Origin of the sequence: Pseudomonas sp., from assembly GCF_050739775.1 — a bacterium.
GTDB lineage: Bacteria > Pseudomonadota > Gammaproteobacteria > Pseudomonadales > Pseudomonadaceae > Aquipseudomonas.
This window is the reverse complement of the sequence record NZ_JBOICA010000011.1, coordinates 59,207-114,971: the sequence shown is the minus strand read 5'-3', so window position 1 is coordinate 114,971 and position 55,765 is coordinate 59,207. Positions and strand designations below refer to the sequence as shown.

General features: G+C 59.6%; 45 protein-coding genes and 5 pseudogenes (1 of these 50 only partly in view). 22 read left to right on the top strand and 28 right to left on the bottom strand.

Features of this window, described 5'->3' with window-relative positions; genetic code table 11:
• Positions 1–408: 408 nt before the first annotated feature.
• From ACRESH_RS08310 to ACRESH_RS08295, 4 genes and pseudogenes are all read right to left on the bottom strand, one after another.
• A complete protein-coding gene (locus tag ACRESH_RS08310) occupies positions 409–651 on the bottom strand; it encodes a hypothetical protein (protein ID WP_431741530.1) in 243 nt (80 codons plus the stop codon).
• Positions 652–737: 86 nt separating this feature from the next.
• Positions 738–1,682: a universal stress protein gene (locus ACRESH_RS08305; protein WP_431741529.1), complete on the bottom strand. Its 945-nt coding sequence runs from the start codon at positions 1,680–1,682 to the stop codon at positions 738–740.
• A 607-nt stretch (positions 1,683–2,289) separates the two neighbouring features.
• Positions 2,290–2,574: pseudogene (locus tag ACRESH_RS08300) on the bottom strand (integrase core domain-containing protein); the annotation flags it as partial.
• A 312-nt stretch (positions 2,575–2,886) separates the two neighbouring features.
• The gene (locus ACRESH_RS08295) at positions 2,887–4,278 is read right to left on the bottom strand and encodes a hypothetical protein (protein ID WP_431741528.1); all 1,392 of its coding nucleotides are present in this window, start codon (positions 4,276–4,278) and stop codon (positions 2,887–2,889) included.
• 346 nt (positions 4,279–4,624) lie between these two features.
• Between ACRESH_RS08295 and ACRESH_RS08290 the strand changes: the two genes are divergently transcribed.
• Positions 4,625–6,250, top strand: coding sequence for a methyl-accepting chemotaxis protein (locus ACRESH_RS08290; protein ID WP_431741534.1), 1,626 nt, complete (start codon positions 4,625–4,627; stop codon positions 6,248–6,250).
• Between the two features lie 139 nt (positions 6,251–6,389).
• Positions 6,390–6,818 (top strand): TOBE domain-containing protein, encoded by a 429-nt coding sequence (locus ACRESH_RS08285; protein ID WP_431741527.1) that lies wholly within the window; start codon positions 6,390–6,392, stop codon positions 6,816–6,818.
• Between the two features lie 141 nt (positions 6,819–6,959).
• On the opposite strand, the gene ACRESH_RS08280 is transcribed toward ACRESH_RS08285, so the two are convergent.
• A complete protein-coding gene (locus tag ACRESH_RS08280) occupies positions 6,960–7,478 on the bottom strand; it encodes a DUF3016 domain-containing protein (RefSeq protein WP_431741526.1) in 519 nt (172 codons plus the stop codon).
• 77 nt (positions 7,479–7,555) lie between these two features.
• Here ACRESH_RS08280 and ACRESH_RS08275 point away from each other — a divergent pair, with 77 nt between their 5' ends.
• Positions 7,556–8,251 carry a metallophosphoesterase gene (locus tag ACRESH_RS08275; RefSeq protein WP_431741525.1) on the top strand — a complete coding sequence of 232 codons (696 nt, stop codon included), beginning with the start codon at positions 7,556–7,558 and terminating at the stop codon, positions 8,249–8,251.
• Here ACRESH_RS08275 and ACRESH_RS08270 read toward each other — a convergent pair.
• Together ACRESH_RS08270 and ACRESH_RS08265 are read right to left on the bottom strand one after the other, a co-directional pair.
• The gene (locus tag ACRESH_RS08270; RefSeq protein WP_431741524.1) at positions 8,229–8,852 is read right to left on the bottom strand and encodes a LysE family translocator; all 624 of its coding nucleotides are present in this window, start codon (positions 8,850–8,852) and stop codon (positions 8,229–8,231) included. The two genes, ACRESH_RS08275 and ACRESH_RS08270, sit on opposite strands and share 23 nt — an antisense overlap.
• 81 nt (positions 8,853–8,933) lie before the next feature.
• The gene (locus ACRESH_RS08265; protein WP_431741533.1) at positions 8,934–9,752 is read right to left on the bottom strand and encodes an AraC family transcriptional regulator; all 819 of its coding nucleotides are present in this window, start codon (positions 9,750–9,752) and stop codon (positions 8,934–8,936) included.
• A gap of 210 nt (positions 9,753–9,962) precedes the next feature.
• On the opposite strand from ACRESH_RS08265, the gene ACRESH_RS08260 reads away from it, so the two are divergent.
• Together ACRESH_RS08260 and ACRESH_RS08255 are read left to right on the top strand one after the other, a co-directional pair.
• Positions 9,963–10,589, top strand: coding sequence for a LysE family translocator (locus ACRESH_RS08260; protein WP_431741523.1), 627 nt, complete (start codon positions 9,963–9,965; stop codon positions 10,587–10,589).
• A gap of 117 nt (positions 10,590–10,706) precedes the next feature.
• Positions 10,707–10,967 (top strand): DUF1652 domain-containing protein, encoded by a 261-nt coding sequence (locus tag ACRESH_RS08255; protein ID WP_431741522.1) that lies wholly within the window; start codon positions 10,707–10,709, stop codon positions 10,965–10,967.
• Here ACRESH_RS08255 and ACRESH_RS08250 read toward each other — a convergent pair.
• The 10 genes from ACRESH_RS08250 to ACRESH_RS08205 form a co-directional block, all read right to left on the bottom strand.
• Positions 10,964–11,239 carry a peptidylprolyl isomerase gene (locus tag ACRESH_RS08250; protein ID WP_431741521.1) on the bottom strand — a complete coding sequence of 92 codons (276 nt, stop codon included), beginning with the start codon at positions 11,237–11,239 and terminating at the stop codon, positions 10,964–10,966. The two genes, ACRESH_RS08255 and ACRESH_RS08250, sit on opposite strands and share 4 nt — an antisense overlap.
• A gap of 35 nt (positions 11,240–11,274) precedes the next feature.
• A complete protein-coding gene (locus tag ACRESH_RS08245) occupies positions 11,275–13,236 on the bottom strand; it encodes an acetoacetate--CoA ligase (RefSeq protein ID WP_431741520.1) in 1,962 nt (653 codons plus the stop codon).
• A 26-nt stretch (positions 13,237–13,262) separates the two neighbouring features.
• Positions 13,263–13,742 carry a serine protease inhibitor ecotin gene (gene eco, locus ACRESH_RS08240; RefSeq protein ID WP_431741519.1) on the bottom strand — a complete coding sequence of 160 codons (480 nt, stop codon included), beginning with the start codon at positions 13,740–13,742 and terminating at the stop codon, positions 13,263–13,265.
• A gap of 55 nt (positions 13,743–13,797) precedes the next feature.
• On the bottom strand, positions 13,798–14,568 hold the full coding sequence (hbdH, locus tag ACRESH_RS08235) for a 3-hydroxybutyrate dehydrogenase (protein WP_431741518.1): 771 nt from the start codon (positions 14,566–14,568) through the stop codon (positions 13,798–13,800).
• 10 nt (positions 14,569–14,578) lie between these two features.
• Positions 14,579–15,970: a GntP family permease gene (locus ACRESH_RS08230; RefSeq protein WP_431741517.1), complete on the bottom strand. Its 1,392-nt coding sequence runs from the start codon at positions 15,968–15,970 to the stop codon at positions 14,579–14,581.
• A gap of 233 nt (positions 15,971–16,203) precedes the next feature.
• A complete protein-coding gene (locus ACRESH_RS08225) occupies positions 16,204–17,595 on the bottom strand; it encodes a sigma-54 interaction domain-containing protein (RefSeq protein ID WP_431741516.1) in 1,392 nt (463 codons plus the stop codon).
• Between the two features lie 30 nt (positions 17,596–17,625).
• Positions 17,626–18,642 carry an ABC transporter permease gene (locus tag ACRESH_RS08220; protein WP_431741515.1) on the bottom strand — a complete coding sequence of 339 codons (1,017 nt, stop codon included), beginning with the start codon at positions 18,640–18,642 and terminating at the stop codon, positions 17,626–17,628.
• Complete coding sequence (locus ACRESH_RS08215; RefSeq protein WP_431741514.1) at positions 18,642–19,700, bottom strand: microcin C ABC transporter permease YejB; 1,059 nt, start codon at positions 19,698–19,700, stop codon at positions 18,642–18,644. The genes ACRESH_RS08220 and ACRESH_RS08215 overlap by 1 nt, the downstream gene beginning before the upstream one ends.
• On the bottom strand, positions 19,697–21,496 hold the full coding sequence (locus ACRESH_RS08210) for an extracellular solute-binding protein (protein ID WP_431741532.1): 1,800 nt from the start codon (positions 21,494–21,496) through the stop codon (positions 19,697–19,699). Before ACRESH_RS08210 ends, ACRESH_RS08215 begins: the two co-directional genes overlap by 4 nt.
• 121 nt (positions 21,497–21,617) lie before the next feature.
• Positions 21,618–21,899 (bottom strand): peptidylprolyl isomerase, encoded by a 282-nt coding sequence (locus ACRESH_RS08205; RefSeq protein WP_431741513.1) that lies wholly within the window; start codon positions 21,897–21,899, stop codon positions 21,618–21,620.
• Between the two features lie 215 nt (positions 21,900–22,114).
• Here ACRESH_RS08205 and ACRESH_RS08200 point away from each other — a divergent pair, with 215 nt between their 5' ends.
• The 5 genes from ACRESH_RS08200 to ACRESH_RS08180 all read left to right on the top strand — a co-directional run bounded on the left by ACRESH_RS08200 (position 22,115) and on the right by ACRESH_RS08180 (position 33,047).
• Positions 22,115–26,293: an RCC1 domain-containing protein gene (locus ACRESH_RS08200; protein WP_431741512.1), complete on the top strand. Its 4,179-nt coding sequence runs from the start codon at positions 22,115–22,117 to the stop codon at positions 26,291–26,293.
• A gap of 69 nt (positions 26,294–26,362) precedes the next feature.
• Positions 26,363–27,295: an Ig-like domain-containing protein gene (locus ACRESH_RS08195; protein WP_431741511.1), complete on the top strand. Its 933-nt coding sequence runs from the start codon at positions 26,363–26,365 to the stop codon at positions 27,293–27,295.
• A gap of 53 nt (positions 27,296–27,348) precedes the next feature.
• Complete coding sequence (locus ACRESH_RS08190; RefSeq protein ID WP_431741510.1) at positions 27,349–28,695, top strand: hypothetical protein; 1,347 nt, start codon at positions 27,349–27,351, stop codon at positions 28,693–28,695.
• Between the two features lie 107 nt (positions 28,696–28,802).
• Positions 28,803–30,194 carry a hypothetical protein gene (locus ACRESH_RS08185; protein WP_431741509.1) on the top strand — a complete coding sequence of 464 codons (1,392 nt, stop codon included), beginning with the start codon at positions 28,803–28,805 and terminating at the stop codon, positions 30,192–30,194.
• A gap of 48 nt (positions 30,195–30,242) precedes the next feature.
• On the top strand, positions 30,243–33,047 hold the full coding sequence (locus ACRESH_RS08180; protein ID WP_431741508.1) for an Ig-like domain-containing protein: 2,805 nt from the start codon (positions 30,243–30,245) through the stop codon (positions 33,045–33,047).
• Positions 33,048–33,074: 27 nt separating this feature from the next.
• Here ACRESH_RS08180 and ACRESH_RS08175 read toward each other — a convergent pair whose 3' ends face one another.
• Complete coding sequence (locus tag ACRESH_RS08175) at positions 33,075–34,139, bottom strand: 3-deoxy-7-phosphoheptulonate synthase (RefSeq protein ID WP_431741507.1); 1,065 nt, start codon at positions 34,137–34,139, stop codon at positions 33,075–33,077.
• A 643-nt stretch (positions 34,140–34,782) separates the two neighbouring features.
• Positions 34,783–35,175 (bottom strand): annotated as a pseudogene (locus ACRESH_RS08170) (LysE family transporter); the annotation flags it as partial.
• Here ACRESH_RS08170 and ACRESH_RS08165 point away from each other — a divergent pair.
• From ACRESH_RS08165 to ACRESH_RS08145, 5 genes and pseudogenes are all read left to right on the top strand, one after another.
• Positions 35,168–35,473 (top strand): annotated as a pseudogene (locus ACRESH_RS08165) (Lrp/AsnC family transcriptional regulator); the annotation flags it as partial. The pseudogenes ACRESH_RS08170 and ACRESH_RS08165 overlap by 8 nt on opposite strands.
• 425 nt (positions 35,474–35,898) lie before the next feature.
• Positions 35,899–36,882, top strand: a complete 984-nt coding sequence (locus ACRESH_RS08160) for an IS5 family transposase (protein ID WP_431741506.1) — start codon at positions 35,899–35,901, stop codon at positions 36,880–36,882.
• A 514-nt stretch (positions 36,883–37,396) separates the two neighbouring features.
• A complete protein-coding gene (locus ACRESH_RS08155; RefSeq protein ID WP_431741505.1) occupies positions 37,397–38,020 on the top strand; it encodes a hypothetical protein in 624 nt (207 codons plus the stop codon).
• Positions 38,017–38,355 carry a hypothetical protein gene (locus ACRESH_RS08150; RefSeq protein WP_431741504.1) on the top strand — a complete coding sequence of 113 codons (339 nt, stop codon included), beginning with the start codon at positions 38,017–38,019 and terminating at the stop codon, positions 38,353–38,355. The genes ACRESH_RS08155 and ACRESH_RS08150 overlap by 4 nt, the downstream gene beginning before the upstream one ends.
• A gap of 198 nt (positions 38,356–38,553) precedes the next feature.
• A complete protein-coding gene (locus tag ACRESH_RS08145; protein ID WP_431741503.1) occupies positions 38,554–38,739 on the top strand; it encodes a hypothetical protein in 186 nt (61 codons plus the stop codon).
• 139 nt (positions 38,740–38,878) lie between these two features.
• On the opposite strand, the gene tnpC is transcribed toward ACRESH_RS08145, so the two are convergent.
• On the bottom strand, positions 38,879–40,432 hold the full coding sequence (gene tnpC / locus ACRESH_RS08140; protein WP_431741502.1) for an IS66 family transposase: 1,554 nt from the start codon (positions 40,430–40,432) through the stop codon (positions 38,879–38,881).
• A gap of 18 nt (positions 40,433–40,450) precedes the next feature.
• Positions 40,451–40,810 (bottom strand): IS66 family insertion sequence element accessory protein TnpB, encoded by a 360-nt coding sequence (gene tnpB / locus ACRESH_RS08135; RefSeq protein WP_431741501.1) that lies wholly within the window; start codon positions 40,808–40,810, stop codon positions 40,451–40,453.
• Between the two features lie 85 nt (positions 40,811–40,895).
• Here tnpB and ACRESH_RS08130 point away from each other — a divergent pair.
• Positions 40,896–41,104: pseudogene (locus tag ACRESH_RS08130) on the top strand (IS66 family transposase); the annotation flags it as partial.
• Here ACRESH_RS08130 and ACRESH_RS08125 read toward each other — a convergent pair.
• A pseudogene (locus tag ACRESH_RS08125) lies at positions 41,100–41,361 on the bottom strand (transposase); the annotation flags it as partial. The pseudogenes ACRESH_RS08130 and ACRESH_RS08125 sit on opposite strands and share 5 nt — an antisense overlap.
• Positions 41,362–42,044: 683 nt before the next feature.
• Here ACRESH_RS08125 and ACRESH_RS08120 point away from each other — a divergent pair.
• From ACRESH_RS08120 to ACRESH_RS08105, 4 genes are all read left to right on the top strand, one after another.
• On the top strand, positions 42,045–43,670 hold the full coding sequence (locus ACRESH_RS08120) for a phospholipase (protein WP_431741500.1): 1,626 nt from the start codon (positions 42,045–42,047) through the stop codon (positions 43,668–43,670).
• Positions 43,671–43,703: 33 nt separating this feature from the next.
• Positions 43,704–43,895, top strand: coding sequence for a hypothetical protein (locus tag ACRESH_RS08115; RefSeq protein ID WP_431741499.1), 192 nt, complete (start codon positions 43,704–43,706; stop codon positions 43,893–43,895).
• Between the two features lie 17 nt (positions 43,896–43,912).
• Positions 43,913–45,169 carry a vWA domain-containing protein gene (locus ACRESH_RS08110; RefSeq protein ID WP_431741498.1) on the top strand — a complete coding sequence of 419 codons (1,257 nt, stop codon included), beginning with the start codon at positions 43,913–43,915 and terminating at the stop codon, positions 45,167–45,169.
• 246 nt (positions 45,170–45,415) lie between these two features.
• Positions 45,416–45,946 carry a glyoxalase superfamily protein gene (locus tag ACRESH_RS08105; protein WP_431741497.1) on the top strand — a complete coding sequence of 177 codons (531 nt, stop codon included), beginning with the start codon at positions 45,416–45,418 and terminating at the stop codon, positions 45,944–45,946.
• A gap of 25 nt (positions 45,947–45,971) precedes the next feature.
• Here ACRESH_RS08105 and ACRESH_RS08100 read toward each other — a convergent pair whose 3' ends face one another.
• From ACRESH_RS08100 to ACRESH_RS08085, 4 genes are all read right to left on the bottom strand, one after another.
• The gene (locus tag ACRESH_RS08100; RefSeq protein WP_431741496.1) at positions 45,972–47,123 is read right to left on the bottom strand and encodes an acyl-CoA dehydrogenase family protein; all 1,152 of its coding nucleotides are present in this window, start codon (positions 47,121–47,123) and stop codon (positions 45,972–45,974) included.
• A 16-nt stretch (positions 47,124–47,139) separates the two neighbouring features.
• On the bottom strand, positions 47,140–48,210 hold the full coding sequence (locus ACRESH_RS08095) for an enoyl-CoA hydratase/isomerase family protein (RefSeq protein WP_431741495.1): 1,071 nt from the start codon (positions 48,208–48,210) through the stop codon (positions 47,140–47,142).
• Positions 48,211–48,364: 154 nt separating this feature from the next.
• Entirely contained in the window at positions 48,365–49,372 is a 1,008-nt protein-coding gene (locus ACRESH_RS08090) for an aldo/keto reductase (protein ID WP_431741494.1), read from the bottom strand.
• Positions 49,373–49,468: 96 nt separating this feature from the next.
• A complete protein-coding gene (locus ACRESH_RS08085) occupies positions 49,469–50,803 on the bottom strand; it encodes an MFS transporter (protein WP_431741493.1) in 1,335 nt (444 codons plus the stop codon).
• Between the two features lie 161 nt (positions 50,804–50,964).
• Here ACRESH_RS08085 and ACRESH_RS08080 point away from each other — a divergent pair, with 161 nt between their 5' ends.
• The gene (locus ACRESH_RS08080) at positions 50,965–52,065 is read left to right on the top strand and encodes a sugar diacid recognition domain-containing protein (RefSeq protein WP_431741492.1); all 1,101 of its coding nucleotides are present in this window, start codon (positions 50,965–50,967) and stop codon (positions 52,063–52,065) included.
• Between the two features lie 104 nt (positions 52,066–52,169).
• On the top strand, positions 52,170–53,315 hold the full coding sequence (locus tag ACRESH_RS08075) for a glycerate kinase (RefSeq protein WP_431741491.1): 1,146 nt from the start codon (positions 52,170–52,172) through the stop codon (positions 53,313–53,315).
• Here the strand turns inward: ACRESH_RS08075 and ACRESH_RS08070 are convergent.
• Positions 53,306–54,268, bottom strand: coding sequence for a site-specific integrase (locus tag ACRESH_RS08070; protein WP_431741490.1), 963 nt, complete (start codon positions 54,266–54,268; stop codon positions 53,306–53,308). The genes ACRESH_RS08075 and ACRESH_RS08070 overlap by 10 nt on opposite strands.
• Positions 54,269–54,408: 140 nt before the next feature.
• Positions 54,409–55,765, bottom strand: partial view of a sigma-54-dependent Fis family transcriptional regulator gene (locus tag ACRESH_RS08065; protein ID WP_431741489.1) — the 3' portion only. The gene runs 458 nt beyond the window's last position; the window shows 1,357 of its 1,815 coding nt (coding positions 459–1,815); the start codon falls outside the window, past its right edge; the stop codon is at positions 54,409–54,411.

Genomic DNA, 55,765 nt, shown 5'->3' with positions numbered 1-55,765 from the left:
GGGACGCCTCGCAGCCGCCAGGCAGCCTGAAAAGCGTGGAGAACCAATCGGATTTTCGATGAGCATCGTTTTTTGAAGTGCTGACCGCTCGATAGCCGGAGAGTATTCGGCTATTTCAGACCATCCCAAGGTGTTCAGTATCACCGTGATGGACTTTCAGATCTCTGTATTGATCGGTTCAATGGCTTCATCTCACCCCAAGAGTATGTTCAACAGAAGCGCGAGCTTCGAGAGAAAGCGTTTGAACTTATAAAAGCTGAGTTGCCATATCTTAATAATATCTCTTTTGACTCTTCGCCTCCGCCATCGGTACCGTCAGCAACGATTGGTAAAGACGAGGAGGGCGCCGCGAATCAGTGATAATTTGGGTTGAAGATTGTCTGGATGGCTAGCGTTTTGGTCTGGGTGTTAGGCCACAGCCTTCTCTTTAACTCGGTAGTCACGTGGGTACTTCGCGCCTGGCGGCGCTTCCTTCTCGGCCAGTGCCGATATTTTGATGAGGATCATCGCAGCCGATAGCACTTCTTTGTCTGAGCACCTCGATAGTTTGATCTCGTGCTGTGGTGGCGCCAGGAACTTCACGGCCTGGTGCTGCTTCAGCGACCGGATGGCATGGATCAAGCGCTCAATGAGCAGAGCCGCAGATTGCATCGCCCATTCGCACAGTGTGTCGAGCGCATAGCCTCAGCGACTCCAGGGCGATTCAGTATGCCAAGACAGTTGGTTAGCCGGGGCAGCTAACTTCCACCTAAAAAATGCGTTCGATGGTTATGGTGGTTATACGGCCAAGAGGATGCCGCGGTATCGTCCGAAGAACTCGGAGGTGGTGCGGCTAGCTCTTCCAGGTGAGGGATGATGTCATCTGGCTTGAGTACCAGTACGTCGCTGTCCAGCGTGTCCAGAATCATCTCGGCGGTGTTGCCGATCAAGGCGCCGCTCAGTCCGCTACGTGCCACGCTACCTATCACCGTAAGCGCCGCTTCTAGCTTGTGTGCCAGGTACGGAATCATCACGTCGGGAGGGCCTTCCTCGACATGCAGGTGTGCGTCCTTGATGTGAAACTCGTGTTGGAACCTCTTGCACTGGTCGCGATAGTAAGCCTGGATGCTCTCCTTGAGTTGAAGTATGGGATCGCTCGCCGAGAGCATTGGATAGGGGTAGGCACACATCATGTGTAGAGTGCCGCTGGCCAGTTTGGCGATGTCGTAGCCGTGGCTGACGATGCCAGAATGCAGGACGCGATGCTCCACATCACTGCTGCCGACGTCGACGGCCGCGAGAATGGTGCCACCGGTCCAGGGCCTGATGGTTTTTACCAAGAGCACTGGGCTGGGGCAGTATCGCAGCAGCTTCCAGTCCTCAGGAGTGAGCAGGGCCTTCATCAGCGGGTTGTCAGTCAAATGCTGTTTGATCACCAGGCCGCAGCCTTGCGCCTGTTGAGCGGCAATGATGGTCTTGTGTGAGCTCCCATGCCAGGCCTGCTGCGCACTAACGCTATAACCTTCTTGTGCCAAGGAGCCTTGTAGGTCGTTCAAGTAAGAGGAATGATGATTTCCCTTGTTGCAGGCCAGCAGGTGCAGATGTGATCGAGTGGCGGTGGCAATCATTTTAGCTCTGTGTAGGATCAGCTCACTGGACTGCTGCGAGTCCACTACCACCAAGGTGTTACGAACGGTGTGCATGAGTGTCTTCCTGTGCGTGAGTACGTTTTTATGCGGACGGGGGACACTGGCGCTCTTGGCCTACGCACCTTAGCGCGGGCTGTACGCGTTGCTGGCCGACCCTTGCCCCGCTTGTCAGTCGTAAGCTCACCAAACGAAATCATGCACGCGACAGCTAGAATCGAATCTTGCCCACTCCATTTGGCCATTAACGTTTGAACTGCACTATTGGCTCCGGAGCTTCTGTTGATCGCTCTTGCAACTGCGCGAGCTGACTCCCCAGCCTTGACGCTGTTGTTTCATTACAGTTACATAAAGAGTACTTAGGTGTAACGCGCTAGATACACTTTATGTTGGAAGTGTTGCGTTACTTCTTGCTGGCTCGCAGCTGGAAATGAAACGCGTTAGCTGCCGCGTTCATGCTTCGTCTAGGTGGACGCCTTATGAATCAAGTTGCTCTCTGGCGAGCGTTCTGCTCGCTCAACTCAATGGGCGAGTATTATGAGGGGTGTTGAGCTTGGTGCTTATACAGTTGGTCGGTTGAGTTAGTTAATTTTCACCTAAAGAAACACTGAACAAGCAGAATTTGATTTTATACAACCGTGCTGCTCCACTGCCTTTGTAGTGGTCAACTAATCCCGGACACCGCGTTAAGTTTTTCCTTGGCCACAGCGGGCGTCAACCCGCTGTTAAATTGATGCGGCCTTTGCCAGTTGTAATGTTGCATCAAAAACCGTCCGATATCCTGCTGTGCCAGCGAAGCGCTCGTGTAACCCACAGTCGGTACCCATTGCGTTTTCAAGCTGCGAAATAACCGCTCCATTGGCGCATTATCGTGGCAGTTTCCGCGCCGACTCATGCTCTGCTTGAAGCGATAACGCCACAGCCGCTGGCGGAAGCTGCGGCTGCCATATACGGCTACTGGTCTGGAGCGCTGGCTTCATGCTCGGTCGATTCGACAGCTGGTGATAGCTGGGATCATCACCAACAGTAACCTGGCAATGGATTACGCCAGGATTCTCGAAATGGCCGACCTGATGGGCAGTGTTTGATAGCGCGTGGCGTCACCCAACTACAGGTTCTCGGCCCCGACGAAGATACGGCGGATGTTTGCAGTCTTCGCCGCCAGATCGATATCGTCCCACCGCAGGCCCATAGCCGCAGCTGGGCGCAGTGCGCCCAGCGTCAGGAAGGGGCGGCCAAGGCCTATGTCGATTCCCGCGTGTCAGGGGCACTGGATTGCGTCTTGACGCATATCGCTCCTGGCTTTCTCCAGGTTGCGCCGAGCCAGCGTGTTCTGCGGCTCCAACGTCAGCGCCTGCTGCAGAAGCTTGGTCGATTCGCAATACTCATGCCGTTCCAAGAGAAAATGCCCATAAGCGTTGTAGACCGAACTGTCCCTGGCCGGCTGTGACGGCTCCAGGGCCACCGCCCGTTTGTAGGCCTGGCGGGCGGGCAGATCTTCCTGGGTATTGGAGTAGGCCAGGGCCAGGTTGAACCAGCCCAGGTAGAAGTCGGGCTGTTGCGCAAGGACCTCCTTCAGCAAGGGAATCGCCTGTTGTGGCGCTTTGGCTCTCCTGGCTTGACGGGCGTCGGAAAACTTCTGGTATTGCTGCGCGGACAGCATCTTGCTGGTCTGTTCGATCTGTTGCTCCTGCAAATGCAGGCGTCTGGCGGCGTAGTCGTTGTCCTGGCGCTGGACCTCATTGATCGATTCGAAAGCCGCCACCGGGCTGTCGATGCCACTTTTCAGGTACTGGAAACGGGTACTGCTCTGCGCCTGGGACCTGTTGACCCTGACAAGACTGTAATAGCGATAAAGCCCGGTCTTTTCATCATAGGTGATGTGATTGTCGACCTCCTCGGCCGGGCTTGTCAGCGTGCCCTCCAGCGGATCCACACGGCCGGTGCTATCCATCGAGGCCTGTACTGTCTCGCGCAGGAACTGGGTGGCCGCTATTTTCGCCGTGCGAATCGACTCCGCTTGAGCATCGGGCAACTGGGCGCTATCGGCGACGCCAACGAAGTACAGGTTCTTGGGGTTGTCCGGCAGTTTCTTCAGCCAGTCTGGCAGGGCTTCCGCTGCATAGGCCGAAGACAACAGCTTAAGTTGAACCCCGACGGGGTTCGTGGGCCCACTGTCCGGTGGGTCGATGATTGCCTGGAAGCGCTTATATTGATTTTGAAACTCCTGGGCTGCGAATTGATTGGCCGGCTCTTTGAACGTCCTGTAGTTCAAGTGCTCAGTCTCCATCTTGCGCACGATCTTCTCGACCTTGTTGATAGAGACGGCGATTTGCTGGTAGTTGTTCATTTCCAGCGTATTCACCGCGATGGTGATGCCGGAGATGACAACCCCGAGGGCGACCGTTGCACTTTTGACATAGTTCGCACTGCTGCCCTGCAACGCGGCGGCCACCAGCCCCAGCACGCCGACCAGGATGGCAATGCCGACTTGCAGGCGATAATTGAAGCGCCATGTATCCAGCTGTGCATAACAGGTTTTGAGCAGTTCATTGAAGTAGTCCAGCATTTTCGGATCTGCAGCCGTTTCGGCATAGGCTGGCAGGCAGAACAGCAGGCCTATCAAGCAGGACAGTCTGGTAGAGGTGTTCATGGCCTAGTTTACCCTCTGGTATTGAATTCCAGGCCGGAAGCTGATGGCGAATACTAGGCGTCCACTTTGCACCGGCAATCATCAAGAGTGTAGGTGGCCTTTGGACATCTGGGGTCAGAAGGAAAGGGGGAGGACGAGGGCGCGCTATACGCTAATAACCTGAGTCACCCATGCCATTCATGCATCCTAATAGACTTGAGCGATATCATTTTGGCATCATTGCTGGGAAGCCAGCAGCTAATGGGTCCGCACCGGAGCGGGCGGCTGCTGTGTGACAGCTTCACCGACGACTGGCAATAGCTATCCACGGCCGATCACGGCGAATGACTTTATTAGGGAGCAGGTCATGCAGTTACGAAACGTGAAGATAGGAATGCGAGCAGGATGTACGTTCACATTTTTGGCAGTGTTGATCCTGTTAATGGGGTTGGTCTCGCTCTTTCAGGCCAAGCAGATGGACGCTGCTACCGATGGCATCCGGGAAGATTGGTTGCCGGCGATTATTGCACTCGGTGAGGTAGGAACGAGTCTGGGCAGAGCGCGTGCGCTGACCTTGCGCAGCGTGTTGCTCAATGATGTCAGCGAGCGCCAGCGCAGCCTTGATCTCATTGAATCGGTCAACAAGACGATGCCCGAACACCTGGGCGCTTACGAAAAAACCATTACGCTGGCGCAGGATCGAGAACTCTTCGACCATTTCATCGCCCAATACAAACGCTACCTGGCACTTCAGACAGAGATCGTTGCTGCGGTAGCAGCCGGGCGTATAGAAGAGGCCGAACGCCTGGTCAACGGCCCCCTTGCCGAATACGCCGACACGATGATGAAAGCGCTGACCACGCTTATCCGCTTCAATTCCGAGGGTGCCTATACCTCCGCGCAGGGTAGCAGCGAGGCGTTCACAGAAGCAGTGACTGTGGTGGTGGTCGCGCTGGTGGTTATCCTGCTGGTGATGACAATCATTGCCATCCTGCTGACCCGCAGCATCGTCGCTCCCATGGCTGAGGCGGTGGAGGTCGCCAATCGTGTAGCAAGTGGTGATCTGACCCAGGAAATCCGTGTTGAAGGGCACGACGAACCGGCCATGCTCCTGTCTTCGCTACGAACCATGCAGCAGAGCCTGCGCGACACGATCCGGCAGATTTCCAGCGCGTCTGACCAATTGGCCTCGGCTTCGGAAGAACTACATGCAGTGACCGAGGACACTAGCCGTGGCCTGCACCAACAGAGCGCCGAGATCGATCAGGCCGCGACGGCAGTAAACCAGATGACCGTCGCCGTCGAGGAAGTTGCCAGCAACGCGTCGAGTACTGCCGATGCTTCCCAGGTGGCCGATCAGACCACTCTGCAGGGGCGTGATCAGGTCAAGCAGGCACTGGAATCGATCCGGGCGCTTGCCAGCGATGTGACTGTCACCTCGGAAGAGATCGGACAACTGGCCAACCAGGTGAACGAGATTGGCCAGGTGCTTGATGTGATCGGTGCCATTGCCGATCAAACCAACCTGCTGGCCTTGAACGCTGCCATCGAGGCCGCCCGTGCCGGCGATGCAGGGCGTGGTTTTGCCGTGGTCGCCGATGAAGTGCGTGCCCTGGCCCACCGAACCCAGGCGTCGACCAAGGAAATCGGCCAGATGATCGGCGGCATACAGTCTGGCTCGGAGCGAGCGGTCGGTGCCATACACAGCAGCCAGAACCGGGCCAACAATACCCTGGAGGTGGCTCAGGCGGCTGGCGCGGCACTGGAAGTGATCGCCAGTTCGATCTCCTCGATCAACGAGCGTAACCTGGTGATCGCTTCGGCTTCCGAAGAGCAGGCTCAGGTTGCCCGTGAAGTGGATCGTAACCTGGTAAACATACGTGATCTGTCTACACAAACATCAGCAGGCGCCAATCAGACCAGTGCCGCCAGCCAGGATCTTTCACGCCTGGCAGTGGAGCTGAATGCGATGGTGTCGAAGTTCAGGACTTAGCTTGAACTATCAAGGGCACTGCAGGCGCAAACACAGCCAAGCCCAGGTACTCTTGGGCCGCTGTAGTTGTTTTTATACTACGCTAGCCATGAATATGCGCCGCAAATCCTAACTTTAAAGTCAAGAAAAGGGTCGTCTCATGAAGGTCAGTGCACGCAACGTATTCAAAGGCCAAGTCAGCCACGTACAGCAAGGCGCTGTGAACGCCGAGGTCAGTTTGGCGCTGCCCGGTGGTGAGCAACTGGTCGCGGTCGTGACGATGGAAAGCGTCAAGAACCTTGGTATTGCCGCAGGCAAAGAGGCCGTTGCTTTGATCAAGGCGCCTTGGGTGATGTTGATGACCGAGTCGAGTGACATTCGGCTCTCCGCACGCAACTGCCTGCAAGGCAAGGTGCTCAGCGTCAACGATGGCGCCGTCAACGCCGAGGTGGTGATCGAGTTGGCTGGCGGTACAAAGGTTTACTCGATCGTGACGCGTGATGCTGTTGCTGAGTTGGGCCTGGCACCCGGCGTAAAGGCTACTGCAGTGATTAAGGCCTCCCACATCATCCTCGGTATGCCGGCCTGATAAAGCGCCAGTCTTCACTTCATGCAGCCCTGCCACGGTAGACTCACGCGCCAGCAGCCTCTGGTGCAGGCGGTAGGGCTCAAAGACCTGGGGCGCTTGTACATGCTGCCCGTAGCGCCTTCCCCAAGCGTGTCGTTCGGTTCAGGACGAAGTCGGGCGCGGCACGGCAAACTGTTTGCGGAACCACTCTTGGAGCATGGCTTTTTCCGCATACAGCCGGTCGCTGTTGGCTCTACGTCCTGGGCGCTGCAAGTAGAACTTGTCCGTGACGTGAGCATCGGCCTGGCTTAGCGGCTTACCTTGTTGCCAGAGCTCGTAGTGCAGGTCGATACTGGGCCAGGTGATGTCGCGCATGAAGCGTATCGTATAGGCCTGGGCATGCCAGGGTTCGTAGCGGCCGGCCAGGTCGATGTCGCGGATGTCGATGCGCAGGGTCTGCCCGGGTGGCAGGTAGCGCTTGCCCAGGGTCTGCAGATAGCTGCGCAGCTCTTTCATCACATGCTCGTCGGCACCGCGCTCGTAACCGTTGCTGTCCAGGCTTGCATCGCGAAAGTGTTCGGGTTTGTCGTAATTGACCTCGACCGAGGCGGCCGGCGGCGTTTGAGCCAGGCTGCTTGACGCCAGCAGGCTCAGGGCGACAAAGGTCAGGGCAGGGCGCATGATTCACCTCCAGGTGCAGGTGTCTGCACTGCTGTTATTGTACGCCTGCCAAGGTTGGCGGGTTAGGGGAGTGCACCGTGAGTCGGATCGAACGGTTTGCCATCAACGCGCATGGCCGGGATTATGCGGTGGGCGATATTCACGGGCACTTCCAGCGCCTGCAGGTACAACTGCGGGCCATCGGTTTCGATCCAGCAGTGGACCGCTTGTTCAGCGTCGGTGACCTGGTGGACCGGGGGCCGGAATGCCCGCAAGCGCTGCATTGGCTGGAACAGCCTTGGTTCCATGCGGTGCAGGGTAACCACGAGGCGCTGGCGGTGACGCATGTGAGTGGCGGCTGGCTGGATTACGGTCAGTACCGTGCTGCGGGCGGTGGCTGGTTTCTCGACCTGCCAGCCAGCGAACAGGTACGTTTTGCCGAGCGTTTTGCGCGTATGCCTCTGGCCCTTGAAATCGAAACGCCGGGTGGGCTGGTCGGCCTGCTGCATGCCGATTGTCCGTGTGCCAGCTGGTCCGAGTTGTGCGAGCAACTGCAGGTCCAAGTGCCGCGCGAGCTTCAGGAATACTGCCAGTGGTCGCGGCGTCGGCTGCAAGTGGATGACGAACGACCGATTGCTGGCTTGCGAGCGTTGATCGTTGGTCATACCCCTCTGCACGCGGTGAGGGTGCTGGGCAATATCTGGCATATCGATACCGGCGGTTGGTCCCGTGGTCATTTCAGCCTGTTGGCGCTGGACACCCTCAGCCTGGTCAGCGCCACAGAAGGTGAATGATCACGGCCAAAGCCAGTGCGATCAGCACTGCGCCCGATACCCGCTCAAGCCATGGCAGCGAACGCGAAAATTGCCGCCGTATGCGCAGGTTGCCGATGGCCATGGCGACCAGCACGTCCCAGGCCAGCACCACGGTGAACATCCACAGGCCATAGAACAGCTTCCAGCCAAGGCTGGCGTTGGCGACCATGCTCGCCAGGCTGACGTAGAACAACGCGTTCTTGGGATTGAGGATGCCTGACACAAGCCCCATACCCAGCCCTTGCCACCAGGACGTCTGTACGCTGGGTGGATGGCTGTGGTCGGTTGCGGCCAACGAACTGCTGCCGGCATGGCGAATGAACAGACTGCCGATGTACAGCAGGTAGGCGCAGCCCGCCAACTGAATGACGATGAACAGCGCGCTGTCTGGGCGCAGCGCCGAGAGACCGGCAAAGGCGGTCAGGATAAAGGCACCATTGGCCAGGGCGATCCCCAGGCAAGCGCCAGTGGCAACGCGCCAACCGGCGCTCATGGCGCTGCGCGCGACCAGGAAGAAATCCGGGCCGGGCGACAGCAGGGCGAGAAAATGCGCTGCGGCAACCATCAAGAACTGCTCCATGGCACTCAATCTTGTTCAGCAATAAGGCTGGCGATTGTCTGGGCAGGGCTGTGTGGCTGTATTGAAGAAAATTGCGGGCGTTCAGCGCCGATAAAGACCCGGGGTCACGCCGGTATGGGCTTTGAACACGCGCTGGAAATGGCTCTGGTCAGCAAAGCCCAGGCGGTAGGCGATATCCGCGACTGGCGTGCCGTTGCGCAGCCAGCCACGGGCCAGGTTGACGCGTTGGTTCAACTGGTAGGCGTGCGGGGTGAGTCCGGTGGCGGCGCGAAAGGCGCGGATCAACTGGTAGCGGCCCATGCCCGCCAGCGTGGCCAGTTCGCTCAGGGTCAGATGGTTGTTGCCTTCATCCTCAAGGCACTGCAGCAGGGCCTTGAGGGTGCTGTCTGGCAGCTGCGGCAACAGCGAACTGGCCAACGGTTGATGGGCGCCGGCCTCGTAATCAGCGAGAAACTCGATCAATGCGGCCTCTTTTTCGGCGCCAGGTACGGCGGAAAACAGCATGTCGTTGAGTCGACAGAAGCGCTGGTAAGTGAACGCGTCGCGGCTGATGCGTGCCGGCTCGCCGTCACTGGCCGACTGGCCGGACTCCAGGCGCAGGGCTCGCAGCCAGGCGGCGTCCAGGTGCAGCATCTGATAGCTCCAGAACATCCCGGGCTCAGGGTTACAGGCATGCACGCAATGGGCCGGGACAAACACCAGCGTACCGGGCAACAGGCGCGCCTGCCCCTGGCCTGCGCCAGTGAACAGGCTGCAGCCCTGGTCCACCGCGCCGATGGAGAAGGTTGGGTGACTGTGGGGTTTGTAGCAGGTCCGGCTGTGGCAGGCCTGGCGGCTTTCTACAAAGGGCAGGGCTGGGTCACGCCAGAATGCGCTGTGCCGCTCAGCGGCCCGAGGCATGACGTTTTCCGGGCACTGTAGCGTCTGTTCCATCAGGCTCATGGGCGGTCTCGGGGCTATGAGGCGGGATGAACATGCAAGTGGATTGCGGCGCGGAAGTCAATCGGCTGTGTCTATTGGAATCAAGGCACAGTTTTTTTGCCCAACTGTACCTTGACGCTTGGGGGCCTCTGAACGGAACCTGCAGCTTCCAGCTGTCGGAGCACTATCATGGACTTGTCTCTACTCGCCCTGTTCGTACCTGCCTGTTTCGCCCTGAACATGGCGCCAGGTCCGAACAACCTGTTGTCACTGCACAATGCCAGCCGTTACGGCCTGCGCATTGCCTGTGTGGCCGGGGTCGGCCGGCTGCTGGCGTTTGCCGGGATGATCGTGCTGGCGGCCATGGGGCTTGCAGCGGTGCTGCATACCAGCGAGTACCTGTTCCTGACCATCAAGCTGCTAGGCGCTGCCTATCTGTTCTACATTGCCTGGCAACTGTGGCGGGCACCGGTTGCTGCCGCGACCGTGAGTGCCGAGTGCCAGGGCGGCACCTTGCGTCTGGCGCGCCAGGAATTTCTGGTGGCGGCGGGCAATCCCAAGGCGATCTTGATTTTCACTGCCTTCCTGCCGCAGTTCGTCCAGGTCGCAAGCCCGCTGCCGGTGGCCGAGCAATTCGCCTGGTTGGGTGGTTTGTTCCTGCTGCTGGAATGGGCGGCGATTGTCATCTACGCCTGGTTGGGCGCCTATCTGCAGCGCTGGTTCAATCAGTCAGGGCCACGGCGGTTGTTCAACCGGGTCAGTGCAACACTGCTCGGTTGCGCCGGGATCGGCCTGTTGGCGGCGCGCCGGGCCTAGTCCCCTGGGCAGGTGCTTATAGAGAAAGGGTCTGAGGCTGCTGGGGATATGTCCTAGGCTTATGGCTGGACCGGGCACACGGATCCGCTGTCCGCCATCTGCCAAGGAGACCTACCGATGCTCTCGACCCTGGAGTTGCGCAACATCATCGAAAGCAGTTTTTTACCCACCCGCTGCCAGTGCACCCTGGCTGCGGACCGTTCGTTGACCGTCAAGGTGTTCGATCGCAGTTGCGAGCGGGTCGACCTGCTGGTGACCGGTATCAGCGCCGAACAGTTGACCAGTAGCCGGGCGATTTCCAACCTGATCGTAGGCTTGCGCAATGACTTGGCCGACCAGCGCCAGCTTCACGCAGGACGGCACCGCGATGGCCTCTAGTCGCGGTAGAACACCTGGACCAGGTGATAGCCGAACTTGCTCTTGATCGGGCCGTGTACGACACGCAGCGGTTTTTTGAAAATCACCTGGTCGATGGCTCCCACCATCTGCCCTGGACGCACTTCGCCCAGGTCACCGCCGCGTTTGCCCGATGGGCAAGTCGAATACTTTTTGGCCAGCACATCGAACGCCTCGCCTTTGGCGATGCGTTGCTTGAGTTGTTCGGCTTCTTCAGCGCTCTTGACCAGAATATGCCGAGCCTGTGCTTTCATCTTGAGCTACCTTCGCAAAGCGCTAAAACCGCGCATTATGCCTGATCACGCAGCTCCGGGCGGTCACGAAATTGTTCGAGGGCCTCGGGGTTGGCCAGCGCGTCGGTGTTTTTCACCGGTTCGCCATGGACCACATTGCGAATCGCCAGCTCGACGATCTTGCCGCTGATGGTGCGCGGGATATCGCTGACTGCAGCGATCACCGCTGGCACATGGCGCGCGGTGGTGTTACTGCGGATCACCTGGCGAATCTGCTTCTGCAGAGCCTCATCCAGTTGCAGGCCTTCGCGCAGACGCACGAACAGCACCACGCGCACATCGTTGTGCCAACGTTGGCCAATGGCAACGCTCTCCAGCACTGCGTCGATCTTCTCTACCTGACGGTAGATTTCCGCGGTGCCGATGCGCACGCCGCCGGGATTGAGTACCGCGTCCGAGCGGCCGTAGATAATCATGCCGCCTTCCGGCGTCTGTTCGGCATAGTCGCCTTGGGCCCAGACGCCGGGAAACTGGCTGAAGTAAGCGGCATGGAAGCGCTCGGCGTGCGGATCGTTCCAGAAACCCAGGGGCATGGCCGGAAAATGCCGGGTGCAGACCAGTTCGCCTTTCTCGCCGATCAGGGCTTTACCGTCATCGTCCCAGACCTCCACGGCCATGCCCAGACTCTTGCACTGGATCTGCCCGCGCCGCACGGCCAGCACCGGGTTGCCGATGACGAAGCAGGAGCAGATGTCAGTACCGCCGGACATCGAGGCCAGGCACAGGTCGGCCTTGAACTCGCGGTAGACATAGCCGTAGCTCTCTGGCGACAGCGGCGAGCCGGTGGACAGTAACAATTTGAGTGAGTCCAGGCGATGACTCAGGCATGGCCGGATATGCGCATGTTCCAGGGTTGCCAGGTACTTGGCGCTGGTACCAAAAGCAGTAATCCGTTCGCTATCGATCAGGTCGAGCAAGCGCTCGGGGCCGGGATGCAAGGGCGAACCGTCATACAGCAGCAGGGTCGTGCCGGCCGCCAGGCCGCTGGCCAACCAGTTCCACATCATCCACCCACAGGTGGTGTAGTAGAACAGCACGTCATCCGCGCCCAGGTCGCTGTGCAGGCCGTGTTCCTTCAAGTGCTGCAGGAGCACACCACCGGCGCTGTGGACGATGCACTTGGGTACGCCCGTGGTGCCGCTGGAATAAAGAATGTAAAGCGGGTGGTCGAAGGGCAGTGGGGTGAACTGCGGTTCGCCACCGGGCTGATAGAAATCGTCCCACAGGCTGACGCGGGCGCTGCTGAGGAACTCGGCAGTGCGGGTGTGGGCACGGCTGTAAGGCACTACCAGCAAGTGTTCAAGGCTGGGCAACTGAGCCAGCACCTGATTGATCTTGTCGACCTGGTCGATGGGCTTGCCAGCGTACTGATAACCGGCACAGACCATCAGCAGTTTGGGCTCGATCTGGCCGAAGCGGTCAATGATGCCGTGGGTGCCGAACTCTGGCGAAGAACAGGACCAGATGGCGCCCAGGCTGGTGCCGGCGAGCATCGCCACCAAGGTCTGCCAGGTGTTGGGCATACAAGCTGCCACGCGATCGCCGACGCCGATGCCGGCAGCCTGGAAGCTGCGCTGCAGCCCCGCGACCTGTGCGGCCAGCTCAGCATGGCTGATGATTTGCCGTTCGCCGTCCTCACGCACCGCCACCACTGCCGGATGCGGGTCGCGGCGACGCAGCAAGTGTTCGGCGAAATTCAGGGTTGCGCCGCTGAACCAGCGGGCGTTGGGCATCTGTGGTCCTTCGTCGAGGACCTGGGTGGCTGGCTGATGCCAGCGCACCTGGAAGAAATCGGCAAGGGTCTGCCAGAACGCGGCACGTTGCTCGATGCTCCAGCGGTGCAACTGCTCGTAGTCGGCCAGTGTCAGGTCGTACTTGCGGTTGACCTCACGGCGAAAGGCATCCATGCGACTGGCCTGAATGCGCGCCTCGCTTGGGCGCCAAAGCACTTCGTTCATGACGCGTTCCCCTTGTGTGGAGCCCTTTATTCCACTGTAGCTTTCTTCACCTCGTCCGCGGCTGACCAGATGCGGTAGCGCACTTCGACGCCTTCAGGCACATAGACCACTACCGGCAGCTTGCTGTTGTAGCGCAGCAGGAAACCGTCACCGACCACCGGGACAAAAGCGACTTTCTTGGTGTTGTCCGGGCAGGCCATTAATGTCGAGGCCGGGCCCATGACCTTTTCCAGACGGTAGTAACTGTAACCCCAGCCTTGCAGGGACTGTTCTTCCAGCGTACCGCCCAGGTGCTGGCGGTTGCAGTCGACTTGCAGCTGCTTGCCGGCCAGCACTTCCAGTTTGAAGGCCGACTCATCGGCTTGTTGCGGCAGGTGGATGACCTGGCGGGTAAAGCCTTTTTCGGCCTCGGGATAGGGCGCGACTTCCTTGAGACTGGCGGCCTGTACCATCGTGCCGAGAGCCAGGGTCAGGGTGAGCAACGCAGTGAAAGGGATTGGGCGCATAAGGCCTCCTTGCAGGTAAAAAAGACGATGCCGCAGCCAGATCCCGGGCCGCCCGTCATTGGGCCAGCCAGCCGCCATCGATGTTCCAGGCAGCGCCACGAACCTGACTGCCAGCCTCGCTACAGAGGAACAATACCAGCTCACCCAGATGTTCGGGAGTGACGAAGGCCAACGAGGGCTGCTTCTCGGCCAGTAGATCGTACTGCGCTTGTTGTGCATCGATGCCACTGGCGGCGCGGTCATCAATCTGCTTTTGCACCAGCGGAGTCAGCACCCAGCCTGGGCAAATGGCGTTGCAGGTGATGTTGCTGGTGGCGGTTTCCAGGCCCACCACCTTGGTCAGTCCGACCACCCCGTGCTTGGCGGCAACGTAAGCCGCCTTGCCGGTGGAGCCGACCTGGCCATGCACCGAGGCAATGTTGACGATCCGTCCCCAGTTGCGCTGGCGCATGCCCGGCAGCACTAGGCGGGTGCCATGGAACACGGCGCTCAGGTTGATGGCGATGATCGAATCCCAGCGCTCCAGCGGGAAGTCTTCGACGGCGGCCACATGCTGGATGCCGGCGTTGTTGACGAGAATATCGACGCCGCCAAAGTCCCGTTCGGCATAGGCGAACAGGTCTTCGATCTGCGCCACATCGCCAAGGTCGGCCGGGTGATGGCCGACCCGGGTACCATGGCGGGCCACCTCGGCGATGGCCGCGCTGGCGTCGCCGAAGCCGTTGAGAATCAGGTTGGCGCCGGCCTTGGCCAACACATGGGCAATACCCAGACCGATGCCGCTGGTGGAGCCAGTAACCACTGCTGTTTTGCCTTTGAGTTGCATGAGTAGCTCCTTAAACGATGCCGGTAGCATAGAAGGTGGCGATGACCACGAACACTGCCAGGGTCTTGATCAGGGTAATGCCGAAAATGTCCTTGTAGGCCTCGCGGTGGGTCAGGCCGGTGACTGCCAGCAGGGTGATGACCGCGCCGTTGTGCGGCAGGGTATCCATGCCGCCACTGGCCATGGCTGCCACGCGATGCAGCACTTCAAGCGGAATGTTGGCGGCATTGGCGGCGGCGATGAAACTGTCGGACATCGCCGCCAGGGCGATACTCATGCCCCCGGACGCGGAACCGGTGATGCCGGCCAGCAAGGTCACGGTAATCGCTTCGTTGACCAGCGGATTGGGGATGGCGCGCAGGGCATCGGCCAGTACCAGAAAACCTGGCAAGGAGGCGATCACCGCACCGAAACCGTATTCCGAGGCGGTGTTCATCGCCGCCAGCAGCGCACCGTTGACCGCACTCCTGCTGCCTTCGGCCAGACGATTTTTGATCGCGTCAAAGCCGGCCACCAGCACCAGCAAGATACCCAGCAGCAGGGCCGCCTCGACCGCCCAGATCGCAGTGAGCTTGGCGATGTCGCTCTGCACCGGGGCGCTCATGCCCGGCAGGCTGAGGCTGTGGGTCTTGCCGTACCAGGCGGGAATCCAGTGAGTGAACAACAGGTTCATCACCCCCACCAGCAGCAGCGGCGAGAGCGCCAGCAGCGGATTAGGCAGTTTGAGATCGGCGGCGGTCTCCGGCTCGTTGCGCAGGTCTGTGCCGTAGCCTTCGCCGGCGCGCTGGGCCTTGTTGCGCTGGCGCTGCAGGTAAAGCATGCCGGTGCAGAACACGAACAGGGTACCGATCAGGCCCAGCCAGGGCGCCGCCCAGGCGGTGGTGTTGAAGAAGGTGCTGGGGATGATGTTCTGGATCTGCGGGGTGCCGGGCAGGGCATCCATGGTGAAGGAAAACGCACCCAGGGCGATGGTCGCCGGGATCAGGCGCTTGGGGATATTGCTCTGGCGGAACATTTCGGCAGCGAATGGATAGACCGCGAACACCACCACGAACAGCGAAACTCCGCCGTATGTCAGCAGTGCGCAGACCAGCACGATGACCAGCATGGCCTGACGGGTACCGAGCAAGCGAATGGCCGCGGCGACGATCGAGCGGGAGAAACCGGACAGCTCGATCAGCTTGCCGAACACCGCACCGAGCAGGAACACCGGAAAGTACAGTTTGATAAAGCCGACCATTTTTTCCATGAACACGCCGGTGAAAGCCGGGGCCACGGCAGCAGGGTCGGTCAGCAGCACCGCGCCGAGTGCAGCGATGGGGGCGAAGAGGATAACGCTATAACCACGGTAGGCAGCCAGCATCAGCAGCGCGAGCGCTGCCAGGGCGATGATCACACTCATCGAGTGTCTCCTTGGGTGCATCTTGTTTTTGTTGGTTCGCTGGAGATAGCGGGAATCGTGCCAGAAGTTTAAGTCATTGAAATATATAGATAAATTTGTTTTTCGTGGGTTGACTGTCTCTGATTTGAGATGGCTTGTCGCGGGGCAAGCCCGCTCCCACAGGTGCTAAACCAACCTCTGTGGGAGCGGGCTTGCGCCTCGATAGCAATCTCTAGACAGAAACAAAAATCTCTTTATTGAGACGACAATCCCAGTGCAACCAACTTCTTGTACAAGGTTGAACGTCCCAACCCCAGCTGCCGCGCGGCTTCTGGCACATTACCGGCACAACGGGCGAGGGTATCCGCCAACAGTTTTTGCTCGAACTCGGCACAGGCCTGTTTATAGCTCATCGGCGCTGCAACCACGGCCAATGGCGCCAGATTACCTAGTGCCGCCTGCAAGTCTCGAACGCCCAAGCGTGGCTGATCGGCAAGCAAGGTGGCACGCTCCAGCACATTACGCAGCTCACGGATATTGCCCGGCCAGGCATGCCGGGCCAGCAGTGCCTGGGCTTCGTCATCCAGCTCGTGCTGGCTGCCCAGTTCTTCGAGAATGGCCTCGCTCAGGGCCGGCAGGTCATCCAGGCGTTCACGCAGCGGCGGTACCTGGATCGGCAGTACGTTGAGCCGGTAGTACAGGTCGGCGCGAAATTCGCCGCGGGCCATAGCCACGCTGAGATCGGTGGACGTCGCGGCAATGATCCTCACGTCGCTGCGCATCATCTGGTTGGAACCCACCGGCTCGTACTCCTTCTCCTGCAGCACGCGCAGTAATTTACTCTGCAACGGCAAGGGCATGTCGCCGATTTCGTCGAGGAACAGGGTGCCGCCCTCGGCCAGTTGCAGCTTGCCCGGGCGGCCTTTGCGATCGGCGCCGGTGTAGGCACCCGGTGCGGTGCCAAAGAACTCGGCCTCAAGCAGGGTTTCCGGAATGGCGGCGCTGTTGATGCTGACAAACGCCTTGTGCGCCCGTGACGAGGCGGCATGGATAGCATGGGCCAGCAGTTCCTTGCCGGTGCCGGTTTCGCCTAGCAGCAACACCGTTGACTCACTGCCGGCGCCGCGCCGGGCCCGGCGCTTGACCTCAAGGCTGGCGGCGCTGGTGCCGATGAACTGGGCAAAGCTGTATTTGGCCTGACGGGCACGTAGCAGCGAACGGGTCGAGGCCAGTTCCTGCTGCATGCTGGCGTAGCGTTTGAGCAGCGGCGACAGGCTGTGCAGTTCATCGAACAGGGCAAAACCGATGGCTCCGATCAAGGTGCCGTCACCGTCGTGCACCGGCAGGCGCATGACCACCAGCGGTTCCTTGGGGGTGTCGAGCATGTCCAGCAGGATCGGCCTGCCGTTGTTGACCACCTCGCGCATCAGGCTGCCGGGGATCACCCGCTCGCAGGGCTGGCCGATGACGCTGGCGGCATCTTCAAGGCCAAAGCGCCGGGCATAGCGCTCGTTCATCCAGACAATCCGTGCATCACGGTCGACGATGACCGTGCCTTCACTGGACTGCTCGATGATTTCGAATAGCGAACGGATCGCCAGCTGGCGCACCTGCTGATAATCCTTGAGGCTGTCACTGGCAGGCATGGGCCGCTCCCGGAAAAGCAAAGGCTGCGATTATGCCCGTGGATCGAAGGCTTCGCGCAAGGCATCGCCGATGAACACCAGCAGCGAAAGAATCAACGCCAAGGCAAAGAACGCCGTGAACCCCAGCCAAGGGGCTTGCAGATGCTGCTTGCCCTGGCTTACCAGCTCTCCCAGCGAAGCGCTGCCGGCGGGCATGCCGAAGCCGAGGAAGTCCAGGGCAGTCAAGGTGGTGATGGCACCGGTGAGCATGAACGGGATATAAGTCAGTGTGGCATTCATGGCATTGGGCAGGATATGCCGCAGCATCACCTGGCTGTCCGGCAAGCCCAGAGCGCGGGCCGCCTTCACGTACTCCAGGTTGCGCCCACGGAGGAACTCTGCACGTACCACGTCGACCAGCGCGAGCCAGGAAAACAGCGCCATGATCCCCAGCAGCCACCAGAAGTCCGGCTCGACAAAACCGCTGAGGATGATCAGCAGGTAGAGCACCGGCAGCCCTGACCAGACTTCCAGCAAACGCTGTCCGATCAGGTCGACCCAGCCGCCGTGGTAGCCTTGCAGGGCACCCGCGGCAACGCCGATCAGCACGCTGACGACGGTCAGGGCAAAGGCGAACAGCAGCGATACCCGCGTGCCATACAGCACCCGAGCCAGCACGTCGCGGCCCTGGTCATCGGTGCCCAGCCAGTTGCCAGCCGTCGGCGGGCTGGGGGTGGGCACCAGCAGATCGTAGTTGGGCGTGTCGGCGCTGAAGGGGATGGGGGCGAACAGCATCCAGCCGCCCTGGCCCTCGATCAGTTGGCGCACGTACTGGCTGCGATAGTCTGGCTGAAACGGCAGCTGGCCGCCGAATTGCTGTTCGGTGTAGCGCTTGAGTGCCGGCACGTACAGCTCACCCTTGTACGACAGCAGCAGCGGCTTGTCGTTGGCCACCAGCTCCGCGCCGAGGGTCAGCAGCACCAGCCCGGCGAACAGCCACAGGGAAATCCAGCCGCGGCGATTACCGCGCAATCGTTGCAGGCGACGGCGCGAGAGGGGAGAGAGCATCAGTGGGCCCTCGCGTCGAAGTCGATGCGCGGATCGAGCAGGGTGTAGCAGAGGTCACCGATCAGACGGATCAGCAGCCCGGCCAGGGTGAAGATGAACAGGGTGCCGAACACCACCGGATAGTCCCGCGATACCGCAGCCTCGTAGCTCATGCGTCCCAGGCCATCGAGCGAGAAGATCACCTCGATCAGCAGGGAACCGGCGAAGAACACCGTGATCAGCGCCTGCGGCACACCGGCCACGACCAACAGCATGGCATTGCGCAGCACATGGCCGTACAGCACCCGGCGCTCGCTCAGGCCTTTGGCCCGGGCGGTGACCACGTACTGGCGGGATATCTCGTCGAGAAAGGCGTTCTTGGTCAGCAGGGTCAGGGTCGCGAAGCCGCCGATCACCAGCGCGCCGACCGGCAGCACCAGATGCCAGAAGTAGTCGGCGACCTTGCCCAGCAGGCTGAGCTGGTCGAAGTTGTCCGAGATCAGGCCGCGCACCGGGAACCAGTTCAGCGAGGTGCCGCCGGCGAACAGCACGATCAGCAGCAGGGCGACCAGGAACGAGGGCAGGGCATAGCCGATCACGATCAACGCACTGCTCCAGGCGTCGAAACGGCTGCCGTGGCGCACCGCCTTGCGGATCCCCAGGGGAATGGACACCAGGTAGGTGATCAGCGTGGCCCAGAAGCCCAGAGACAAGGTGACCGGCAGTTTCTCGAGGATCAGCTCGGTGACCTTGGCACCGCGGAAGAAACTGCTGCCAAAGTCGAGCCTGGCGTACTGGCCGAGCATCAGCCACAGGCGTTCGGGGGCTGACTTGTCGAAGCCGTATTGGCGCTTGATCTCATCGATCAGCTTCGGGTCCAGGCCGCGGGTCGCCCGAGATTCGCCATGCACGGTCTCGGCCCTTGCACCTGGCGTACCGCCGCCAATGCCCTGCAGTCGCGCTACCGCTTGCTCCACCGGCCCGCCAGGAGCGGCCTGGACGATGGCGAAGTTGACCAGCAGGATCGCCAGCAGGGTCGGAATGATCAGCAGCAGGCGGCGCAGGATATAGGCGGTCATGGCGAAATCTTCCGGCGTTCGGCCATCTGTTCGTTGCTCAGCGCTGTCGGGCTTATTTCCCACCAGGTGTCCAGGCCTTCGTCATAAGCGGCCTGCACCTTGGGCTGGCCGAAGCGGTTCCACCACACCGTCGAGCTGCCGGGCGGGTAATAGTTGGGGATCCAGTAGTAGTTCCACTGCAACACCCGGTCCAGGGCATGGGCGTGACGCAGCATGCCGGCCTGGCTGTCTGCACGGACCAGGCCGTCGAGCAGTGTGTCCACGGCCGGGTCCTTGAGCACCATGAGGTTGTTCGAGCCCGGATCGTTAGCGGCGGCCGAGCCGAAATAGTTGTACAGCTCAGCACCGGGCGACAGGGTGACGGGGTAACCGGTGACAATCATGTCGTAGTCGCGGGCCATCAGGCGGTTGACGTACTGGGCCGAGTCGACGTTGCGGATGTTCAGGGTGATACCGATCTGCGCCAGGTTGCGCTTCCATGGCAGCAACAGGCGCTCCAGGCCTGATTGGCCATTGAGAAAGGTGAACTCCAGTGGCTCTGCTTGAGCGTTGATCAGCCGGTCCTCATCGGGATGCCAACCGGCGGATTTCAGCAGTTCCAGGGCTTGCAGTTGCTGGGCACGGATGATCCCCGAAGCGTCGCTGACCGGTGCCGTGAAGACCTGTCGGAACACTTCGTCCGGCACCTGGCCGCGCAGCGGTTCGAGCAGCTTCAGTTCCTCGGCGTCAGGCAGTTCGCGCGCGGCCAGTGGGGTATTGGAGAACACGCTCTGTTGGCGGATGTACAGGTTGCGCATCATCTGCCGGTTGCTCCACTCGAAGTCCCAGAGCATGGCCAGCGCCTGGCGCGTGCGGCGGTCTTTGAACACTGGCTTGTCCAGATTGAACACAAAGCCTTGGGCCGTCTGCGGCTTGGCCGGGCCCAGGTGGGCGCGCTGCAGGCGGCCATCGTCAAGCGGCGCGCCGTTGTAGCCGATGGTGTAGGCGGTGGCGGAGAACTCGCGGTTGTAGTCGTAGCCGCCGCCACGCAGGACTTGGCGGGCGACCTCGGTATCACCGAAGTACTCGATGCGAATGCGTTCGAAGTTGTAGCGGCCACGGCTGACCGGCAGGTCCCTGGCCCACCAGTTCGGATCGCGTTCGAAAGTGATGCTGCGGCCATTGTCAATGTGGCCGATGCGGTACGGGCCGCTGCCCACCGGCTTGGCGAAGCCGGCGCCATTGGCGAAATCACGGGCTTGCCAGTCGTGTTCGGGCAGCACCGGCAGGGTGGCCAGGTCCAGGGGCAGGGTACGGCCGTGGGGGTGCTTGAAGTCGAAACGTATCCGCTGGCGACTTTCCACGGTCACCCCGGCGATTTCGGCGAACTGGGTACGGAACTTGAGGCTGCCCTTGCTCATCAGCAGCTCGAAGGTGAAGCGCACATCCTCGGCGCGGACCGGCTTGCCATCGGCGAAGGTCGCTCGCGGATCGATCTCGAAGCGCAGCCAGGCATCCTCGGGCCCACGCTCCATGCGCCGGGCGATCAGGCCGTAGACGGTGTAGGGTTCGTCGAACGAACGTAGTGCCAGCGGCGCGTAGAGCCAGCCGTCGACTTCACTGACGCCGGTGCCCTTGTCGATGTACGGCAGAATATGGTCGAACTGACCGATCTCGATGGCCGAGCGGCGCATGGAGCCGCCCTTGGCGGCGTCGGGGTTGACGTAAGCGAAATGCTTGAAGGTCTCGGGGTAGCGGGGAGCTTCGCCGTAGACGGTGAGGGCGTGAGTAGGGGCGGCGCATGCCGTGTATGGCATGCCCAACAGGCAAATCATGGTGAGGGATTTGCACCATTTTTGTAGACAACGCATAGCCCTGTAGGAGCGGGGCAAGCCCGCTTCTACAGGGACTGCGCCATAGACCAGGCGCAACAGTGAATCAGTCCTGACGGCTGGTCACTTCAAGCAGATGGAAGCCGAACTGGGTCTTGACCGGACCCTGGACCACATTCAACGGCGCGCTGAACACCACGGTGTCGAACTCTTTGACCATCTGCCCCGGGCCGAACGAACCCAGATCGCCGCCCTGGCGGCTGGACGGGCAGGTGGAGTTGGCTTTGGCGACTTCGGCGAAGTCGGCACCGGCTTCGATCTGCGCTTTGAGTTCGTTGCACTTGTCTTCACTGCTGACCAGGATGTGGCGGGCGGTGGCTTTGGCCATGGGAAATACTCCTTCTGAATAAAGGCGCAAGCCTAGCGCAAACCTGGCGAGCCTGTCTGTCGAAAAGTGACCAACCCCTGCCGCTGCCGATGATTCTGCGCAGAGCTGGCAGTCGCTGTCACCTGTCATTTCTGTCAGTTGTGCGCCAAAGGCGAAGGTCGTTCAATCGGGCAAGCCGCACCTTGCATGCCACATACAGACAGGAGCACAACATAATGACCATCCTGGAACCCGAGCATAACCCGGCCAACCCAGACAGTAGCGAGACGAATGCCATCAAAGAGCTGCTCAGCAAATTCAACCAACGCTACGATGAGCCGCGCCCCCTTGGTCGAGCTCTGATGGCAAGCAGTCTCGGGGTCAACGCCGCTGGCGACATCCTCAACCTGAGGCGGATCGCCATCCCGGGCATGAAGCTGGACGTGAAGACTGAGGCTGCTGATGTCGGGATCAACTACCACACGGTGCATCTTTCCGCCTCGGGCCTGGTGGTGCTGGCCCAGGCCTATGACAACATGGAGGTCACGGACTGGATCGATGTGTTCTGGGACGATGTTGCAAAGTACGATGACGATACCTTGGTGCCCGTGGCTTCCCGTGGCGTGAGCGCAGAGGAGCTGGGCCAGGATCTGCCGCTTTACATTCCAGCGGGCAAAGTGCCTGGCCAAGGTGTGGTGGCTGGTGTTGTCAAGGCTATCTGGTTCCGGGTGACGCGCTTGCCGAGCCAGAACAAAACCAAGTCTCCATGGCTGAGCGTGCTGAGCCGGCTGGTGTTTCCCGGTGGCACCGACCCCGAGCCAGACGCACCTGGTCACCAGCACCTGCAGCCCCCGCAGCCGACGTTGCCTGGCAGTGGTGTGATCGGCGAAGCGGAGGCCGCCGCTGGAGTCAAGGTCACTATCGCGCCTTATCCAAACATGCGCCAGTACGACCGTATTCGCCTGAGCTGGGGCGGTGAGTTCGTGATACGCGAAGTGTTGCCGGGCGAAGAGGGTCGCTCTGTAGAGATCGTCGTTCAGGAAGAGACAATTCGCAAGGCCGGTGACAGCGATGCGCTGGTCCTGACCTACCGGGTGATCGATGAGGTGGACAACCAGTCGAGCGACTGGTCGTTGCGCACTAGCGTCAAGGTGGAGCTCGGTGATGGGTTGCTGCAGGCACCCTACATCATGAACCCTGACCCGGCCGCGGATCCTGCCGATGTGATCGATCTCGGTGCCTTGGGCGAGGCAAACCTTGGCATTGAGGTCGACACCCCACGGCCCGACTTTGCTGTCAATGACACCATTGTAGTTGTATGGTCGGGCACAACTGCTCAGGGCGAGACAGCCGAGTACAGCACCCCGGAACAGTCGGTAGTGCGCGTGGGCCAGACGTTGAAGTTTTCCATTCCCAACGCCAGCTTGCTGACACTGGGCGGTGGGCGTGGCGCCGCCCTCTATCTGAGAGGTCGTGCCGGGCAGGAACTTGCTTCGAAACGTACATTCGTCGCCATCACCGGAGCTATCCCTCTGCGCCCCAGCCCCACGCTGGTAGAGGCCGTCGAGGGGGTGGTAGAGCCAACGCTGCCTCAAGTCAGGGTCGAGGTACCTGCCGCAGCGAGACTGGAACGTGGTGACCGGGTGACGCTCACCTGGCTGGGCACCCGCCCCAATGGCACGCCATTGTTGCACCAGGTGACACGCACGGTCAGCTCCGCCCAGGCAGGCAAGGTACTGCCTTTCACCGTGGCTGGCGCGGGTTTGCTGGCGCCACTCAATGGTGGCAGCCTGGACTTGAGCTACCGGATCGTCCGTGCTGGCCTGGAAGTGCCCCTGGATTCCGAGCATGAGGTGCTGCAGGTGGGCGCGGTGCAGTCGGCCCTGCCCGCGCCCATGACCAGGCCGTTGTTTCCAGGTGACAGGATCGATCCGGACGAGTATCGGTCGGACATCGAAATTGTCATCGGCACCTTTGCCAATATGCGCCAGACGCAAAGTATCTTCCTGGAATGGACCGCCTCGGTGGGCGCGCCGTTCTTCGACGACCTGCCGGTCACCCCAGGCGAAGAGACTGTTTTCTTCATCGAGCATGCGCAGTTGCAGCTCAACAATGATGGAGAGGTCAAAGTACGGTACCGGGTAGTGGAGGCGGGTGAACCCGATCGTTTTTCGGAATTCCTGACATTGCAGATTGGCGCCGGGCAGAGCATCGAATTGCCGGCGCCGCTCGTGCTGGAAGCCGTTGATGGCATACTCGATCCGAATGCGGCGAGAAACGGTGCTACGTTTCGAGTTCCATTGGACGTCGCGCTCGAGTTCGGCGAAACCGTGGACTTTTTCTGGGAAGCGGATACGCCTGAGGGAACCTGGAGCATGCTGAATGTGACGGTGGACCAGAATGGACGGGTTCCCGACCAGACGGTCCCCTATCAAGTCGTCAACGCCAGCAACAATAGCAACGTCCGTGTCCGCTATCTCGTCATCCGTAATACCGGCAATGAGCACCCCTCGTTGGTACTGCCGCTGCGCATCCAGAGTTCGGCGTTGGTACTGCCACCCGCCACCTTCATCGAGGCCGTCGCCGGTAATCTGAATCCGGACGATGTACGCAACGGCGCCACGCTGTTGATCGATTCCGTTGCGAAAATACGTCCAAGCGACTATGTCCTGGCCAGAATTGCACCGAGAAATTCGAACGTGCCTGCGATCACCCTCCCGTTCACGGTGGCCACAGTGGAGCCGAACGGTTCGGTGCGTTTGCTCGTGGAGTTCCGTCACATTGAACGGTTCATCGGGCTGACGGTGGATTTGTCCTATACGCTGCGGCGCTTCTCGCAAGGGGGCAACCCGCCCGAGGAACAGGCGGGTGCAACGACGTACACGGTCAATCGTACGATCGGCACCGGGACCCTGCGCATCTTTGGCGCCCGCTATGGCGCCAGCACCTATCGCGCTTCCGGCTCGTCGCGGGTACTCAGCGCCTTCGACAGAACGACCTTGCAGCCGATCCTGGCCGAATGGCAATACCTTGGCGATACCCTCTGGAGAGCTGGCTACACCTGGTTGGACAAGGAGCCCCAGCGTGCGCTGAGAGTACGTAGCAGCAACGATTCGGTGCTGCTGTACCCGGGCAATGTGATCGGCAATGGCAACGATGCCGTGGTCAACGGTACCGCAGCCTATGCGGTGATGCTGCAGAACTACAAAACGCTGCAGAACGTCGGCCAGTCCGACCCTAACCACCCGAACAACCCCAGGCCGCTGTTGTTCAGTATCTATGGCTGGGGCAATGCCGCGTATGGTGGAACCGTGCCACCAACCCTGATCACCTACGACGACGTGATCGAGGTGAGTTCGACCCGCAGTGCCTATGCAGCGTTGCGCCAGGGTGGCGCTTTAGCCTGTTGGGGCAACTCGGCGGAGGGGGGGGCTACACCCGCCGGCAACCTCCGATTCCTGGAAGTGCGCAGCAACTCCACGGCATTCGTTGGCCGCGTCCGGCTCACGCCTGGAAGCAACAATGCTCGAGTGATTGCCTGGGGTAACGCGGCCAACGGGGGCTCCGTTCCTGCAGCCATTGGCGCCCTGACCGATATCACCGCGGTGTTCGGCAATGGCCTGGCGTTTGCCGCTCAGCGCAGCAATGGCCAAGTGGTTGCCTGGGGCAATGCGGCTAGCGGTGGCACTGTTCCGGGTGATATCGGCAACCGTGGGGATCTGGTGATCATCAAAGGCAACTACGCGGCGTTTGCCGCGCGCCGGCAGAACAAGTCGCTGGTGGCCTGGGGTAATCCCAGCTATGGTGCTGCCGTCCCCGCGCCCATCGCTGCCCGCAGGGACATCGAAACCCTCGAAGGCGCCACCGCCCAGGCCTTCAGTGCGTTGTCCACAGCCGGCGAAGTGGTGGTGTGGGGGGCGGCCAGCCATGGCGGCAGCTTGCCTACGAATCTCGTCGGTCGGCAGGACTTCATTGAGGTCACCAGTACCTGGCATGCCTTCTGCGCGCGGCATCGCAACGGCAGTGTGGTCGCTTGGGGCAATGCCACCAACGGCGGCACGGTCCCGGCGCCTATTGCTGTGCTGAGGGATATCGTTCAGGTCACAGGTAGCGCCTGGAGCTTCGCTGCCCTTCGCCGCAACGGTACGGTAGTGGCGTGGGGCGCGGCGGCCTCGGGAGGCGATACCAGCGCAGTGGTGGCGCAGCTGACCAATGTCCGTGCGGTCTATGCCAACAGCCATGGCTTCACTGCCTTGACCTCCGATGGCCGTGTGGTCTCGTGGGGCAACGGCCCGGGTGGCGGCGACAACTCCTCGGCCCAAGGGGTGATTCGCAGTCGACTGCTGACGGGCGTTCCTGATCCGGACGCACTGGCAGTCAAAGCTGCGGACAACGAGCTGCGTGGCTTGGCTTGAGGGGTATCCGGCTACCTTGACTAAGGATGACCCCGGTGCCTGCTGGCACCGGGGCCAGGAGTGCAAATCATGAATGACTTGATGTCGCGTCTGAGCGGTACGCTGTTGTGTTGCCTGCTGTCATTGCCCGCATGGGCAATGGAACCCCCGAGCATGGGTGATGTACGCGCAGGTGAACTGGATCTGGCCACCGTCACGGGTTCCTCCGTGATGGTAGCAGTACCAGTGGACGGATCCTTTGCCGGCAGAACCCTGACGCTGTGGATGGAGCCTGCCGTTGGCACCGAACCAGTGTATCCCCCCCTGCCGATCGGCCAGAATCTTCGACCGAGGAACCTGACTGTCCCGAAGGAGCGTTTCACCAATCGCCCGGGTGAATCGGTGAAGGTGTTCTATGAAGTCAGTGGCCTGGGTAAAAGCCCGGAGCTGACGTTCAAGATCGCCCAGGGATTTGCCGGTGAGTACATCCATGACGTAAGCCGTAGCGACCTGATCATGGTCTATCGCGACGGTGTGCTGCAGTTCCCCGCGCAGGGCGAGTTACCGGCGCAGCTGACGTTCACTCGTCAGGCGCCGGGGGCACACGCCTATGCGAGCAGCGACCCGAGCATTGCCACGGTGGACAACAGCGGCAAGGTGAATGTACTGCGCAATGGCGAGACCACGATCGAGGCGACTTCAGCAACCGCGGTGCAGTCTTACCTCCTCAAAGTCAGGGGGCTGCGCGAGTTTGATATCGTCGCCAAGAATGGGACAACCTGGGCGAATGCCCATGCATCCTGCCAAGACATGCGCCGCAGGTTGCCAACTGCCAATGATTTCAACGACCTCAAGGGTCGCTACCCCTCCCGGCTGAGGGCGCTTGAACTGCCGGATTACCCTATATGGGGCGTTGGCGAGGGCGCTAGCACGGCAGTGACACTTAATCCCCGTACCGACAGCGTAGGAGGGGCAACGACAGATGAGAACACCCTACTCCAGGTCGCCTGCATCAGTGGATGAGTACTGAGGACCCGTGCGGCGGCATCACCGCGCCACCTCCCAGGAGCAAGATCATGAAAAACGCTATGCTGCGTCTTTGCGGCACGCTGTTCTGTTGCCTGCTGGCAGCGCCAGGCTGGGCACTGAATGTCCCGGCCAGCCCGGTCAGGATGGATGGTCAGGAGCTCGCCAGGGCCTTGAACCAGCGCTTGGCCAGTACGCCGGTGCGCTGTCTCGATGGCCAGCCGGACTACGCCTGCAGTGGGGTGCTTGTGCGCCCCATGGCCGAGAAGCACCTGACCCAGTTCTGGCTGCATGACGCAGAGGCCATCACGCACGGCGGCGAGCGTTTCGACTATCTGCGCCAGGACGTCAGCCTGGCGCCGGATGACCAGCGCACCGGCTATGTGATGATGAGCAGCTTCGCAGCCGCAGCCGCCGGTAGACCCTACAGCGTTAAGGCTAGGCCCGGGCCGGCGGAGGTTCTGGTGAGCAACTGGGATCATGCCAGGCCTTTGACGGCGGCCATCGAGGCGCTGTATTACACCGTCGCCAAGCCCAAGGCGCTGTTAAGGGCACAGCGGGGGCAACTGGCGTGGTTCCGCGCTACCGGCCAATGGCTGCCGGTCCTGCGCTTCGAGCCCGGCAACGTCGCTGGCGCTTTCGGCTACGACACCCGCGACCAGCTGTATTACGGCTACGAGGTGATGGAGCGAGTCACTGGCCGCTATGGTGACACCTCCGCGACTTGTCCGGATGGCAGCGCTGCCTTCAACTGCAATGGCGTGCTGCTGCGCACCACCGATGTCGGCAACTTCCATGCATGGGATCCCAGCCCGAATTCGCTGGCGCGCAACGGGGTGTCGTTCAGCTTCCTCAGGACCGACACCCGGGTGAGCACTACCTACAAAGTCCAGGGTTTCATCGTGCGGCCACAGGCGTATCCGGTCACCCAGCCCATGGCCTTGCGCTGCGTTTACCCCCACGATGCTCACACAGGTGCCCTGGCGGATATGTGCACATCCCGTCCATCGTGCGCATCGCTGAACATCACCACGGCACAGGCGTGGAAGAGCAATTACCAGGGAAATTCCATCTCCAGTTGCTATTTCTCCCCCAATCCCGTCGAGTTCCAACTGAGCAACGCGATCCGTGGCGCGGGCGGGTTCTCACCCGATTATGGCTGGAACGAACTGATGATGGCCGCTTGGCGACCTGGCACCGGCGCAGGCCTGCCGCTAGAGGCCTTTATCTACGGCGGCGTTACCGCCCGTCCCGGGCAGGGCTTACCGGGAGCACAGGCATTTCAGCTGGACTACTACCAGACCACGCAGCGCTACCTGCCCATCCTGCGGGTGCAGCCCGGAGCGCCGGTCGCCCAGGTGTTCAGCTATAACCCGGACGATCAGCAAGTCGACTAGGTGCCTCATGATGGGCCGGTAACAATTGCCTGCATGAGTAGCTGACGGCGGCAAAGGAGCAAATCGGTGCGGCGTCCATTCCCGCACCACTTCCAAGGAGGAAAATCATGCAAGGCTTTCCACTGCGTCTTTGCGCAATGCTGCTCTGTTGCCTGCTGTCGGCCAAAGGCTGGGCGTTAAGTGCCCCGCTTGGCCCGGTCGCGATGACTGGCCCGGAAATCCTCAGCGCGCTGAACCAGCGCCTGGCCAGTACGCCGGTACGCTGCCTCGACTCGCAACCGGATTATGCTTGCAGTGGCGTGCTGGTGCGCCCCATGACCGATGCCCATCCGCAACCGTTCTGGATGCATGATCAAGGTGCCAGTGACCGGGGCAGTGAGCGCTTTGTCTTTCTGCGCAAGGATGGAATGGCAGCGCCAGAAGATACGCACACCGGCTATGTGCTCATGGACCACTTCGCTGCGCTGGCCACAGGCAAACCCTACCAGGTAACTGGGCGTACAAACTCGGGCAGCGAGGTGTATGTGAGCAACTGGAACACGTCACAGCCTCAGGCATTGGCTGTCCAGGCCCTCTATTACAGGGTCGGCGCGCCGAGTGCCCTGTTCAGGGCTCAGCGAGGTCAGTTGGAGTGGTTCAAGGCTACCGGCAAGTGGCTGCCGGTGTTGCGTTTCGAGCCGGGCAACGGCAGTGGAGCCTTTGGCTTCGACCAACGAGAGCAGATGTACAACGGCTACCAGATCGCCAGTGATATCAATGCTCGCTTCGCCACTACCCCGGCAACCTGTCCGGACGGTCGCGCGCGTTACTATTGCCAGGGTGTATTGGTGCGCACCACCAATGTCGGCAATTTCAAGGCTTGGAATCCAAGCCCCGTCTCGGAGCGCAACCAGGCCGTGTCTTTTAGCTACTTCGCCGCCGACGCAGCACTCAACATTACGGTATGGCCCCAGGGCTACGTAGTTTTCCCGTCGAACCGAGCCGTCAATCAACCGCTCGAAATGCGTTGTATTTATCCTTTCGATGGGGGCACCTCCATTACCAACCAGTCTTGCGCGCATCGAGGGGTGTGTGCCGACCTCGGTATCAGCGATAGAGAAACCTGGCTGGCGCGCAACCCCAACACCCGTCCCCATTCCTGTGCCTTCGGTACCGATCCGGTCGCGTTCCTGACGGCTGTGCACGCCCACCAATGGGGCCTGGATCTCCCCCCTGTAAAAGGCGCCACAGTGGGGGTCGGATGGAACGAGCCGGTCATGCGCACATGGCCGCAGGACAAGCCAGCCCAGCTGCCGCTGGAGGCGTTCTTCTACAGCCTGAATGTTCACTACCCACCGGCAGCACAGCCGATGCCCGCCTACGGCCTCTCCAACGCCAAGCGCTTCCAGCAGCAATACGTCGAGGAAACCCGGCGCTATCTGCCGGTGCTGCGCCTGGACCCGCGCGCACCCGGCGGCCAACTGGTGACGTTCAACCCGTTCGAGCAGTTTGTCCAATGAGTGGGAAGCGTGCGGACCCACAGGATCAAAATACCCAGGAGCCACTCCATGCTAGAACACATGATGCAAACACCGTTAGACGCTGTTGCTGAGGAGCAAGCAACAAGCGAAACCCTGGAACAGGCGCGCGAGCGTTTCAACCGGTTCTACCAAGCTGTGGCCGGAAGGGAGCAATTGACTGCAGATGCGCCTGGCGACGATCAAGTGCAAGCCCTGGCGTCGGTAGGCCAGACGTTGGCGCCGATGTTTGTGCCGGGGGCTGTTTTCCTCGAACGCCTGGCCCACATCGGAATCAACAGCACACTGTTGCAGCCGGCGCCCCAGGGCCTGGTACTGATGATGCAACACTACCCGGGGATGAAGGAAGGTGATTGCCTGGAAGTGTTCTGGCACGCGGATGGGCTCGAGGGGGAACCGGTGTTCACCCACCTGCTGCAGTCCGCAGGAGTGGGGCGGGATGTGCCGATCTACTTGCCGGTGCAAAAGGTCGTCGAAGGTATAGCCCAGCTGTATTGTCGGGTGACGCGTGAAGGCCTGGAGGTCGGACGCACGCGTGCCCTGGGCGTTTTGTGCAAGCCCAGCCTGCCGGGGGGACCGGACCCAACCCCGGATACCCCCTGGCATGGGGGCCTGAGCGCACCGACGCTGGTGCGCGCGCTGGAAACCGCGAACCTGCCTGAGTTCATCGAAGTTACCGTCGAACCTTGGCTGTTCATGCATGCCGGTGGCCTGCTGCAGTTGATGTGGGGCACTTCGCTGTTTGAATACCGTTTCAAGGACGAGGAGGTTGGCCTGCCCTTGACCCTGATGGTACCCGCTGCCCTGGTGCGCGAAGCAGGATCGGGCGTCGCCGTGCCGGTGCGCTACCGGATCATTGATGTGGTGGGGGACGCCTCGGCAAAATGGTCGGCGGTGTGCAGCGTCAACGTGCAACTTGAGACCGGGCTTTGCGATGCGCCGCGCCTGCATGGCGCCACTGAAGCGCAGACCCTCGACCTGCGAACATCGTCGTCGCAGCCCTGGCGGGTGCTGGTGTGGGCCTCAGGTCAGTCGATGTTGGCAGGGGATGTGATTGAATTGCAGGTCCTGGGCACTGGGCTGCGCGGCCAGCAGCTGACACTGCCTGCGATGACCCAGGCGGTGGACGAGACAGGCAAAGGCTACTTGTTCAGTCTACCCGCGGATTGGCTGGCACAATTGGCCAGTGGTTGGTTGAAACTTGGCTACAGGGTGCTGCGTGGCGGCCAGGAACGTGCCCTGTCTGGCAATCGCTACCTTGAGGTGGACGGGGCGGAGCCGACATTGCCATTTGCGCAGCTGCCGGGTGTCAAACAGGGCGTGCTCGACCCTGACCTGCCTGGTTGTTCGGTGATGGTGGGCTATGCGGGGCTGGCCCGTGGCGACAGGGTCAAGCTGTACTGGCATGGCGCGACAGCCAGCCAGCAACCTTATGTGTGGGAAGTGACCAGGACGGTGTCGCGGGTCGACGCTGAACGGAGGCAGGTTGGTTTCTTCGTTGCCGCCGAGCATCTCCAGGCCCTCGATCAGGGCTCCTTGCAGCTGCGCTATAGCGTCAGCAACACCTCGCTTGCCACACCATTGATGTCGCCGAGGCTGTGGGTACAGATAGGCTTGCAGCCAGAAGAACTGCCAGTCCCGCGGGTGGAGGGGATGGATCAGGAAGGCGACTTGCGCGTGACTGCTGGCGAACTCGCGACGGTGACCATCGGTGAACATGCCGACATCCGTCCTGGTGACCCGATCACCCTGAACTGGGTGGGCGGCAACGCCCAGGGCAGCCTGCGTCAGGTGGGCGACCAGCGGGTGTTCCAGATACCCGCCCAGGTGCTGGCAGCAGGCCTTGAACGTCCCAGCACCGTGTCTTATAGCGCGACCAGTCAAAGTGATCGCCGGGTACGCCAGTCGCGTGGCCTGAACTTGACCGCGACTGCCGGACAATCAATGGTGCTGGGCGCGCCGCAGGTCATGGAAGCCGGCAGCGAGGATGGCGGGCTTGATCCGGCCAAGATACCTGCGCAAGGTGCCACCGTGCTGTACCAGGCACAGACACAGGGCTTGCGCCCAGGCGATCTGATCACCCTGCATGTCGCGGGCGCCATGGGTTACGAAAGCCCACCCCTGGTGCATGATCCAGAGCAGCCACTGAGTTTTCTGATACCTGCTCGCTTGATTACGGCCAGCCTGGGGGGGACGCTCAACATACACTACAGCGTCAGTCGGGGCGGACGTGAGAAAGGGACTTCTGAATCAAGCAGGCATGCGGTTCGACAGTGCCTGTCCGTGCAAACGGACCCTTTGCAGCTCAATGGGCTGTCGGTCAAGTACCCCGCTTGGCGCACCACAGGCGTGGACTCGATCGGCAATACCGCGATGCGCCCGGCTACCGGAGGAGTACCTCCTTATACATACCGCTCCAGCAAACCGAGTGTCGCCTCGGTGGATGCCCAGGGTAAGGTGACTGGCAATGGTAACGGCAACGCCACCATCACCATTACCGATGCCCGGCAGTTCAGCGTCAACTATGAAGTCGGGGTCAGTAATGTCTGGGACCTGAACATCCGCACTGAAAAGGCGTGGCGCTGGACCCACGCGGTGAACTGGATGACCGGCTTGAAGGGCAGGCCGGCCACCGTTGAGTACATTGCCGACCTGCAACGCGTCTATGGTGCACCGCTGCCGGTGCCACGCTACCTGTGGAACTGTGTGAAGATCAACTATGACGCCGGTGCGTTCTACCACCACAGCTATGCCTGGTCCGGCTATTTCTGTATCGCCAATACGCCGAACACTAACGTCTATGGAGGTATGTGCGTCACCCAACGCAATGGTTGAGCGCATCTGCGCAACCGCCGGCAGCTGTCAGCACAGCTGCACGGCGGCGTTGCGCAGCAATTGCTCGGTATGCTCCCAGCCCAGACATCCATCAGTGATCGACACCCCATACTGCAATGCCCCCTTGGCCAACACCTGGCAGCCGTCGAGCAGGTGCCCCTCGAGCATCACCCCTACCAGTGTCCGGTCACCGGCCAGGCGCTGCGCCAGCACGTCCGCGAATACCGCCGGCTGACGGGCCGGGTCCTTGCCGCTGTTGGCGTGGCTGCAATCGACCATGATCCGTGGCGCCAGGCCGAGCTTGGCCAGGCCAAGGCGTGCTTGCGCGACACTGTCGGCATCGTAGTTCGGGCATTTGTGGCCGCCGCGCAATACCAGGTGGGTGTCGGGGTTGCCCAGGGTCTCGATGATCGCCGGATAGCCCTGGGCATCCATGCCGAAGTGGCGGTGCGGGTGAGCGGCGCTATGCATGGCGTCGCAAGCGATGCCGATACCGCCGTCGGTACCGTTCTTGAAGCCCACGGGCAGCTCCAGGCCACTGACCATCTCGCGGTGGATCTGCGACTCGGTGGTCCGAGCACCGATGGCGGCCCAACTCAACAGGTCGTCGAAGTAGCCGGCGACCATCGGTTGCAGCAGTTCAGTGGCAATCGGCAGGCCACGTTCAAGCATGCCCAGCATCAGCCCGCGGGACAGGGCGATGCCTGAATGCATGTCGTCGCTGCCGTCCAGGTGCGGATCGTAGGCCAGGCCCTTCCAGCCAACCGTCGTGCGAGGCTTTTCGACGTAGGCACGCATCACCAGCAACAGCTGGTCGCTGACCTTCTCACTGAGGGCTGCGAGGCGGTCGGCGTATTCCAGGGCCGAGCGCGGGTCGTGGATCGAGCACGGGCCGACAATCACCAGCAGGCGTGGATCGCGGCCTTCGAGAATGGCGCGTACGGCCTGGCGATGGTCTTCGACCTGGCGGGTAAGGGCTGTGGAAAGTGGCATCTGCTGCTTGAGCAGGTGCGGGCTGGGCAGACGCTGACTGACAGCGGTGTTGGCAGCTTGGGGCTGGGTCAGGGGCAGAGCGAGCGAAGATGATTGCATGGCGATTATGTTCCCTGGGCGGACGGCGGGTTCAGGCCCGCGTGGCCGGTCCTATCGAGGTGTTCGACAAAGAGCCGGATTGGCATTCTGTGTGGTGGTGCCACCTGTGATGGACCGATCGGAGGCGGCAGGCTGGCCCGAACGGGATTGGCTAAATCGCCAGGCAGTAAAGCTTGGGTAACGGTGGCAAGTGGCGTAGTTCATGGGGGTAATCCTCGTTATCTGTTCGGTTGTCTTGGGGCCTTGAAAAACAAAACCCCCGGTCGGGAGGCCGACCGGGGGTTGAGTATTCTCGTGTTCGGCGGCCCCTTGAAAGTGGGCGCCGGTGTAGGTATCAGCGGCGCCTGTGGCTAAACCAATACCCAAAATAAAACGCAGCAGGAGCGACGCCCGTACACTCGGCCACAGCCAGCACGGGACGCGATGGGCGACCTGCGTGCTGAACGTGAGTGAGGGCGGATGGCGACATGGGACTCTCCAGTTGATGGGTTCGAGCTTACTTCAGGCTTTGCTGTGGTTTCAATGGCTAATTTGCATAAGTGCGATTTGTTGCCTAAGGCTGCGCGCTCGCTGGAGCGGGCACAGTAATGCAGCTCGAAATCGGCGCCGAACAGCAGGCTGCATCACGTTCAACGATTTTTCCTTACGCAAACGCGAGCAGCCGCTCGGTAGCGAGAACCAGTGCAATCACGATCATCGCCGCTCCCGAGATTCGACTGACAATCATCGCAGCACCAGGTCGCGTACTCAGAACCGCTCGGGCGCCGAACCCGACGGCGAGGTACACAAGCCCACAGCTGAAGGCGTGAAGCATCCCGAGTGCGAGAATCTGTATAGGTACAGACCAGACGGCCAGTGGGTTGGTGAACTGCGGTAGCAGCGCGAGGAACAGGAGGATGTCTTTCGGGTTCAGGCCACTCACGCAGAGTCCTCTCGCTGCCCAGCTCGACCAGGTACCGATGTCGGCGGCTGCGCCTTGTGCGGGCACCGAGGGCGAGAGCAGCATGTTGAGGCCGAGCCAGAGCAGATATCGGGCTCAGTTGTCTGTACGTGAGCTTGGCTTTACTTTCTCGTCGGTCGTATTCGTGACGTTGCGAGAAGGGCATCAGCAAGCGGTTGCCGACTTCGAGGCGGCGCTGCCTGGAATTCCGTATGTCATCCAGGCGCAAAGGCTGTTTGGCGATCCTGACTATCTGCTGATGGTTGTCACGCAAGACCTTCCAGCCTTCCAGAGACTCTATGACGAGCAGCTGTCGAAACTGCCAAATGTCCAGCGCTTGACCTCTACCTTGGTGATGAAGCAGGTGATTATCGACCGGCCTCTGCCCTTGTAGTTGAACCTTTGGAGCAGCTGCATTAGACCGGTAGCGCGAACACGAGCCGCTGAATTGGCAGCGACTTGGAGAGGTTTACGGGGTGAGAGGAGGGCTTCAGGGGGCAATGATCTATGGCTGCTATCGACCGAGGCTGTGTAAAAACGTTTCAGAACAGATTTGACACTCGGAATCGGATCGAAAGTCGAGCTCCTACGCAAATTTTTGGTCTGCTGATTAACCAAGCGCTCGCGGATTTTACGTAGCAACGCAGACTTCAAAATGGTACATGCGTTTTTACACAGCCTGGACCCATAGCTGCCGCTCGCGGAAAGACCATAGAACCGCTGCTAAACTCCTTAGGGATTCTCCGATCAAGTCAGCACAGGCCGGTCTGACCTGTGCTGAAATAGCCCTCCGTTCAGCCACCCCAACAAGCCTTGCCCATGAGTCAGATGAGTTTTTCCGATTTCGAGTACGCCGGTAAGCGCAAGCAAACCCGCCGTGAGCGTTTCCTGGCCGAGATGGAACAGGTCGTACCGTGGAGTGGGTTGATGGCGCTGATCGAGCCGCACTACCCAAAGGCAGGTGGTGGTCGCAAGCCGTACCCACTGGAAACCATGCTGCGTATTCACCTGCTGCAGAACTGGTTTTCGCTGAGCGACCCGGCCATGGAAGAAGCACTGTACGAAATCACTTCGATGCGCCAGTTTGCTCGACTGACGCTCAGCGCGCCGATTCCCGAAGACACGACGATCATGAATTTCCGGCACCTGCTGGAGAAGCATCAGCTCGCGGCAGGGATTCTGGAAACCATCAACAACTACCTGCAAGACAAAGGCCTGTCGTTGCGCCAGGGCACCATTGTCGACGCCACCATCATCCACGCGCCCAGTTCGACCAAGAACAAGGACGGCAAACGCGATCCGCAAATGCATCAGACAAAGAAAGGCAACCAGTACTTCTTCGGCATGAAGGCGCATATCGGCGCCGATGTTGAGTCGGGTCTGGTGCATCACGTCCACGGCACTGCCGCAAATGTGGCTGACGTGACGGAAGTCGCTCAGTTGTTGCATGGCGAAGAGAACGTCGTGTGCGCGGATGCTGGCTACACCGGCGTGGAGAAACGGCCAGAACATGAGGGGCGGCCAGTGATCTGGCAGATCGCTGCCCGCCGCAGTACCTACAAGCACTTGAGCAAACGCAGTGTTCTCTACAAAGCCAAACGTCAGATCGAGAAGGTCAAAGCGCAGACACGGGCGAAAGTCGAACATCCCTTTCGCGTGATCAAGCGCCAGTTCGGTTATGTGAAAACCCGCTTCCGTGGGTTGGCCAAGAACACGGCGCAACTGACCACGCTGTTTGCGCTGTCGAATCTGTGGATGGTGCGCCGGCATTTATTGGCTGCTGCGAGAGAGGTGCGCCCGTAAGGCCTGATAACCAGGGTTTTGCCCTGATTTTTCAATAATCAGCGCCTGTAAATCGAGCTTTTCTGAGACCAAAAGTCGTCCATTGTCGATTGCTGGGCGACTTGTTCGGAGCTTCCCTAAACATCTTCGAGCAACAGATCCCAGCGGCAGCAGCACTTCGAGCTGATCGAGGCTCGTGCGCGATTGGCCTTGAAAAGAACCGCCTAAAACCTCGCCTCCTTGATCGACATCTCTATAAGGCCCGCAACCTGGTGGAGCGCTTTTTCTAGAAGTTGAAGAAGTTCCTCCGGATAGTAACACCGCACGAACTACCGGCCAGTAGCTACCAGTCTATGCCGTGCCTTCTATCTGCTGTCATATTTCTGGTCTGAATAAGAGCGTCCCTAGTAAGAGCTATTTAGTAATGTCGAAAAGAGAAAAATACAGCGCGCCTGATAAACTGCAGCTAGCCTATGGCCATTATCTAGAAGATTCATGCGGAACCCAAAAAAACAAGAGCTGTAGGAGCACAAAAATGAACTTCCCGGCAAGGCTTCTGATCTTTCCAGCACTGCTGATTTCATTGATCCTATTCGGATGCACGGTGACGTTGGTTCAACCGTACGATGCGGAACTCTACAAGAACACCGAGGCTTTCTATAAGAAGGCATCCACGATGATACTCAAAGGGCAAAGCTCGAGCCCTACCACCCCGCAGCAACTGGCGGGCATACCACCTAAGACAGCAAGCGATAATCCGGGACACTTCAGCAAATTCCAAAACGACTACGACGAACTTCTCGTCGACAGCAACGCGCTTATTCTACGTTCCTTGGCCAACTCTGGGAGCGTTGACGAGATCGGCAAACAGACCCAAGCCAAGATTGAGGGGGTCATAAAAGGAAACGTAACCTCCGAATGTGACACTGCCCAGCAGGACTTCCCGTCGGTAGACCTCACCACCAGGAACTACATCGACCTTAAATGCCTGGTCGCAAAATGGAAGAAAGAGCATCAGGGACCCGCCGGCGCCTCAAGCAGCAAGCAGATCCTGAAGAAAGCCAATTGGGAAGGACGCGAAAAAACACTCTTCGACAGCATACTCGCCATCCAGTCTGCCGAAGCATTCAAAAATAAGACGATAGGTGAGAGCAAATGAAAATCAATGATGTGGATTTTGACGCTGTCATAAAGGAAGCCATCAAGGCGGCAAAAGCCGCCACTAATGCAAGTTGGCCGACGCTGAAGGACTATGTGGAAAACATCGGTCACGGGATTGCCAACGACGCCTTGTTTCTGAAGAAGAAAAAAGACAGCGGCGAGTTTGACGAGGCCGATGCCAGGATGTTCATGGAGGATCAGAAGATCGTTGCGAGAATGCGCCTGCGCTCCCTTGCTATCGTTACAATGAAAATTGCCGAAGACATCATCAATGCGATAACGGGCGTATTCAAGTCAGCCATCAGCACCGCTATTGGCTGGGACGTATTCTAGGCTAACGGCAACGGAACTTCACACCATGGAAAGTCAAATTCGCTCCGCTGAATTGCTGGTCAAGAATGCACTTTCGGACCCTGCAGTCCTCAAGAAAATACAGGACGACCCCGAAGCTACGCTCAAGGCCCTTGAGAAAGAAACGGTTCAACAGCTTCCGCGCCTCAGTCTTCCGGACGACATCACCACCAACCGCATATGGATAGTCATAGCGGCTCCTTTACCCTGGTCATGCTGTATTGCGTCTGGATACTGGGGAGCGGCGTCAACGTGGCTAATCTCGCTGCCTCCTTAACAAAATCCGATACCATCCTGACCATCCTCATGGCAGTGATCAGCTTCCTCGCCGGACTGCTGTCGCCAAGCCCGGTTTCCAAAAAATAACCCGAGCGCTGAATGACAGAGGACGTGTAGTCAACGCCACAGAAAAGTTCTTTACGGACAGCCAAAAGCATAGCTTTTGGCTGTCCGGCGAACGGTATGCGATCCACGAAGTACACCTACCGCAAGATGTACTCTTCGTTTACCGTGGCATCTCTGGCGAGCAGTTCCACGGCAGCAAGGCTTCGTAATCTTCGACCGATGAGGCATGCGGCAACCGCTCAAGTACGTGGCGCAGCCACGTATAGGGCTCCTGGCCGTTGATCTTGGCGGTTTCGACCAAGCTATAGATCTGCGCACTGGCCGTGGCACCCTTGGGCGTATCGCTGAACAGCCAGGCCTTGCGCCCGATGACAAATGGCTTTATTGCCCGCTCCGCCGTGTTGTTATCGATCGGTAAAAAAACGGCCTCCACGTAACGTTCCAGCCGACTCCAGTTGTTCGCCAGATAATGTACCGCTTTACCCAGAGCGCTTTGCGCCGTTACCTGTGGCTGGGTTTTCTCCAGCCAGCTTTTCAACTGGGTCAGGATCGGCAGGCTCTTTTCCTGACGTCCGATAAAGCGTTGTTCATCACTGACGTCCTTGAGTTCACGCTCGATACCATACAGCTTGTTGATCATCGTCAGCGCGATGTCGGCGCGTCCCGTCTTGCCCTTGGGCTGGACTTTTTGCGCATCGACAAACTTGCGTCGCGCATGCGCCATGCAGGCCAGTCGCTCCACGCCGGGTTGCAAAGCCAAAGCGTTATAACCCGCGTAATCATCGGTCATCACGTAGCCGCGATAACTGTCCAACAGCCGCAGCGGTACTTCCTGCGCACGGCTGGTGGTGTAGTCGAACAACACGACTTTCCTGTCGGGCGGGCCGCTGGCCTGTACCCACATCCAGGATGGGCTGGTTGGATCGCGATCCGGTTCTTTCAGTACCTGCACCCGCGTTTCATCGCAGTGAATCACCGGACTTTCCAGCAACCGGTCGCGCATCAGGTTCAGCAAGGGCTGGACATGCTCACTGCACTGGATCACCCAGCGCGCCAAGGTCTGACGGGGGACCTCAATACCGTGCCGGCTCAGTACCGTCTCGAAGCGATGCAGCGGCAGGCCGTCGACATACTTGGTGGTCAACAGCATCGCCAATACGCTGGGGCTGGCCATGCTCTTTTCGATCAACTGCGCAGGTTTGTCAGCGGTGACCGGTGCGGTTTCACAGCCACGGCAACCGTAGACCTTGCGGATATGCCTGATCACCCGGATCTGCATCGGCACGATGTCCAGCTGCTCGCTGGTTTCTTCGCCGATGACGTGTTTGCGGCAACCGCAAGCGCACGTCAGTTCGTGCTCGGGCAGTTCGTGGATGACCTCGATACGCGGCAGGTCAGCCGGCAACGGCTTGCGCTTGCCACGACGTGCAGTGGGCGCAACCGCTTCTTCTGCCGCGTCCTCGACCGCCAGCATCGGGTCGCTTTCCGGCTCGTTGAACAGGGCCAGTTGCGGGGTGTTGGGCTCGACGGTTTGTTCGGATTTGCGCCCGAACAAGCGGTCGCGCAGCAGCTTGATCTGTTCTTTCAGGTCGACGATGTGGCCTTCATGGGCTTGCAGCACTTCGGCTGTTTTGGCCTGACGAGCCAGCGCCTCAAGCAGCAACTGCTTGAGCAAAGCAGGATCATCAGGAAGGTCGTCGGGCAGGGAAATCATCGCCCGGATTATACCGGGTCAGGCCACGAAGCGTGGCGTCAAAACCTGATGCGGACGATTGCGCCAGAGGTCAAAGCCGTCGAGCAACCAGCTCAGTTCCTGAACGCTCAAAACAATGGCTTCGTCGCTTTCATCGGGCGATGTTTTGAAACGTTCGGATTCGAGGCGTTTGAGCCAAAGGCAAAAGCCGTTGCGCTCCCAGTAGAGGATTTTCACTCGATTCCGTGGGCGATTCAGGAAAACGAAAAGCACGGGGTCGAACACCGCGACTTTAATATCCAACTCGACCAGGGCGGCCAAGCCGTCAATGGATTTTCGGAAGTCCACGGGCTTGGGGTAGAGATAGACTTTTTCGACTTTTGCGTCGGGTCGCATCATGAGTTGCTGGCTCCAGAGGGAAATCGGGAGCACAGCATTGAGGGTCAAGGGGTGGCTTTGAATGTGGGGTTCATGGAGCAGTTACGAGAAACCTGCCCAGCTGATTGAGAAAGCATGGCCAGTCCGAGCGTGCTGGCTATGTTGCTGACGACCAAATACGTCGATGGTCTACCACTTCATCGCTTCGAAAAAGTGCTGGGCCGCCACGGTATCGATATCCTGTACCAACCCTTGGCCCGCTGGGTCATCCAGTGTGGTAAGCACTTTCAGCCGCTGCTGAATTTGATGCGCGACTTAGCTTGATGTGCAGCCGCTTGAGCATCAGATCGAAAGTTCCTGATTACGCCAATCTCGAAACCGTTGGTAGACCGCCGACCAGGGCCCAAAACGTTCGGGCATGTCACGCCAGGCAGCGCCTGAGCAGAGTACCCAAAGCACGCCATTAAGCATCAGACGGTCATCAGCTCTCGGCCGGCCGCTGCGCCGACGCTGCTCAAAGAGATCAACTACCAGCTCCCAGCTGGATCGGGGATTTCATACCGCTTCACCATCGCGGCCTCCTGCCTTCGATGGGCGTGAACTCTACCGAATCTCAGTGCTCAGGGTGCGGCGTTGGCGGTTTCAAAGGATGTCGTACAGAGCCTAATTCGGTATAAGAGTTTTCATGTCGATAGCGAATCAGTATTTGTTGTTAGGCATGTCAGACTATCATGATCTTTACATTAATGATCCTGACTAAAATTATTTCAGATTAAAAATGTAATTAATCGACTGGTTTGGAAAAACTATTGCGCTTTCCCAAGGCAGGCCAAAGTCATGGATGAGGATCATTTTTTGGATTTTGGAATAATATATAATTGGGCTGGCCATTGTTGTCTATCTTCGCTAGATTGCTTGGGGTGCTTGGAAAATATTTTTTGTAATTCGAAATAACTGTCTGATTCGCCACCTTGCTAGCAGCCGAATATTCAGCTTCGGAAAGAACTGCGCCTGATTGCGTTAAATGCTAATGGCAAGGTAGTAATGCTAACGGGCAGCACGCCATTTGATGAGTTGTTCCCCGGCCTCGGTTCCTCGATTCAAGTAATTAAAAATTAAATCTTGTTGTTGGTTGTTGGTTGTTGGTTGTTGGCTGTAAGATCTAAAAGGCACCGTGCCTCAAATACATGAAATGATTTGTGGGTATTGGTGAGTAAGCCTTGATTACACAAGCTACGTAACATGGAGGTGTTCGATGTCAAAGTTGGTCTATGGCGAGCCTGTCGTTGACGCGGTAGAGAACTTGTTCACTGTCGAAGGTATTTCGTTACCGAGAGGCCTAGACTCTGAAGAGGATTATAACGTCACCCTATTGTTGTACCCTGCGCCCCATCGCACAATAAAATATCATAGACGACCAGAGAATAGCGTGCTGTTTGAAGGTGGGGAACATACCGCTATTGGTGATAGTGTTGTCCTACATTTTACCAGTAGCGATCCTGGTGTTCCCGCTATTGATGTTCCGTTGCGCCTGCCCAATGGGTTGAGACTGACCTATGGTCAGATAGTTGCTTTGGGTGGTGATTTTTACGGTATCCCTAAGCAGCCGATTTCGGATGGCGTCACTCTGCCTGAACGGGTAACCCGATTTAACGCTGCGTTCGATTCGCTGGCGACATTACCGGCTTCGGCAACTGAAGCAGTTAGTATTCTTGATATAATGCAAGAGGAGATCGATGCCGCTAATGAAGCCATCTTGAGTGGCATGCAACCTCATGAGGCCTACGATAAGTTGGGCGATACTTTGTCTGCCAAGTGGAACCGTATCACCGGGGGAGGTAGTTTTGCTTCGGATTGGGTGCCATTAGGTCGATACCTAAAGTTAGCGGCAACCAACTGGGACCATTTTGGGACCACTGCAAAGCTGGCCTACATTGCCGGGCATTACTCTGCGATTCTCCAAGCTATCGTTGCCTTCAATGAGCCTGACCCGACGAAGAAACGCTTGGCCATGGAATTGGCCTACGCGAAAAATGCATTTGCCGATCACTTTCTATCTGACTTGTATTCCGGCGGGCATATGCGCACCACGCGCAAAGAGCTCTATGACACCATCACCCCCAAGGATGTCGGCTCGTTATTGTCACGGTTCATGCACGACGAAGATTGTAAGTTTGGTTTGAATGTAACGAATAGACGAAATAACCGTTGGCATGCCTATGGTGACAAACGATATTTCGACACTGTTGATGTCCTTAACAGACTTCAGGTCGATAACATCGTTCAGCAGTCCGCCAATGAGGTTCTTGAAGCCTTTTTGACGGGACAACCTCCACATCCAGAGGAGTATATATTCGAGCAATTTGTCGTTGATCTTGATGCGGTGAAAGATCACAGCAGTACCAACAACTACTCACCGTTGTTCGTCTATGACGGGAAAACGGTGCTCTGCCGTAACACCCTGGCTGATCTGAACGATAGAAGCTGGACTAAAAACTGGATAGGTGCGAGTACGCTTATACAGTTGAAACGCTATACTCCGAATAAACCAACGGGCTACCTGGAACCACCAAGTACCATACCGGAAATAGTGCCGGATGGTTGGCAGACCAACACTCCGGAGCCGCCAAACTGGGTAAGTGGTAATGCTGTTCGTTATGCGTTCAGCTACTACAATGGCCTGAGTGAGTCTTATATCGGTCCTTGGTCGACTTATACTACTCTGCAGAATAAATTCAAACCGACGCTAAATGTGCCCATCGACGCTTCAGGCCGTGCTTCGGGTCGTCGTATCTTCAGGCAATTTCGTAACGGCGCCCCGAATTTTATCGGCACCATTGAAGATAATATGACTCGTGTATTTGTCGATACCAAAGCCTAAATCAAAAGCTCATAGACTATGCAGGTGCGTCGTATGTTTATTAAAGTAAAAATTACAATGGCGTCGGAAAATTCCTTTGAGTTAGTTCCTTTGGAATTATTGTCCAGAGGAATCCCTATAAAGGTGGCTGTTACTGATGCTAATGGTAATGCGGTTTTTTTTGTAGACAAGCTTCCGCCAGATTTATCTATTCGAGTCGATCACTCCGTTATTGCCCTCTCCTGAATCAATGAGGTGAAAAAATGACTTCTATTTCAGCAGTTCCTATTGTCGATACATCAGCTAGTATGACTCAATATGGGTTTGTCGCACAGACCGTCATCTGCACCAAGGCATTTCTGAGTTTTATGGAGCCGGGGGATAGAATAGGGTTGGTTTCATATGACAGAATCTCAAAAAAAGACTACCCGACAGGTGCAGGAAATCAACTCGCCGTCGTGGACCAAGCGCTTACAGTCACACGGGATGCAGCATTAGCTGTAGGCCGCCTACAATTCGAAGGGTCCGCGACGGCAATCGGGGAAGGCATCGTTGAAGCTAGAAAACTGCTCGACAATGCCAGCCTTCCTAAAGCTTGCGTCCTGTTAACCGACGGCGAACACAATTCCGGTATTCATCCCCGTGACGTGTTACCTGGTTATCCAGTGATGACCTGTGCGATGGGAGGAGCTTCAGATCAACGCCTATTACAGGAAATAGCGGACAGCACTAGTGGTAACTATTTTTATGCGCCCCGAGCGGCGGATATGATGCGTGTTTACAATCAGATCTATGCCACTTCGGCGAGCGCAAGACTGTTGGTTAACAGTTTTCACGATATTTCTCAGAACGACTATCGGCTTATACCTGCAGAATTAGTCGAGACGGCGCAAGGCGCAAAACTTTCCGCAGTATGGTCCACTTCCGGAGTGACCCACACTACTGGAAGCCCTTCAGGGAATCAATTGTCTGTGACCTTGGTCGATCCTGACTTCGTGACCACCAATATCAGGCCGACTATTGTCGGTGATGGCTTCGTTATCTATAACTTGAGCAAAAACCAACTGAAGACCGGTCGCTGGTTTATTCAGCTAGAGTTTGCTGGGAGTGCGCAGATACCGGCGATAAACGTTACAGGTGGCGCCTTTCGACTCGATGCTGCCTCCAAGACGGGTAGCGGGTTTGAACTGATCCTGCCGAAAACTATAGAAGTCGGCAGAAAGCTTTCGATGGACTTGAAACTGCCCGCTGATTTGGACTCGTACGCTGCTTTTTACATGCTTCAGATTCCCTCGGTTAAAAAACAAGGGGGGAGTAGCGAGGCAAGCCTGTCTGAGGGTGAGGGCGCGATTATTGAGACGTTTCGTGGTGTTATTCGTCATGAAACATCTAAATTCATGCCCGAGTTTGTGATCAATACTCCAGGTTCGTATACGCTTCAGGTGGATATTGAAGGCAAGCTGAAGAATGGTGAAGGTTTTCAACAGTCTGAACTTCGCACAATGTTGGCAATGACTTAGTTTCCCTGAGCATTAGTGTATGCGTATGGCGCCGACCTCGTGTCGGCGTCAGCCGTAGCCACGTTTTTTTTGCGATAGTCGATTGCGAACTAGCTAAATGCCCGTCTAATCGGTTTACAATGCTGCCTGCCGCTCGTTCCTGAAAGGAAAGGTGAAAGCATCTCTTTTCCAAACCCTATCGTATCTCTCTTGACAGTCGAGGTTTGGCAACGCGAGCACCAAAATGCTTCGACTCCAGGAGGAATGATGTTGTCAATCGAGAAAGCCAAGCAGATGGCCAAGAGTCTGCGTGCCTCATTAGAGGCGCGCAGTCAGGAAGTGTCTCACTCCACTGCGCTCGAACTGGTAGCGCAGCAACTGGGCTACAAGGACTGGAACACCGCTTCAGCGCTGCTTCCCCACGAAAACACCCTGGCTACCGTCACGTTCGACAAACCCATTCCGATATTGCGGATGTTTGACGAAACCAAGGCGAGAGAGTTCTATCTTGATTTTCTAGGTTTCAGCGTTGAATTCGAGCACCGGTTCGAAGCTGATTTACCTCTGTATCTAGGGATCAGCCGAAACGGTCTACAGTTACATCTTTCCGAACATCATGGCGATGCAAGTCCAGGATCGACGATATTTGTCCCCATGCAAAATATCGAGCTGCTTCGCGATGAGTTACTTGCCAAGCGCTACGGATACGGTCGTCCGGATATTGTTCAGCAGGGCTGGGGACAAGTCTTGGAGGTCTACGATCCTTTCGGTAATCGGATTCGGTTCTGCCAAAGCTGACGCTCAGCTGCGCTTGATTCGCTTATCACAGTGAATAGTGTTTGAGCTCCCGGGCAATCAGCATGCGCTGGATCTCGCTGGAGCCTTCATAGATCTGGGTGATCCGCGCATCGCGGTAGTAACGCTCGACCGGGTAATCTTCCAGATAGCCATAACCACCATGCACCTGGATCGCCTTGGAGCAGACCCGTTCGGCCATCTCCGAGGCGAACAGTTTGGCCTGTGAGGCTTCGCTCAAGCACGGCTTACCGGCGCTGCGCAGGCGCGCGGCATGGAGGATCAGCAGGCGTGCGGCATTGATCTGCACCTGCATGTCGGCCAGCAGGTTGGCGATGCTCTGGTGCTCATTGATCGGTTTGCCAAACTGGATACGGTCCCGCGAATAGGCCAGTGCCGCTTCAAAGGCGGCACGCGCGATTCCTAGTGCCTGGGCAGCAATGCCGATACGACCACCTTCGAGGTTGGACAGGGCAATGGCCAGGCCTTTGCCGCGCTCGCCGAGCAGGTTGGCAGCGGGGATGCGGCAGTTGTTCAAGGTCACGGCACAAGTGTCGGAGGCGCGGATGCCCATCTTGTGTTCGCTGCGATCGACCACAAAGCCTTCGTTCTCGGTAGGCACGAGGAACGCCGAGATGCCTTTTTTGCCGAGCTGCGGATCAGTCACCGCAAAAACGATGGCCAGGCCGGCGCGACGTGCGTTGCTGACAAACTGCTTGGCGCCATTGATGACCCAGTGATCACCCTGCAACTCGGCACGGGTCCGCAGGTTGTGCGCTTCGGAACCGGCCTGTGGTTCGGTCAGGCAGAAGCAGCCGATTACCTGACCGCTAGCCAGGCGCTCCAGCCAGGTCTGTTGCTGCTCGGCGCTGCCATAGGCGAGCAAGGGGCCGCAGCCTACCGAGTTGTGGATGCTCATCAGTGCACCGGTGGCGCCATCGCCGGCAGCGATTTCTTCTACGGCCAGGGCATAGGCGACATAGTCGGTGTAGCTGCCACCCCATTGATCGGGCACGACCATGCCGAGCAGGCCCAGCTCGCCCATCTTCTTGACCACCTGATCATCGATCCAGCCGGCTTTTTCCCAGGCCTGGGCATGGGGCGCGATCTCGCCACGGGCGAAATCGCGGGCCATGTCGCGGATCATGATTTGTTCTTCTGTCAGTTCCAAGTCTTGCATCGGTGTACTCCAGGCTTCACAGGCCTTCGAAGAATTGATCCACGCGTGAACGTTTCAGGCCTGCCAGCGTCGCGGGGTTCCAGCGCGGCTGCTTGTCCTTGTCGATGATCAGCGCGCGCACGCCTTCGACTAGGTCACCATGGTCGAACCATTGCTGGTCCAGATGCAGTTCCATCTTGAAGCAGTCTTGCAGGCTCAGGTGACGACCGCGACGGAGCATTTCCAGGGTCACGGCCATGCCCAAGGGCGAGCGGGTTTCCAGCAGGCCGGCGGTTTTCAGCGCCCATTCATGGCTGCCGGCCACGGTTACCGCTCGCAGTTGTTCCACGATACTGCTGACGTCGGGCAGGGCAAAGAAGTGATCGATGGCTGGGCGCAGTTTGGCCAGCGGGGCGTCTTCGAGCACCTGGGTGCCGAGCTTGGCCAGCACGCCTTGCAGGTCCTTGAGTGGGTGTGAGTTCCAGCTCAGATTGTCCAGGCGCTCATCCAGGGTCACCAGTCTGCTGCTGTCCAGGTACCAGTCGGCCAGGCCGCAGTACAGCGCGTCGGCAGCCTGCACCTGCACGCCGCTGACCCCCAGGTAGGTGCCCAGCTCGCCGGGAACACGCGAGAGGAAGTAGCTGCCGCCCACGTCCGGGAAGTAACCGATGCCCACTTCCGGCATGCCCAGGCGGCTGCGCTCGGTGACCACCCGCAGTTCCGCGCCTTGGGCCAGGCCCATGCCGCCACCGAGGGTAAAGCCGTCCATCAACGCAAGGATCGGCTTGCGGTAATGGTGGATGCACAGGTCGAGGGCGTATTCTTCGACGAAGAAATCCCGGTGCAAGCTGTCGCCGGCCTTGTAGCTGTCGTACAGCGAGCGGATGTCGCCGCCGGCGCAGAAGCCTTTCGGGCCTTCGCCACGCAGGACCACGGCGTGTACCAAGGGATCGCTGGCCCAGGCATCGAGCTGCTGCTGAAGGCTGCGAACCATGTCCAGGGTCAGGGCGTTGAGGCCAGCGGGGCGGTTGAGGGTCAAGTGACCGATATGGTTGCGGACCTGGGCCAGAATCGGCGCCTCGATCGGCGTTTGAGCGTGCGCGGTCATCGCTGTCTCCCTGCTTTGTTATTGATTTTCCACGTGAATTGTCACGATCTGGGTGGGCGCTAGAGGATCGACGGATCCTAACAGTGCAAATTTGCTCAATACAATCGACAAAACTGCAGGCTGAACCTGCATTTTTGCATGTGTCCCCTACACGTCAGCGCGGCAGGCGGCCGCTGACAAAATGGGCGACATCGTTGTAGCCATGGGTCGAGGCGTGCCCCGGGGTCACCAGCGCGTCGATGAACGCTTCATCTTCAGCGCTGATTTTTACCTGCAGTGCACCACTATAAGTGTCCCACTGGGCCTCGGTGCGTGGCCCGACGATAGCCGAGCTGATCAACTGGTTGTTGAGTACCCAGGCAATGGCGAACTCGACCATGCCCACGCCCTTGTCTTGGGTATAGGTGTGGATCTTCTGGGCGATGGCCAGGGATTCCGGGCGCCACTCGGTTTCCAGGATGCGTTTGTCCTGACGGCCAGCGCGGCTGTTGACATCCGGTGCGGCATTGGGCGCGTACTTGCCGCTGAGGATACCGCGGGCCAACGGACTGAAGGGCACGATGCCCAGGCCGTGGTGCGCCGCTGCCTGGAACTGTTCGGGTTCAGCCTGGCGGTTGACGATGTTGTACAACGGCTGGCTGACCACAGGCTTTGGTACTCCCAGGCGCTCGGCCAGGTTGCAGATCTCGGCGATGCGCCAGCCACGGAAGTTGGACACTCCCCAATGGCGGATCTTGCCCTGGCGCAGCAGATCGCCAATGGCAGCGACAGTGACCTCCAGCGGCGTGTTGTGGTCTTCGCGGTGCAGGTAGTAGATGTCCAGGTAGTCAGTGCCCAGGCGCGTCAGGCTGGATTCGATGGCATTGAAAATGTGCTTGCGACTCAAACCGCTGCGATTGGGCAGGCCATCGGCCGGACCAAAGCCAACCTTGGTGGCCAGCACCCATTCATGACGATTGCGGGCAATGGCTTCACCGACGATCTCTTCGCTGCGTCCGGCGTTGTAGACGTCAGCGGTGTCGATGAAGTTGATGCCCTGGTCCCAGGCTTTGTCGATGATGCGCAGTGAATCTTCGGGGCTGGTGGGCTCGCCGAACATCATGCTGCCCAGGGTCAGGGCGGATACTTGCAGGCCGCTGCGGCCCAGAGGACGGTAGATCATGATCGAGAATCCTTGGCGGTTTGGATCCGATCTGTTTTACACAGTTCTAGCGGTGATTAACAGCATCGCCGGCAATGCCGGCGATGCGTTTTTCGCTTAGTTGGCCTGTTCTCCCACCAGCCCGGTAACCCGTGCCCGCGACACCCGCAAGGCCACCAGGCTACCGACCACGATCAAAGCGGCCAGCGAGTACAGCGCCGCATCGGTCGAACCGGTCTGGTCCTTGATGAAACCCACCAGGTACGGGCTGAGGAAACCGGCCATCTGCCCGACCGAGTTGATAATCGCCAGGCCCGCCACCGCAGTACCGGCGCTGAGCAGGGCGGTGGGCATCGGCCAGAACATCGGCAGGCCGGTCAAAGCACCCATGGTGGCGATGCTCAGGCCAACAATGGCAATGGCCGGGCTGTGGGCGAAGTTGACCGCAATCAGCAGGCCTAGCGCACCCATCAGCATCGGCACTACAAGGTGCCAGCGCCGCTCATTGCGCAGGTCTGCCGAACGGCCCACCAGCAACATGAACACACCCGCCAGCAAGTACGGGATAGCGCTCAACCAGCCAATCAGCAGGGCATCGCTGAAGCCCAGGTTCTTGATGATCGACGGCAGCCAGAAGTTGATCGCGTACACGCCGCTCTGGATGCAGAAGTAGATGAAGCCGAAGGTCCAGATCATCGGATTGGCGAACACCGACAGCACGCTGTCACTGCTGGTGACCGGTTTGCTGGCGGCATCGGCGGCCAGGTCGGTTTTGATGATCTGGCGTTCTGCCGGGCTCAGCCATTTGGCCGTGGCATAGCCGTCACTGAGCAGGAACACGGCGAGGAAGCCGAGCAACACGGTCGGCAGGCCCTGGATCAGGAACATCCACTGCCAGCCGGCCAGGCCATGCTGACCGGCGGCAAAGTGGTTGAGGATCCAGCCGGAGAATGGGCCACCGAGCAGCCCCGACACCGGGATCGCCGACATGAACAGGGCCATGATCCGCCCACGACGAGTGGCCGGGAACCAGCGCGAAAGGTACAACACGATGCCAGGGAAGAAGCCCGCTTCAGCAGCGCCAGTGAACAGGCGCAGCACGTAGAACTCCATGGGCGTGGTGACGAACAGCAGGCAGGTCGACAACGTCCCCCAGGCGATCATCATCAGCGCGATCCAGCGCCGTGGGCCGAAGCGGTTGAGCGCCAGGTTGCTGGGCAGGCCGCACAGCACATAGCCGATGAAGAAGATACCGGCGCCGAGGCCGTAGATGGTTTCGCTGAACTTCAGGGCATCGAGCATCTGCAACTTGGCGAAGCCGACGTTGACCCGGTCCAGGTAGTTGAACAGGTAGCAGATGAAGATGAAGGGGATCAGCCGCAGGGTGATGCGCCGATACAGCGCATTGCGGGTGACGTCTTGGCCTTGGTCAGGGGCAGGGCTGTATGACATGATTTGCTCTCTGTGTTTATTGTTATCGCCGCAGCCTGCGTCAAGGCGGCGGCTGCGATGAGTCTCGATGAGTGGGCCGTGGCTGTCTTTGTGCTTTTGCACAGCATTTTCAACAGCCTGCTGTGCCCCGGACCAACTATTGCGACAACAAGGATCCTCCCATGTTCGAACTGGACCATGACCTGGCGCAAGATATCGTCGATCGGGCGATGGCTATTCTGCCGTGTAACGTCAACGTTATGGACAGTCAGGGCCTGATCCTGGGGAGCGGTGAACCGGAGCGCATCAACACCCGTCATGAAGGCGCTCAATTGGTCTTGGCCAACGGCCGTATCGTCGAACTGGACGTGGAGGCGGCCAAGTGTCTGAAGGGGGTGCAGCCAGGGATCAACTTGCCGCTGTTGCTCGACGGACGCTTGATGGGCGTGCTGGGTCTGACCGGCGACCCGCAGCAACTGCGCACTTATGCACAACTGGTACGCATGACCGCCGAGATGCTCCTGGCCCAGCGACATATGCAGGTTGAGCAGCAATGGCGGCGCCAGCGCTGCGACGACTTGCTGGCCTTGCTGCTGGGCGGCTCGGGTGATTCGCCACGCTTGGTCGACGAAGCCCGGCAGTTGGGGCTCAAGCCGCAGTTGCCGCGGGTGCCTTGCCTGTTCGAGCTGGATAATGGCCCCGCAGCAGAGACATTGGCCAGTTGGTTGATGAGCCGCTATCCGGACAGCTGGTGCGTAAGCCCCGCGCGTCAGTCGCTGTTGTGGTGCCGCCCGGCTAGCGTGACCCTGGATGAGTTGCGCCTGCTGGAAAAATTGCAGCGTCATGGCTGGCAGGTACAGCGCCTGGCCACGGGTTCGCCAGCGCAGAGCCTTGAACAGCTGCGCCGAGGTTATCGGCGTGTTCGCGACTTGCTGGCCTACGGTCGCGAAGTGCTGCCAGCCGAACGGATCCTCACCTTGACCCGCTACCGCCTGCCAGCGCTACTCTGGCGCCATCGCAACGATGATGCCCTGGATGAGTTGCTCGAACCCTTGCAACGCATCCGCGCCAAAGACAACAGCGGACAGTTGCTGGCCACGCTGCGTGCCTGGTGTGCGCACGATGGCCAGAGCCAGGCCTGTGCCGACGCCCTGGGCATTCACCGCAACAGTTTGCGCTATCGCCTGGAGCGCATTGCCGAGTTGAGTGAAGTCGATCCCTTGCGCCTGGATGGCATGTTGAGCCTGTACCTGGGGTTGCAGTTGCTGCCCGCTGACGCCTGATTGGGCAAACTGACCAAAGCACGACCGCAGCCTTTGTGCATCCGACAGAAGCTCGCGCGCTGTCCAGCTGTCAGCATGCAACGATCTGGAGCAGGAGAATCCCCATGAAAATCGTCATCGCCCCCGACTCGTTCAAGGACAGCCTCAGCGCCGAAGGGGTGGCCGATGCCATTGCCCGCGGGCTGGCCCAAGTCTGGCCCGAGGCGCAGTTGCTCAAGTGCCCGATGGCCGACGGTGGCGAAGGTACCATGGAGGCCATCATCGCCGCCTGTAGCGGTGAGCTGCGTAGCCTCGAAGTACGTGGGCCACTGGGCGAACCGGTGCAGGCCGGCTGGGGCTGGCTGGCCGAGAGCCACACGGCGATCATCGAGATGGCCCAGGCCAGTGGCCTGCAATTGCTCGGTATCGAGCAGCGCGATGCCTGCCGCAGTAGTACCTACGGCACCGGCCAGTTGATCGGCGCAGCCCTCGATGCTGGTGCGCGGCGGATTATCCTGGCCATCGGTGGCAGCGCTACCAATGATGCCGGCAGCGGCATGCTGCGCGCCTTGGGCTTGCGCCTGTTCGATGCGCAAGAGCAGGCCTTGGCCGAAGGCGGCCTGGCCCTGGCGCAAGTGGCGCGCCTGGATGCCAGCGAGCTGGACCCGCGCCTGGCCGAGGTGCAGCTGGAAGTGGCCGCTGATGTCGACAACCCCTTGTGCGGCGGTAACGGCGCCTCGGCTATTTTCGGACCGCAGAAGGGTGCCAGTCCCGAGCAGGTTCTGGCCTTGGATCAGGCATTGGGGCATTTTGCCGATCATTGCGCGCAGTTGTTGGGCGAAGATGTTCGTGACTTTCCTGGTTGCGGTGCCGCCGGCGGCATGGGGTTTGCTGCCAAAGCCTTCATGCGGGCGGCGTTCCGACCCGGTATCGAGGTAGTCGCCGAGCTGGCCGGGTTGGAACAGGCCGTGCAGGGGGCGAACCTGGTGATCACCGGAGAGGGGCGTTTCGATGCCCAGACCCTGCGCGGCAAAACCCCGTTTGGTGTCGCCCGGGTTGCCCGGCGCCACGCCGTACCGGTGGTGGTGATAGCCGGGACCTTAGGTGAGGGTTATGAGCAGCTCTACGCTCACGGCATCGATGCCGCTTTCGCCCTGACCAGTGGGCCGATGAGCCTGCAACAGGCGTGTGCCAAGGCGGCGCCGTTGCTGCAAGCCCGGGCTCGGGATATCGCACGCCTTTGGCGTTGCGTGCAGACGACTCAGGGTTGATCCAGGCGCTCGGGCAGGGCTCGACTGGCACCGTCGAGCAGGGCCAGCTCACCAAAGGACGCCGAGGCATCGATGTAGCGCAAGGCCGACTTGGCGTCCTTCCAGCCGACATGGCTCATCAGGGCCTTGAGCTCCCAGCCATTGCTGGTGGCCCAAGTGGCAAAGCCGCGGCGCAGCGAATGGCCGGTATATAAAGCAGCAGGCACACCGCCGCGTTCAAGAATGCGCCGCAGCAGGGCAATCAGGCTGTTGCTGTTGAGCGCGGCCTCGCCGAGATTGCCCCAGCGGTCAAGCTTGCGAAATACCGGGCCGCGGGCAATGCCTGCTACTTCGATCCATTGCAGATAGGCCTGCACCGGGCACAGCACTTTCAAGGCTGGCGCCTGATGGCGCACACCCAGCGCGTGGCGGTCGCCTTTGCTGCGCGGCAAGTAGATCGACATGCCGCTGTCCGCCTGGGCCTGAATATGCTCGACCTGCAGGCGCGCCAGTTCATCGCCGCGAAACCCTCGCCAGAAGCCGATCAGTAGCAGCGCCACATCGCGTCTTGCCCGTAGCAGGGCGGGCAGGTCGTGCTGGGCGCGGGCCTGGTTGGCTTGTCCTTCCAGTGCCGCCGCTGCCTGTTGCAGGTGCTGTATTTGCAGGGGCGCGGCTTGCCGGGGCTCGGCTGGGTGCAAGGTGCGAATGCCCTTGAGCACCTGGCGCACGACCGGGGCTTTGGTCGGATCGGGAAACCCCTGGCTGACATGCCATTGCCCAAGCGCGGCCAGGCGCTGCTTCAAGGTGCTGATCGCGTGCGTGTCGGCATGATCGGCCAGGTAACGGGCGACACTATCGGCAGTGGCCGGGAGAAAGCCGCCCCAGCTCACTTCGTAGTGTTCTACTGCCGCCTGGTAGCTGCGCCGGGTGTTGTCCCGGGTGGCGGCCTGCAGGTAGCGTTCGATGCTGTTCATTGTCGCCGGTGCTCACACGCTATGCTTTGAAGGGATGGTAAGAATTCCCATAGCACAACGCCATTTAAATCAAAGGGCCGGGAACCCCATGGCTTGGCAGGTGGCTGATGTGGCCAAATTCGTTCAGGACGCCGAAGCAGTCAGTCCTTGAGCTTCTTGTACAGTGTGGTCCGCGAGATACCCAACTGGCTGGCGGTCGCTGAGACATTGCCGCCGTTTGCCTGCAATGCCGATTCAATCGTGCGCCGCAAGGTGGCTTGCAGATCGCCAGTCTGAGATTGCGGCGCGGTGCTCTGCAGGTCTGCCGGCAAGTGGCAGGGCAAGGTCATGGGCTCGCCACTGGCCAACGCCGCAGCCAAGCGCAGGGCCTGCTCCAGTTGGCGGATATTGCCCGGCCAGACGTGTTGTTGCAGCACCTGAAGCACGTCGGGATGCAGGGGCGGCACACCATGGCGCAAGCGCAGGCGCTCGATCAGCTGCGGCAGGTCGTTACGCAGGCGCAACGGCGGCAGGTTGATGGTCAAACCGTTCAAGCGGTAGTAGAGGTCTTCGCGAAACAGTTGCGAGGCCATTCGTTGCGCCAGGTCGCAATGGGTGGCGCTGATCACCCGCACATCCAGCGGGCGGCGCACGGAACTGCCGAGGCTGGTGATCTCGCGTTCCTGCAGTACCCGCAGCAGGCGGGTCTGCAAAGCGGCGGGCATGTCGCCGATCTCGTCGAGTAGCAAGGTGCCGCCATGGGCCGCCGCCAACTGGCCACTGGAGCCGCCCTTGCGTGCACCGGTGAAGGTTCCCTCCGCATAGCCGAACAACTCGGCCTCGATCAGGCTTTCCGGAATGGCCGAGCAGTTGATGGCGACGAAGGGTGCTTGCGGGTTCCATTGCTCGTGCAAGGTGCGGGCGAAGACCTCTTTGCCGGTGCCGGTTTCACCGAGTAGCAGAATGGGTACGCCGGCGGCAAAGGCTTTGTGGGCGTTAGCCAGTTGCTGGTTGAGCAGTGCATCGCTGCCTTGGGCTGTGGCGGTACGGGTGAGCCGCGCTGGTGCCGGGGCAGGTTTGTGTGGAGTGGGTTCGATCAACTGGCCGTACAGTTTGGAGCCGTCTGTGAGGATCAGCTGTTGCGCCACCGGTCGAGCGTCCAGCAGGTTGCTGGCATCGAACAGATGCTCAAGCTTGAGGTAGTCGTGGTTGTAGCCGTTGAGCCCCAGCAGCCGCTGGGCAGCACGGTTGGCGCAGCGGATGCTGCCGTCGGAGGCCACCGCCAGCAAGCCTTGTAACGCGGTATCGAGTAGGTGCGGGTCATGTTGCAGCGAGAGAATCCGGCAGTCGCTCAAGCCAGCGAACAGGCGATTCTCAACCGCCATGGCGGCATGGTTGAGTTGTTCAAGCACAGCGCCGGCCTGGCGATCGCCGATGCCGGTGATGTCCAGTGCGCCAAGCACCTCACCTCGCAGACCGCGTAGCGGCACGCTGACACAGAAAAACCGCTCGAAGTCG

Coding starts and splice junctions, on each gene's coding strand:
- ACRESH_RS08310 (WP_431741530.1), bottom strand. CDS start 651: ATGCAATCTGCGGCTCTGCTCATTGAGCGCTTGATCCATGCCATCCGG.
- ACRESH_RS08305 (WP_431741529.1), bottom strand. CDS start 1,682: ATGCACACCGTTCGTAACACCTTGGTGGTAGTGGACTCGCAGCAGTCC.
- ACRESH_RS08295 (WP_431741528.1), bottom strand. CDS start 4,278: ATGAACACCTCTACCAGACTGTCCTGCTTGATAGGCCTGCTGTTCTGC.
- ACRESH_RS08290 (WP_431741534.1), top strand. CDS start 4,625: ATGCAGTTACGAAACGTGAAGATAGGAATGCGAGCAGGATGTACGTTC.
- ACRESH_RS08285 (WP_431741527.1), top strand. CDS start 6,390: ATGAAGGTCAGTGCACGCAACGTATTCAAAGGCCAAGTCAGCCACGTA.
- ACRESH_RS08280 (WP_431741526.1), bottom strand. CDS start 7,478: ATGCGCCCTGCCCTGACCTTTGTCGCCCTGAGCCTGCTGGCGTCAAGC.
- ACRESH_RS08270 (WP_431741524.1), bottom strand. CDS start 8,852: ATGGAGCAGTTCTTGATGGTTGCCGCAGCGCATTTTCTCGCCCTGCTG.
- ACRESH_RS08265 (WP_431741533.1), bottom strand. CDS start 9,752: ATGCCTCGGGCCGCTGAGCGGCACAGCGCATTCTGGCGTGACCCAGCC.
- ACRESH_RS08260 (WP_431741523.1), top strand. CDS start 9,963: ATGGACTTGTCTCTACTCGCCCTGTTCGTACCTGCCTGTTTCGCCCTG.
- ACRESH_RS08255 (WP_431741522.1), top strand. CDS start 10,707: ATGCTCTCGACCCTGGAGTTGCGCAACATCATCGAAAGCAGTTTTTTA.
- ACRESH_RS08250 (WP_431741521.1), bottom strand. CDS start 11,239: ATGAAAGCACAGGCTCGGCATATTCTGGTCAAGAGCGCTGAAGAAGCC.
- ACRESH_RS08245 (WP_431741520.1), bottom strand. CDS start 13,236: ATGAACGAAGTGCTTTGGCGCCCAAGCGAGGCGCGCATTCAGGCCAGT.
- eco (WP_431741519.1), bottom strand. CDS start 13,742: ATGCGCCCAATCCCTTTCACTGCGTTGCTCACCCTGACCCTGGCTCTC.
- hbdH (WP_431741518.1), bottom strand. CDS start 14,568: ATGCAACTCAAAGGCAAAACAGCAGTGGTTACTGGCTCCACCAGCGGC.
- ACRESH_RS08230 (WP_431741517.1), bottom strand. CDS start 15,970: ATGAGTGTGATCATCGCCCTGGCAGCGCTCGCGCTGCTGATGCTGGCT.
- ACRESH_RS08225 (WP_431741516.1), bottom strand. CDS start 17,595: ATGCCTGCCAGTGACAGCCTCAAGGATTATCAGCAGGTGCGCCAGCTG.
- ACRESH_RS08220 (WP_431741515.1), bottom strand. CDS start 18,642: ATGCTCTCTCCCCTCTCGCGCCGTCGCCTGCAACGATTGCGCGGTAAT.
- ACRESH_RS08215 (WP_431741514.1), bottom strand. CDS start 19,700: ATGACCGCCTATATCCTGCGCCGCCTGCTGCTGATCATTCCGACCCTG.
- ACRESH_RS08210 (WP_431741532.1), bottom strand. CDS start 21,496: ATGCCATACACGGCATGCGCCGCCCCTACTCACGCCCTCACCGTCTAC.
- ACRESH_RS08205 (WP_431741513.1), bottom strand. CDS start 21,899: ATGGCCAAAGCCACCGCCCGCCACATCCTGGTCAGCAGTGAAGACAAG.
- ACRESH_RS08200 (WP_431741512.1), top strand. CDS start 22,115: ATGACCATCCTGGAACCCGAGCATAACCCGGCCAACCCAGACAGTAGC.
- ACRESH_RS08195 (WP_431741511.1), top strand. CDS start 26,363: ATGAATGACTTGATGTCGCGTCTGAGCGGTACGCTGTTGTGTTGCCTG.
- ACRESH_RS08190 (WP_431741510.1), top strand. CDS start 27,349: ATGAAAAACGCTATGCTGCGTCTTTGCGGCACGCTGTTCTGTTGCCTG.
- ACRESH_RS08185 (WP_431741509.1), top strand. CDS start 28,803: ATGCAAGGCTTTCCACTGCGTCTTTGCGCAATGCTGCTCTGTTGCCTG.
- ACRESH_RS08180 (WP_431741508.1), top strand. CDS start 30,243: ATGCTAGAACACATGATGCAAACACCGTTAGACGCTGTTGCTGAGGAG.
- ACRESH_RS08175 (WP_431741507.1), bottom strand. CDS start 34,139: ATGCAATCATCTTCGCTCGCTCTGCCCCTGACCCAGCCCCAAGCTGCC.
- ACRESH_RS08160 (WP_431741506.1), top strand. CDS start 35,899: ATGAGTCAGATGAGTTTTTCCGATTTCGAGTACGCCGGTAAGCGCAAG.
- ACRESH_RS08155 (WP_431741505.1), top strand. CDS start 37,397: ATGAACTTCCCGGCAAGGCTTCTGATCTTTCCAGCACTGCTGATTTCA.
- ACRESH_RS08150 (WP_431741504.1), top strand. CDS start 38,017: ATGAAAATCAATGATGTGGATTTTGACGCTGTCATAAAGGAAGCCATC.
- ACRESH_RS08145 (WP_431741503.1), top strand. CDS start 38,554: ATGGATAGTCATAGCGGCTCCTTTACCCTGGTCATGCTGTATTGCGTC.
- tnpC (WP_431741502.1), bottom strand. CDS start 40,432: ATGATTTCCCTGCCCGACGACCTTCCTGATGATCCTGCTTTGCTCAAG.
- tnpB (WP_431741501.1), bottom strand. CDS start 40,810: ATGATGCGACCCGACGCAAAAGTCGAAAAAGTCTATCTCTACCCCAAG.
- ACRESH_RS08120 (WP_431741500.1), top strand. CDS start 42,045: ATGTCAAAGTTGGTCTATGGCGAGCCTGTCGTTGACGCGGTAGAGAAC.
- ACRESH_RS08115 (WP_431741499.1), top strand. CDS start 43,704: ATGTTTATTAAAGTAAAAATTACAATGGCGTCGGAAAATTCCTTTGAG.
- ACRESH_RS08110 (WP_431741498.1), top strand. CDS start 43,913: ATGACTTCTATTTCAGCAGTTCCTATTGTCGATACATCAGCTAGTATG.
- ACRESH_RS08105 (WP_431741497.1), top strand. CDS start 45,416: ATGTTGTCAATCGAGAAAGCCAAGCAGATGGCCAAGAGTCTGCGTGCC.
- ACRESH_RS08100 (WP_431741496.1), bottom strand. CDS start 47,123: ATGCAAGACTTGGAACTGACAGAAGAACAAATCATGATCCGCGACATG.
- ACRESH_RS08095 (WP_431741495.1), bottom strand. CDS start 48,210: ATGACCGCGCACGCTCAAACGCCGATCGAGGCGCCGATTCTGGCCCAG.
- ACRESH_RS08090 (WP_431741494.1), bottom strand. CDS start 49,372: ATGATCTACCGTCCTCTGGGCCGCAGCGGCCTGCAAGTATCCGCCCTG.
- ACRESH_RS08085 (WP_431741493.1), bottom strand. CDS start 50,803: ATGTCATACAGCCCTGCCCCTGACCAAGGCCAAGACGTCACCCGCAAT.
- ACRESH_RS08080 (WP_431741492.1), top strand. CDS start 50,965: ATGTTCGAACTGGACCATGACCTGGCGCAAGATATCGTCGATCGGGCG.
- ACRESH_RS08075 (WP_431741491.1), top strand. CDS start 52,170: ATGAAAATCGTCATCGCCCCCGACTCGTTCAAGGACAGCCTCAGCGCC.
- ACRESH_RS08070 (WP_431741490.1), bottom strand. CDS start 54,268: ATGAACAGCATCGAACGCTACCTGCAGGCCGCCACCCGGGACAACACC.